Annotated in this window: 60 protein-coding genes and 1 tRNA gene (1 of these 61 only partly in view); 40 read left to right on the top strand and 21 right to left on the bottom strand. The window is 62.1% G+C overall.

The features are described 5' to 3' along the window. Positions 1-10 precede the first annotated feature (10 nt). From NKH63_RS09380 to aspS, 3 genes are all read left to right on the top strand, one after another. Positions 11-883, top strand: coding sequence for a carbohydrate ABC transporter permease (locus tag NKH63_RS09380; protein WP_352481315.1), 873 nt, complete (start codon positions 11-13; stop codon positions 881-883). 19 nt (positions 884-902) lie between these two features. Continuing rightward, positions 903-1,727 (top strand): carbohydrate ABC transporter permease, encoded by an 825-nt coding sequence (locus NKH63_RS09375; protein WP_352495346.1) that lies wholly within the window; start codon positions 903-905, stop codon positions 1,725-1,727. Between the two features lie 212 nt (positions 1,728-1,939). Further along, positions 1,940-3,730, top strand: coding sequence for an aspartate--tRNA ligase (aspS, locus tag NKH63_RS09370; RefSeq protein ID WP_352481313.1), 1,791 nt, complete (start codon positions 1,940-1,942; stop codon positions 3,728-3,730). Between the two features lie 80 nt (positions 3,731-3,810). On the opposite strand, the gene NKH63_RS09365 is transcribed toward aspS, so the two are convergent. Further along, a complete protein-coding gene (locus NKH63_RS09365) occupies positions 3,811-5,004 on the bottom strand; it encodes an aq_1923 C-terminal domain (RefSeq protein ID WP_352917828.1) in 1,194 nt (397 codons plus the stop codon). A 366-nt stretch (positions 5,005-5,370) separates the two neighbouring features. Between NKH63_RS09365 and parC the strand changes: the two genes are divergently transcribed. Together parC and NKH63_RS09355 are read left to right on the top strand one after the other, a co-directional pair. After that, the gene (gene parC / locus NKH63_RS09360) at positions 5,371-7,623 is read left to right on the top strand and encodes a DNA topoisomerase IV subunit A (RefSeq protein ID WP_352640049.1); all 2,253 of its coding nucleotides are present in this window, start codon (positions 5,371-5,373) and stop codon (positions 7,621-7,623) included. Positions 7,624-7,924: 301 nt separating this feature from the next. Beyond that, the gene (locus NKH63_RS09355) at positions 7,925-9,145 is read left to right on the top strand and encodes an AI-2E family transporter (RefSeq protein WP_023717250.1); all 1,221 of its coding nucleotides are present in this window, start codon (positions 7,925-7,927) and stop codon (positions 9,143-9,145) included. Here NKH63_RS09355 and NKH63_RS09350 read toward each other — a convergent pair. From NKH63_RS09350 to NKH63_RS09340, 3 genes are all read right to left on the bottom strand, one after another. Then, positions 9,133-10,029: a DMT family transporter gene (locus tag NKH63_RS09350; protein WP_352640090.1), complete on the bottom strand. Its 897-nt coding sequence runs from the start codon at positions 10,027-10,029 to the stop codon at positions 9,133-9,135. The two genes, NKH63_RS09355 and NKH63_RS09350, sit on opposite strands and share 13 nt — an antisense overlap. Before the next feature lie 122 nt (positions 10,030-10,151). Then, positions 10,152-10,916 carry an arginyltransferase gene (locus NKH63_RS09345; protein ID WP_352621047.1) on the bottom strand — a complete coding sequence of 255 codons (765 nt, stop codon included), beginning with the start codon at positions 10,914-10,916 and terminating at the stop codon, positions 10,152-10,154. A 136-nt stretch (positions 10,917-11,052) separates the two neighbouring features. After that, a complete protein-coding gene (locus tag NKH63_RS09340) occupies positions 11,053-11,523 on the bottom strand; it encodes an RDD family protein (protein ID WP_023674465.1) in 471 nt (156 codons plus the stop codon). Positions 11,524-11,732: 209 nt separating this feature from the next. Here NKH63_RS09340 and sthA point away from each other — a divergent pair, with 209 nt between their 5' ends. Beyond that, complete coding sequence (gene sthA, locus NKH63_RS09335; RefSeq protein WP_352815982.1) at positions 11,733-13,121, top strand: Si-specific NAD(P)(+) transhydrogenase; 1,389 nt, start codon at positions 11,733-11,735, stop codon at positions 13,119-13,121. A 9-nt stretch (positions 13,122-13,130) separates the two neighbouring features. On the opposite strand, the gene NKH63_RS09330 is transcribed toward sthA, so the two are convergent. Continuing rightward, positions 13,131-13,805 carry an alpha/beta hydrolase gene (locus tag NKH63_RS09330; RefSeq protein WP_352481241.1) on the bottom strand — a complete coding sequence of 225 codons (675 nt, stop codon included), beginning with the start codon at positions 13,803-13,805 and terminating at the stop codon, positions 13,131-13,133. 216 nt (positions 13,806-14,021) lie between these two features. Between NKH63_RS09330 and NKH63_RS09325 the strand changes: the two genes are divergently transcribed. After that, positions 14,022-15,197 (top strand): OpgC family protein, encoded by a 1,176-nt coding sequence (locus tag NKH63_RS09325; RefSeq protein WP_352481240.1) that lies wholly within the window; start codon positions 14,022-14,024, stop codon positions 15,195-15,197. 24 nt (positions 15,198-15,221) lie between these two features. On the opposite strand, the gene NKH63_RS09320 is transcribed toward NKH63_RS09325, so the two are convergent. Then, positions 15,222-16,304: a LacI family DNA-binding transcriptional regulator gene (locus NKH63_RS09320; RefSeq protein ID WP_352481239.1), complete on the bottom strand. Its 1,083-nt coding sequence runs from the start codon at positions 16,302-16,304 to the stop codon at positions 15,222-15,224. Positions 16,305-16,468: 164 nt separating this feature from the next. Between NKH63_RS09320 and NKH63_RS09315 the strand changes: the two genes are divergently transcribed. Both NKH63_RS09315 and NKH63_RS09310 read left to right on the top strand, forming a co-directional pair. Then, positions 16,469-16,612 (top strand): hypothetical protein, encoded by a 144-nt coding sequence (locus tag NKH63_RS09315; protein WP_352481238.1) that lies wholly within the window; start codon positions 16,469-16,471, stop codon positions 16,610-16,612. A gap of 64 nt (positions 16,613-16,676) precedes the next feature. After that, positions 16,677-16,820, top strand: a complete 144-nt coding sequence (locus NKH63_RS09310) for a hypothetical protein (RefSeq protein ID WP_352481237.1) — start codon at positions 16,677-16,679, stop codon at positions 16,818-16,820. A gap of 50 nt (positions 16,821-16,870) precedes the next feature. Here the strand turns inward: NKH63_RS09310 and NKH63_RS09305 are convergent, their stop codons facing one another. Then, a complete protein-coding gene (locus tag NKH63_RS09305) occupies positions 16,871-17,242 on the bottom strand; it encodes a DUF423 domain-containing protein (RefSeq protein ID WP_352856128.1) in 372 nt (123 codons plus the stop codon). 53 nt (positions 17,243-17,295) lie between these two features. After that, entirely contained in the window at positions 17,296-18,582 is a 1,287-nt protein-coding gene (locus tag NKH63_RS09300; protein ID WP_352481235.1) for a multidrug efflux MFS transporter, read from the bottom strand. A 130-nt stretch (positions 18,583-18,712) separates the two neighbouring features. Between NKH63_RS09300 and NKH63_RS09295 the strand changes: the two genes are divergently transcribed. Both NKH63_RS09295 and NKH63_RS09290 read left to right on the top strand, forming a co-directional pair. Continuing rightward, a complete protein-coding gene (locus NKH63_RS09295; RefSeq protein ID WP_023717262.1) occupies positions 18,713-19,375 on the top strand; it encodes a GntR family transcriptional regulator in 663 nt (220 codons plus the stop codon). A gap of 96 nt (positions 19,376-19,471) precedes the next feature. Beyond that, positions 19,472-19,729, top strand: coding sequence for a DUF982 domain-containing protein (locus NKH63_RS09290; RefSeq protein ID WP_023674477.1), 258 nt, complete (start codon positions 19,472-19,474; stop codon positions 19,727-19,729). Between the two features lie 52 nt (positions 19,730-19,781). Here the strand turns inward: NKH63_RS09290 and NKH63_RS09285 are convergent, their stop codons facing one another. Next, positions 19,782-19,940 carry a hypothetical protein gene (locus NKH63_RS09285; RefSeq protein ID WP_023717263.1) on the bottom strand — a complete coding sequence of 53 codons (159 nt, stop codon included), beginning with the start codon at positions 19,938-19,940 and terminating at the stop codon, positions 19,782-19,784. A gap of 123 nt (positions 19,941-20,063) precedes the next feature. Further along, positions 20,064-21,107, bottom strand: coding sequence for an aldo/keto reductase (locus NKH63_RS09280; RefSeq protein ID WP_023717264.1), 1,044 nt, complete (start codon positions 21,105-21,107; stop codon positions 20,064-20,066). Between the two features lie 280 nt (positions 21,108-21,387). On the opposite strand from NKH63_RS09280, the gene ppk2 reads away from it, so the two are divergent. Further along, the gene (gene ppk2 / locus NKH63_RS09275; RefSeq protein ID WP_023717265.1) at positions 21,388-22,308 is read left to right on the top strand and encodes a polyphosphate kinase 2; all 921 of its coding nucleotides are present in this window, start codon (positions 21,388-21,390) and stop codon (positions 22,306-22,308) included. A gap of 51 nt (positions 22,309-22,359) precedes the next feature. Here ppk2 and NKH63_RS09270 read toward each other — a convergent pair whose 3' ends face one another. The 3 genes from NKH63_RS09270 to NKH63_RS09260 form a co-directional block, all read right to left on the bottom strand. Further along, the gene (locus tag NKH63_RS09270) at positions 22,360-23,007 is read right to left on the bottom strand and encodes a dihydrofolate reductase family protein (protein ID WP_023717266.1); all 648 of its coding nucleotides are present in this window, start codon (positions 23,005-23,007) and stop codon (positions 22,360-22,362) included. 399 nt (positions 23,008-23,406) lie between these two features. Beyond that, positions 23,407-24,438 carry a porphobilinogen synthase gene (hemB, locus tag NKH63_RS09265; RefSeq protein WP_023717267.1) on the bottom strand — a complete coding sequence of 344 codons (1,032 nt, stop codon included), beginning with the start codon at positions 24,436-24,438 and terminating at the stop codon, positions 23,407-23,409. A gap of 87 nt (positions 24,439-24,525) precedes the next feature. After that, entirely contained in the window at positions 24,526-25,506 is a 981-nt protein-coding gene (locus tag NKH63_RS09260) for a DUF8605 domain-containing protein (protein WP_352917827.1), read from the bottom strand. A gap of 37 nt (positions 25,507-25,543) precedes the next feature. Here NKH63_RS09260 and NKH63_RS09255 point away from each other — a divergent pair, with 37 nt between their 5' ends. The 16 genes from NKH63_RS09255 (at position 25,544) to NKH63_RS09180 (ending at position 40,322) form a co-directional block, all read left to right on the top strand. Continuing rightward, the gene (locus NKH63_RS09255) at positions 25,544-26,587 is read left to right on the top strand and encodes an enoyl-CoA hydratase/isomerase family protein (RefSeq protein WP_352481233.1); all 1,044 of its coding nucleotides are present in this window, start codon (positions 25,544-25,546) and stop codon (positions 26,585-26,587) included. Then, positions 26,584-27,006 carry a DUF6163 family protein gene (locus tag NKH63_RS09250; RefSeq protein ID WP_023717270.1) on the top strand — a complete coding sequence of 141 codons (423 nt, stop codon included), beginning with the start codon at positions 26,584-26,586 and terminating at the stop codon, positions 27,004-27,006. The genes NKH63_RS09255 and NKH63_RS09250 overlap by 4 nt, the downstream gene beginning before the upstream one ends. A gap of 202 nt (positions 27,007-27,208) precedes the next feature. Continuing rightward, entirely contained in the window at positions 27,209-27,724 is a 516-nt protein-coding gene (gene ldtR / locus NKH63_RS09245) for a transcriptional regulator LdtR (protein WP_023674486.1), read from the top strand. Positions 27,725-28,062: 338 nt separating this feature from the next. Next, entirely contained in the window at positions 28,063-29,316 is a 1,254-nt protein-coding gene (locus NKH63_RS09240; protein ID WP_023717271.1) for a L,D-transpeptidase family protein, read from the top strand. Between the two features lie 295 nt (positions 29,317-29,611). After that, positions 29,612-30,925 carry a serine hydroxymethyltransferase gene (gene glyA, locus NKH63_RS09235; RefSeq protein WP_023717273.1) on the top strand — a complete coding sequence of 438 codons (1,314 nt, stop codon included), beginning with the start codon at positions 29,612-29,614 and terminating at the stop codon, positions 30,923-30,925. A gap of 68 nt (positions 30,926-30,993) precedes the next feature. After that, positions 30,994-31,572: an invasion associated locus B family protein gene (locus tag NKH63_RS09230; RefSeq protein WP_352481232.1), complete on the top strand. Its 579-nt coding sequence runs from the start codon at positions 30,994-30,996 to the stop codon at positions 31,570-31,572. Positions 31,573-31,725: 153 nt separating this feature from the next. Continuing rightward, positions 31,726-32,235 carry a transcriptional regulator NrdR gene (nrdR, locus tag NKH63_RS09225; RefSeq protein WP_352481231.1) on the top strand — a complete coding sequence of 170 codons (510 nt, stop codon included), beginning with the start codon at positions 31,726-31,728 and terminating at the stop codon, positions 32,233-32,235. Positions 32,236-32,237: 2 nt separating this feature from the next. After that, positions 32,238-33,368 (top strand): bifunctional diaminohydroxyphosphoribosylaminopyrimidine deaminase/5-amino-6-(5-phosphoribosylamino)uracil reductase RibD, encoded by a 1,131-nt coding sequence (gene ribD / locus NKH63_RS09220; RefSeq protein WP_023717276.1) that lies wholly within the window; start codon positions 32,238-32,240, stop codon positions 33,366-33,368. A 30-nt stretch (positions 33,369-33,398) separates the two neighbouring features. Next, positions 33,399-34,016, top strand: coding sequence for a riboflavin synthase (locus tag NKH63_RS09215; RefSeq protein WP_023717277.1), 618 nt, complete (start codon positions 33,399-33,401; stop codon positions 34,014-34,016). 130 nt (positions 34,017-34,146) lie between these two features. After that, complete coding sequence (gene ribH, locus NKH63_RS09210) at positions 34,147-34,641, top strand: 6,7-dimethyl-8-ribityllumazine synthase (RefSeq protein ID WP_023717278.1); 495 nt, start codon at positions 34,147-34,149, stop codon at positions 34,639-34,641. Beyond that, the gene (nusB, locus tag NKH63_RS09205; protein ID WP_023717279.1) at positions 34,638-35,138 is read left to right on the top strand and encodes a transcription antitermination factor NusB; all 501 of its coding nucleotides are present in this window, start codon (positions 34,638-34,640) and stop codon (positions 35,136-35,138) included. Before ribH ends, nusB begins: the two co-directional genes overlap by 4 nt. Then, entirely contained in the window at positions 35,135-36,352 is a 1,218-nt protein-coding gene (locus tag NKH63_RS09200) for an MFS transporter (RefSeq protein ID WP_023717280.1), read from the top strand. Before nusB ends, NKH63_RS09200 begins: the two co-directional genes overlap by 4 nt. Positions 36,353-36,511: 159 nt before the next feature. After that, on the top strand, positions 36,512-37,423 hold the full coding sequence (gene osmF / locus NKH63_RS09195; RefSeq protein WP_352481230.1) for a glycine betaine ABC transporter substrate-binding protein OsmF: 912 nt from the start codon (positions 36,512-36,514) through the stop codon (positions 37,421-37,423). 42 nt (positions 37,424-37,465) lie between these two features. Then, positions 37,466-38,632 carry an ABC transporter permease gene (locus tag NKH63_RS09190; RefSeq protein WP_352481229.1) on the top strand — a complete coding sequence of 389 codons (1,167 nt, stop codon included), beginning with the start codon at positions 37,466-37,468 and terminating at the stop codon, positions 38,630-38,632. A gap of 5 nt (positions 38,633-38,637) precedes the next feature. Then, on the top strand, positions 38,638-39,576 hold the full coding sequence (locus tag NKH63_RS09185; protein ID WP_352481228.1) for an ABC transporter ATP-binding protein: 939 nt from the start codon (positions 38,638-38,640) through the stop codon (positions 39,574-39,576). Beyond that, on the top strand, positions 39,573-40,322 hold the full coding sequence (locus tag NKH63_RS09180) for an ABC transporter permease (RefSeq protein ID WP_352481227.1): 750 nt from the start codon (positions 39,573-39,575) through the stop codon (positions 40,320-40,322). The genes NKH63_RS09185 and NKH63_RS09180 overlap by 4 nt, the downstream gene beginning before the upstream one ends. A gap of 25 nt (positions 40,323-40,347) precedes the next feature. Here the strand turns inward: NKH63_RS09180 and NKH63_RS09175 are convergent, their stop codons facing one another. Beyond that, positions 40,348-40,581: a hypothetical protein gene (locus NKH63_RS09175; protein WP_352481226.1), complete on the bottom strand. Its 234-nt coding sequence runs from the start codon at positions 40,579-40,581 to the stop codon at positions 40,348-40,350. Positions 40,582-40,660: 79 nt separating this feature from the next. Here NKH63_RS09175 and NKH63_RS09170 point away from each other — a divergent pair, with 79 nt between their 5' ends. Together NKH63_RS09170 and NKH63_RS09165 are read left to right on the top strand one after the other, a co-directional pair. Continuing rightward, positions 40,661-41,161 carry a DUF2165 family protein gene (locus NKH63_RS09170; protein WP_352481225.1) on the top strand — a complete coding sequence of 167 codons (501 nt, stop codon included), beginning with the start codon at positions 40,661-40,663 and terminating at the stop codon, positions 41,159-41,161. A gap of 253 nt (positions 41,162-41,414) precedes the next feature. After that, on the top strand, positions 41,415-43,556 hold the full coding sequence (locus NKH63_RS09165) for a sodium-translocating pyrophosphatase (protein ID WP_023717286.1): 2,142 nt from the start codon (positions 41,415-41,417) through the stop codon (positions 43,554-43,556). A 121-nt stretch (positions 43,557-43,677) separates the two neighbouring features. Here NKH63_RS09165 and NKH63_RS09160 read toward each other — a convergent pair whose 3' ends face one another. After that, on the bottom strand, positions 43,678-44,211 hold the full coding sequence (locus tag NKH63_RS09160; RefSeq protein WP_023717287.1) for an outer membrane protein assembly factor BamE: 534 nt from the start codon (positions 44,209-44,211) through the stop codon (positions 43,678-43,680). Positions 44,212-44,325: 114 nt separating this feature from the next. Between NKH63_RS09160 and NKH63_RS09155 the strand changes: the two genes are divergently transcribed. The 7 genes from NKH63_RS09155 to NKH63_RS09125 all read left to right on the top strand — a co-directional run bounded on the left by NKH63_RS09155 (position 44,326) and on the right by NKH63_RS09125 (position 49,254). After that, positions 44,326-44,883, top strand: a complete 558-nt coding sequence (locus NKH63_RS09155; RefSeq protein ID WP_023717288.1) for a ubiquinol-cytochrome C chaperone family protein — start codon at positions 44,326-44,328, stop codon at positions 44,881-44,883. Positions 44,884-44,905: 22 nt separating this feature from the next. Next, positions 44,906-45,454: a YceD family protein gene (locus NKH63_RS09150; protein WP_023717289.1), complete on the top strand. Its 549-nt coding sequence runs from the start codon at positions 44,906-44,908 to the stop codon at positions 45,452-45,454. Between the two features lie 123 nt (positions 45,455-45,577). After that, complete coding sequence (gene plsX, locus NKH63_RS09145) at positions 45,578-46,648, top strand: phosphate acyltransferase PlsX (RefSeq protein WP_352481224.1); 1,071 nt, start codon at positions 45,578-45,580, stop codon at positions 46,646-46,648. Positions 46,649-46,657: 9 nt separating this feature from the next. Continuing rightward, positions 46,658-47,629, top strand: a complete 972-nt coding sequence (locus tag NKH63_RS09140; RefSeq protein ID WP_023717291.1) for a beta-ketoacyl-ACP synthase III — start codon at positions 46,658-46,660, stop codon at positions 47,627-47,629. 104 nt (positions 47,630-47,733) lie between these two features. Then, positions 47,734-48,057 carry an integration host factor subunit alpha gene (locus NKH63_RS09135; RefSeq protein WP_023717292.1) on the top strand — a complete coding sequence of 108 codons (324 nt, stop codon included), beginning with the start codon at positions 47,734-47,736 and terminating at the stop codon, positions 48,055-48,057. Between the two features lie 246 nt (positions 48,058-48,303). After that, positions 48,304-48,846 carry a MerR family transcriptional regulator gene (locus tag NKH63_RS09130; RefSeq protein WP_352481223.1) on the top strand — a complete coding sequence of 181 codons (543 nt, stop codon included), beginning with the start codon at positions 48,304-48,306 and terminating at the stop codon, positions 48,844-48,846. A 75-nt stretch (positions 48,847-48,921) separates the two neighbouring features. Then, complete coding sequence (locus NKH63_RS09125) at positions 48,922-49,254, top strand: hypothetical protein (RefSeq protein WP_023717294.1); 333 nt, start codon at positions 48,922-48,924, stop codon at positions 49,252-49,254. A gap of 122 nt (positions 49,255-49,376) precedes the next feature. Here the strand turns inward: NKH63_RS09125 and NKH63_RS09120 are convergent, their stop codons facing one another. Next, entirely contained in the window at positions 49,377-49,568 is a 192-nt protein-coding gene (locus NKH63_RS09120; RefSeq protein WP_352481222.1) for a hypothetical protein, read from the bottom strand. A 316-nt stretch (positions 49,569-49,884) separates the two neighbouring features. On the opposite strand from NKH63_RS09120, the gene NKH63_RS09115 reads away from it, so the two are divergent. Together NKH63_RS09115 and NKH63_RS09110 are read left to right on the top strand one after the other, a co-directional pair. After that, positions 49,885-50,163 carry a helix-turn-helix domain-containing protein gene (locus NKH63_RS09115; RefSeq protein ID WP_352481221.1) on the top strand — a complete coding sequence of 93 codons (279 nt, stop codon included), beginning with the start codon at positions 49,885-49,887 and terminating at the stop codon, positions 50,161-50,163. A 119-nt stretch (positions 50,164-50,282) separates the two neighbouring features. Beyond that, positions 50,283-50,741 carry a YbaK/EbsC family protein gene (locus tag NKH63_RS09110; RefSeq protein WP_023717299.1) on the top strand — a complete coding sequence of 153 codons (459 nt, stop codon included), beginning with the start codon at positions 50,283-50,285 and terminating at the stop codon, positions 50,739-50,741. A gap of 38 nt (positions 50,742-50,779) precedes the next feature. Here NKH63_RS09110 and NKH63_RS09105 read toward each other — a convergent pair whose 3' ends face one another. Both NKH63_RS09105 and NKH63_RS09100 read right to left on the bottom strand, forming a co-directional pair. After that, entirely contained in the window at positions 50,780-50,974 is a 195-nt protein-coding gene (locus NKH63_RS09105) for a hypothetical protein (RefSeq protein WP_023717300.1), read from the bottom strand. Between the two features lie 153 nt (positions 50,975-51,127). Then, positions 51,128-51,361: a hypothetical protein gene (locus NKH63_RS09100; RefSeq protein ID WP_031193496.1), complete on the bottom strand. Its 234-nt coding sequence runs from the start codon at positions 51,359-51,361 to the stop codon at positions 51,128-51,130. A gap of 499 nt (positions 51,362-51,860) precedes the next feature. On the opposite strand from NKH63_RS09100, the gene NKH63_RS09095 reads away from it, so the two are divergent. After that, positions 51,861-52,160, top strand: coding sequence for a DUF1236 domain-containing protein (locus NKH63_RS09095; RefSeq protein ID WP_023717301.1), 300 nt, complete (start codon positions 51,861-51,863; stop codon positions 52,158-52,160). A 713-nt stretch (positions 52,161-52,873) separates the two neighbouring features. Here NKH63_RS09095 and NKH63_RS09090 read toward each other — a convergent pair. From NKH63_RS09090 to NKH63_RS09080, 3 genes are all read right to left on the bottom strand, one after another. Next, positions 52,874-52,950 (bottom strand) — tRNA-Pro (locus tag NKH63_RS09090). Continuing rightward, positions 52,941-54,275, bottom strand: a complete 1,335-nt coding sequence (locus NKH63_RS09085) for an O-antigen ligase family protein (RefSeq protein ID WP_352481220.1) — start codon at positions 54,273-54,275, stop codon at positions 52,941-52,943. Before NKH63_RS09085 ends, NKH63_RS09090 begins: the two co-directional genes overlap by 10 nt. Then, positions 54,272-54,625 carry the 3' portion of an undecaprenyl-phosphate glucose phosphotransferase gene (locus NKH63_RS09080; RefSeq protein ID WP_352481219.1) on the bottom strand. 1,182 nt of this gene lie beyond the right edge of the window, so the window shows 354 of its 1,536 coding nt (coding positions 1,183-1,536); the start codon falls outside the window, past its right edge — the gene reads right to left on this strand; its stop codon occupies positions 54,272-54,274. The genes NKH63_RS09085 and NKH63_RS09080 overlap by 4 nt, the downstream gene beginning before the upstream one ends.

Genomic DNA, 54,625 nt, shown 5'->3' with positions numbered 1-54,625 from the left:
GCTTGCCCCGATGCTCATCGTGCTCGCCGCCGTTGCCGGCTGGCCGTTGATGCGCACGATCTATTTCGGCTTCACCGATGCCTCGCTCGCCGACCTCGAAGCCCGCCGCTGGGTTGGCTTCGCCAACTATTTCTCCGTCCTGCAAATGCCGAGCGGCCGCGTCATCTATGACGGGCTGCTCGCCGATCCGGTCTGGTGGCGCGCCGTCTGGAATACGGTGCGCTTCGCGGTGATTTCGGTAACCTGCGAGACGGTGCTCGGCATGATCGTCGCGCTGGTGCTCAACACCAAGTTTCGCGGCCGCGGCATCGTACGCGCCGCGATTCTAATCCCTTGGGCCATCCCGACGATCGTCTCGGCGAAAATGTGGCAGTGGATGCTCAATGACCAGTTCGGCATCATCAACGACGTCCTTCTCAAGCTCGGCCTGATCGGCACCAAGATAGCCTGGACGGCCAGCGCCGACACTGCCATGGTCGCCATCCTCATTGTCGACATCTGGAAGGCGACCCCGTTCATGGCGCTTCTCATTCTCGCCGGCCTCCAGATGCTTCCACAAGAAATCTATGAGGTCGCCAAGCTCGACGGCGTCGGCGCATGGAAAGTTTTCTGGAAGATCACCTTGCCGCTCATCCGGCCGGCGTTGATGGTGGCCATGATCTTCCGCGGTCTCGATGCGCTGCGCATCTTCGACCTGATCTACGTGCTCACGCCAAACAATATCCACACCAAGTCGATGTCGGTGTTTGCCCGCGAGAGCCTGTTTGAGTTCGACAAGTTTGCCTACGGCTCCGCCGCCTCGACGCTGCTCTTCCTCATCCTCGCTCTGCTGACCATGCTCGTTCTGTGGCTCGGCCGGATAAGACTGGACAAGGACTATTGATCATGTGGGGCTGCTGACCATGTGGATCGTCAAGCGCACGGCTTTCTACCTCCTCGTCGCCGTTATTGTCGTCGTCGCGGTATTCCCGTTTTACTACGCCATCGTCACCAGCCTGAAATCAGGGACGGCGCTCTTCCAGATCGACTATTGGCCGAAGACGATTACCTTCAGCAATTACAAGACCGTTTTCACCGAAGGGACCTTCCTGCGCAACCTCGTGAACTCGCTGTTCATCTCGAGCGCCGTTGTCGTCATTTCGCTGTTCCTCGGCGTCACCGCCGCCTATGCCCTGGCGCGCATCCGCTTCCGCGGCCGCTCGGCTCTGCTCCTCATTATCCTGTCCGTCTCTATGTTCCCGCAATTGGCGGTGCTTGCCGGGCTTTTCGAGCTGATCCGGGCCTTCGGCCTCTACAATTCGCCGTTCGCGCTGATCTTGTCCTATATGATCTTCACCTTGCCGTTCACCGTCTGGGTGCTCACCGCCTTCGTTCGCGACCTGCCGATCGAGCTGGAGGAAGCGGCGATCCTCGACGGCGCCACGCCCTGGATCATCATCAGCCGCGTTTTCCTGCCGCTGATGTGGCCGGCGCTGGCGACCACCGGGCTTCTCGCCTTCATCGGTGCGTGGAACGAATTTCTGTTCGCGCTTACGTTTACCTCCAACAACGAGCAGCGAACCGTGCCGGTCGCCATCGCGCTGCTCTCCGGCAGCTCGCAGTTCGAGATCCCGTGGGGCAACATCATGGCCGCATCGGTGATCGTCACCGTGCCGCTCGTCATCCTCGTCCTGATCTTCCAGCGCAAGATCATCTCCGGCCTCACCGCAGGCGGGGTCAAGGGATGAGGTGCATAATTGAACTGCTGGACAGAGCAGCGAACTCGGATTAACGCCTCTGGCATAAATTGATGCCGGTGGGACAGGGGCGGGAAGAACGCGAACTCGTCCCGGGCGCCGCTTGCCTTGACAAATGCACACTCTCATGTGCTTTTCGCGCAAATTTTCAGGCCGGGCCATCGTGCTTTGGCCGCAACCAACATCCGGACCTAGCAATGACAATGCATCGTTACCGCAGCCATACCTGTGCCCAGTTGAGGAAGAGCGACGTCGGCTCTTCCGTCCGCCTGTCGGGCTGGGTGCATCGCGTGCGCGACCATGGCGGCCTGCTGTTCATCGATTTGCGCGACCATTACGGCCTGACTCAGATCGTCGCCGATCCGGATTCGCCGGCCTTCAAGATCGCCGAGACCCTGCGCGGTGAATGGGTCGTCCGCGTCGATGGCGAGGTCAAGGCGCGCCTCGCCGACACCGTGAACCCTAATTTGCCGACCGGCGAGATCGAGATTTTTGCGCGCGAGATCGAGGTGCTGTCGGCGGCCAGGGAATTGCCGCTGCCGGTCTTCGGCGAGCCGGATTATCCGGAGGACATCCGCCTCAAATACCGCTTCCTCGACCTGCGCCGCGATACGCTGCACAAGAATATCGTCGCGCGGACGAAAATCATCGCCGAGATGCGCAAGCTGATGGGCGAGGTCGGCTTCACCGAATTCTCGACGCCGATCCTGACCGCCTCGTCGCCGGAAGGGGCGCGCGACTTTCTGGTGCCGTCGCGCATCCACCCCGGCACTTTCTACGCGCTGCCGCAGGCACCGCAGCAGTATAAGCAGCTGATCATGGTGTCCGGATTCGACCGCTACTTCCAGATTGCGCCGTGCTTCCGCGACGAGGACCCGCGCGCCGACCGTCTGCCGGGTGAATTCTACCAGCTCGACGTGGAGATGAGCTTCGTCGAGCAGGAGGACGTGTTCACCACCATGGAGCCGGTGATGCGAGGCGTTTTCGAGACCTTTGCCGCCGGAAAGCCGGTGACGCAGAAGTTTCCGCGCATCGCCTATGATGTCGCGATGCGCAAATACGGCACCGACAAGCCGGACCTGCGCAACCCGATCGAGATGCAGGCCGTCTCCGATCATTTTCGCGATTCCGGCTTCAAGGTATTTGCCAACATCCTTGCCAACGATCCGAAGGCCGAGGTCTGGGCCATTCCGGCCAAGACCGGCGGTTCGCGCGCCTTCTGCGACCGCATGAACTCATGGGCGCAAGGCGAGGGCCAGCCCGGCCTCGGTTACATCTTCTGGCGCAAGGAGGGCGAGAAGCTTGAAGGCGCCGGGCCGCTGGCCAAGAACATCGGCGAGGAGCGCACCGAGGCGATTCGCCTCCAGCTCGGCCTTGCCGATGGCGATGCCGCTTTCTTCGTCGCCGGCGACCCGAAGAAATTCGTCTCCTTCGCGGGTGCGGCGCGCACCCGCGCCGGCGAGGAGCTCAACCTTGTCGACCGTGATCGCTTCGAATTGTGCTGGATTGTCGACTTCCCGTTCTTCGAATGGAACGAGGAGGAGAAGAAGATCGACTTCGCGCACAATCCGTTCTCGATGCCGCAAGGTGGCATCGATGCGCTTAACGGCGAAGATCTGCTCGGCATCAAGGCGTTCCAGTACGACATGGTCTGCAACGGTTTCGAGATCGCCTCAGGCGGCATTCGCAATCATCTGCCCGAAACCATGGTCAAGGCGTTCGAAACGGTCGGGCTGGACCGCGCAACCGTCGAGGAACGCTTCGGCGGCCTTTACCGTGCCTTCCAGTATGGCGCGCCGCCGCATGGCGGCATGGCGGCCGGCATCGACCGCGTCGTCATGCTTCTGGTCGGTGCCAGGAACCTGCGCGAAGTGACCATGTTCCCGATGAACCAGCAGGCCTATGACCTGTTGATGAACGCCCCGTCGGAAGCCAGTCCGCAGCAGCTTCGCGAATTGTCGCTGCGCGTCGTGGCAACGAAGAAAGAGGTTTAGGAAACGCTCCGAACCGGTCCTGTGGATTCATAAAAAAGCCCGGCATCGCTGCCGGGCTTTTTGCTTGAAGGCTGTCTCGGTCAGTCTTCGTTCGCGGTAACCGTCACGCCAAGCGTTTTCGGCAGGTCGAGCGGGTTGGACATGGCGCCCGCCATGATCAGCGCGAACGGCACCGCTGCCGGCGGCTCGGCCGAGACCTCGATGCTCTGCGGATCGTCGAGGAACTTGTTGACCGCGGCCGAAACCTGCGCCGTCAGTTCCGGATTGTTGAGCTGCGCCATGCCGAATGGCACGATCGCCTTGGCCTGGTTGGCAATGTCCTTGCCGGACATGCCTTGCTGCTTGCCGGCATAATCGAGCACCTTCTTGGTCAGCGAATCGTCGTCGAAGCGGATCGAGGCGCTGTTGAACGATAGCTGCTGCAGCAGCCCGAGCATGGCCATGCCTTGCGCCGAATTGTCGGCGCCTTCAGGCTGAGCTGCCATCTTCTTCTGCATCTCCTGCATCGATTTGATGACATCCAGCGTGTAGCCGCCGAGATTGAAGGTCATGCCGAGTGTGCCGGCATTGTCGACCGAAATTTCGTATTTCGACAAATCCATCTTGCCGTCGGTAGGCTGCCAGGTGCCTTCCATCTCAAGATTGCCCGATATGTTCTGGTAGCCGAGTGCGTTGATGACTTCCTTGGACTTCGGATCTTCGACCAGCGTCAGGTCGGCAGTGAACTTTTCCGTGGTGCCGGAGAACGCCATGGCCTTGCCGTCGGCCGGCGGCGTGATTGCGATGGCAAGCCCGTCCATCGAGAAGGCAGTCTTGTCGGCGACCTTGACGGTCATGTTGTCGAGCTCGGCCGATTTGTACATCATCAGCGAGCCCAGCGGGCCGCTTGCGCCTTCGGCCGGAACCGTCATGTCGTGGATGACGAAGGGGCTGAGATTGAGCGTGACGCCATCTTCGCTGTGTTCGAACGGCGAAGTCGATACGGTCGCGATTTGATAGCCGCCATTGGCTTCGGTCACGCCTTCGAGCTTGACGTCGCCGATCTTGAGCGCCTCCTTTTCGGCCGCCGGTTTGACCGCTACGCCTTGCAGAACCATGCTGGAGGTGTCGCCGGTTACTCCGGTCCAGGAGAGGTCGACGCCCTGGGCGGCGAGGGCAGCCTTCAGCCCGTCGGCAACCGCGGTATCCTGCGCGAACGCCGCATTCAGCGGCAGCGTCAGCAAAAAGGTGGAAAAAGCCAGTCTTTTAATAAGTGTCGAGTGTCTGATCGTCATCGAGAGCTCCCCTGAGAGTGTCCTGAAATTCTTTTCAAATCGTCGCGTCGTCACCATTCAGCGACGAACTGGACCGGAAAAAGGCGGGCCTCGGCACAATGGTCGAAAATCGCGGCCAAAGGCAAACCCGATCCATCAGGCTTGCGATAGAAGCCGGATGTAACGGATTGATGTTGGCCGGCGTCGCGACGCTTCCAATTCCTGTTGCACAATGCAGGTCGCGCAAAAGTGTGCAGCGGTTTTGCGCGACATGGATCAAACAAGGACCTAAAGCGCGCGCATAAGGCCGGTCGAACGCGACGCGCTTTAGGAGGACGTATGCCGGCGCCTCTTGCCGCGAATCACCCGCTCGGCTAGTGCCAGCCCATGGGAAAAAGGCTTTTGCCGCCTGAAACTGGCGGCGGCGACAATATCGAGCCGGTCGATCTGAAGAAGGCGCTGGAAGAGCGCTATCTCGCCTACGCGCTGTCGACCATCATGCACCGGGCGCTGCCGGACGTGCGCGACGGGTTGAAGCCGGTGCATCGCCGCATAATGCATGCCATGCGCTTGTTGCGGCTCAACCCCGACCAGGGCTTTGCCAAATGCGCCCGCATCGTCGGCGAGGTGATGGGCAAGTTCCATCCACATGGCGACCAGTCGATCTACGACGCATTGGTGCGGTTGGCGCAGGATTTTTCGATGCGCTACCCGCTGGTCGACGGGCAGGGCAATTTCGGCAATATCGACGGCGATAACGCCGCCGCCATGCGCTACACCGAAGCGCGCATGACCGACGTGTCGACGCTGCTGCTGGAAGGCATCACCGAGGACGCGGTCGATTTCCGCCCGACCTACAACGAGGAAGACGAGGAGCCGGCCGTGCTGCCCGGCGCCTTCCCGAATCTGCTCGCCAACGGCTCGTCCGGTATCGCCGTCGGCATGGCGACCTCGATCCCCCCGCACAATGCGGCCGAGCTTTGCGACGCCGCGCTTCACCTGATCGATCATCCGGATGCACCCGTCACCAAGCTGATGGACTTCGTGCAAGGTCCGGATTTCCCGACCGGCGGCATCATCGTCGACAGCCGAGCCTCGATCCTCGAAGCCTACGAAACGGGACGCGGCGGCTTTCGCGTCAGGGCGAAATGGAGCCAGGAGGACCAGGGCAGGGGCACCTGGAACATAGTCGTCACCGAGATCCCCTACGGCGTCCAGAAGGCCAGGCTGATCGAAAAGATCGCCGAGCTCTTGATGGCGCGCAAGCTTCCGTTGCTCGAGGATATCCGCGACGAGAGCGCCGAGGACATCCGCGTTGTGCTGGTGCCGAAGAGCCGCTCGGTCGATCCCGGCATCATGATGGAATCGCTATTCAAGCTGACCGAGCTCGAAAGCCGCTTTCCGCTCAACATGAACGTGTTGTCGCGCGGCAAGGTACCGAACGTGCTGTCGCTGAAAGGCGTGCTCAAGGAATGGCTGGAGCACCGCCGCGACGTCTTGATCCGCCGCTCCAAGCACCGTCTCGGCGAGATCGAGAGGCGGCTGGAGATCCTCGCCGGCTATCTGATCGCCTATCTCAACATCGACGAGGTGATCAGGATCATCCGCGAGGAGGACGAGCCCAAGCAGGTGATGATGGCCCGCTGGTCACTCACCGACACGCAGGCCGAAGCCATCCTCAACATGCGGCTGAGGGCGCTGCGCAAGCTCGAGGAATTCGAGATCCGCGAGGAATTCAACGGCCTGACCGGCGAGAAGAAGCAGATCGAGGCATTGCTTGCGTCCGACGCCAAGCAGTGGGCGACGATCAAGTGGGAAGTCGCCAATGTTCGCCAGAAATACGGGCCCGAGACCGAGATCGGCAAGCGCCGGACCGAGTTCGCGGACGCGCCCGAACATGACCTGACCGATATCGCCCATGCCATGATCGAGCGCGAGCCGGTCACCGTCGTCGTTTCGGAAAAAGGCTGGCTGCGGGCCATGAAAGGTCATCTGACCGACCATTCGGCCCTGACCTTCAAGGAAGGCGACAGCCTCAAGCTCGCCTTCCACGCTCAGACGACCGACAAGGTGCTGGTCTTCACCACCGGCGGCAAGTTCTACACGATCGGCGCCGACCGGCTGCCGGGCGGGCGTGGCCATGGTGAGCCGATCCGCATCATCGTCGACATGGACAACGACCAGGATATCGTCACCGCCTTCGTCCATGACCCCAAGCGCAAGCTGCTGCTGGTTTCGCATGACGGCAACGGTTTCATCGTGCCGGAAGAGGAGGTCGTCGCCAACACCCGCAAGGGCAAGCAGGTGATGAACGTCAAGGCGCCCGACGAGGCCCAGCGCTGCGTGAGCGTCGCCGGCGACCATCTCGCCATTGTCGGCGAGAACCGCAAGATGCTTGTGTTTCCGCTGGCCGAGATCCCGGAGATGGGACGCGGCAAGGGCGTGCGCCTCCAGAAATACAAGGATGGCGGTGTCCTCGACCTCAAGACCTTCACGCTCGCAAGCGGCCTATCCTGGCAGGATTCGGCAGATCGCACCTTCACCAAATCGCGTGACGAGCTTGCCGAATGGATCGGCGCCCGCGCCTCGGCCGGTCGCATGGTGCCGAAGGGGTTCCCGCGCACGGGCAAGTTCGGGTAGCGCGCGAAGGAGCGTGACCTTTCGGGGGCGGTCAGGCGAGGTGGTGAAAGGGAATTCGTGTTTTCGCGCCTGGCGGCGCATTTTGTTCTTGCTTTGTGCCGGCAGCTATGCTACTAATTTCGCTATGGTGCTGATTCGCACCGACGACCCGCCCGCCAAGGCGGGTTTTTTGTTTCGGGCTCCTTTCGACCAAATTGGAATGCCGTCACGATTGCTGCACTATATCAGTGCATAGGCTTCGCCATGGGAAAGCGCGGGGATAACGCATCTGGACGACACGGGGCGTTGGGGAGGTAGTCGCTTGAAGGAAGTCAGGATCCAGAAGCCGGAGCGGCAGCAGCGCCTGTTTGGCCTGTCGACGCCGCTCAGGGCCGCTGTCATTCCGCCGCTGTCGGCGGCGCGCTGGCTCCTGGTGCTGATCGTCGCCGCCGGAGTTTATTTCTTCCACGGCTTCCTGTTCCCGGTCCTTGCCGCCCTGGTTATCGCTTTCGCCAGCTGGCCGCTCTATCGGCGGCTGCTCGCCGGCGTCGGCGGCAACCGCACGATTGCCGCGACGCTTGCGATCCTGTTCATCCTGACCTTCCTGGTGGTGCCGATCGCGCTTGCCGGCACCTATGCCATCAACGAGGTGCGCGAATGGGTCGGCTGGGCGATCGAGACCAACCGCTACGGCGCGCCGACGCCGCACTGGATCGCCACGCTGCCTGTGGTAGGCGAATGGCTCAATGAACAATGGACGGTCAACGTTGGCCACCCAGGCGGTATCGGCGAACTGATCCAGCTGATCAGCGGCGCCAATATCGGCAGCATCTATCGCGGCGTGCTTGCCGCCGGCGGCAGCGCCTTCGGCCTTTTGCTGACGCTGCTGTTCATGATGATCGCGCTGTTCTTCGCCTATCGCGACGGCGAGCATTTCGCCGGGCAGGTCGATCGCCTCGGCGAACGCATCCTGCCGGCCAGATGGGAACGGATCTCACGCGTGGTGCCGGCGACGATCTCCTCCACCGTCACCGGCATGACCGTTATCGCCATCGGCGAAGGGCTGGTGCTGGGCATCGCTTACTGGTTGGCCGGCGTGCCGTCGCCGGTGACGCTCGGCGCACTGACCGGCATCATGGCGCTGATCCCCGGCGGCGCGCCGCTGTCGTTCACGCTGGTCTCGATTTACCTCGCCGCCAGCGGCTCGCCGATGGCCGGGCTGGCGCTGTTCATCTGGGGCGCCGTCGAACTCTTCGTCGTCGACAAGACATTGCGCCCGAAGCTGGTTGGCGGACCGATAAAGCTGCCCTTCCTGCCGACTTTCTTCGGCCTGATCGGCGGCGTCAAGACAATGGGTTTTCTCGGCCTGTTCATCGGCCCGGTGCTGATGGCCCTGCTGGTCGCGATCTGGCGCGAATGGCTGCGCGAGGTGGAACTGACCGATGAACTCGCTGCCGCCGAACCGGCGGAGCAGGAAGATGCACCGCCGCAGATCGAAATTGTCGCCGAACGCGCCGCCGCGAAAAAGAATCAGGCCGGGTGACTGACGGCGAGCGTGGCGCGGCGCTTACGCCCCTCGTGCAACTGCCAGAGCGAATGGCCGATCAAGGTGACGATGAGGATCGTGCCGCCGATCAGGCTGTTGCGCGACGGGGTCTCGGCGAAGATCATCCACACCCAGACCGGCGCCAGCACGGTTTCTAACAGGTAGAACATCGCCACTTCCGGCCCGGAAATGTATTTCGGACCGTTGGCGAGGCAGAAGAACGAGATCGGCATGATGACGGCGCCGTTGAAGACGATCCACCACGGTGCGTTGACGTGAAAACCCACCTTGGAAACCATCAGGGCGGCGATGGCCAGTGGCAGCACGACTCCGATCAGCGCGGTGAAGCCCATATCCTTGCCGCTGGCGCGCGAGATGGTGATGGCCGCGGCGATCATGAAGGCGGAGCATAGTGCCATCAGGTCGCCGAAGAGATGCCCGGTTCCGACGGAATCACCGACAATCATCACGACGCCGGCGATCATCAATGTCAGCGCTGCGACCGTCAGGGGCTGTGGCCTCTCCTTCAGGAATAGCCACGACAAAAGGGCCGCGAACATGGTGGTGAAGGCCAGGATGAAAACGAGGTTGGCGGTCGAGGTGTTGTAGACGCCGGTGATGAAGGCGATCGAGCCGAGTCCGTAGAGGGCGGCAACGATGAGCCCTGACCAGCCCGGGATAAGCTGCGGTGCCTTTGCGCTCAGCGAGCGCCAGATGGCCCAGATGACGAGCGTGGCGACGAAGGTCGTGCCGGTGCGCAAGAGCAGGATCGTCCATGCCTCGCCGTCGGCGAGCCGGATCAGCGGAATGTCGACGGTCAGCGTCAACCCGCCGATGGCGGTGATCAGAAGGCCTCTCTGGTGGTCGTTGTGGGAAGACATGCAGCAATTCTCGCGATAGGCCTGGAGGCGCAAATTGACCCACCCGGTCTTCCAGCCGATCGGCCGGAAGTCCAGCGGCATCCTCCTCGAAACAATTTAAGGGTGAATACCGAAAGCGGAAATCAGCGCAAAACCGCTTCGTGATTGTAGCGTTCCCAGCCTTTCGGGCCGAGATGCTCCTGCGGCTGGAAGCGCATCTTATAATTCATCTTGCGCGAGCCGTTGACCCAGTAGCCCAGGTAGACATGGGGCAGCCCCATCGCCCTGGCGCGGGCGATGTGGTCGAGGATCATGAAGGTGCCGAGGGAACGGTCCTCGAAGTCCGGGTTGAAGTAGGAATAGACCATCGACAGGCCATCGGCCATCTTGTCGGTGAGGGCCACGGCGATCAGTTCGCCCTGGCCCTTGCCGGTGATGAAGCTATCAGGTCCGCGGCGACGGTATTCGATGACCTTGGTGTCGACATGGGTATCCTCGACCATCATGGCGTAGTCGAGCACGGTCATGTCGGACATGCCGCCACGGCGGTGGCGGGCGTCGAGATAGCTGCGGAACAGCGAATACTGCTCGGTGGAGGGTTCGGCGTCGTGCATGGCGCCGACCAGATCCGAATTATGCTGTATGACGCGTTTCATGTTGCGGCTGGCCGTGAATTCCTGCGCCAGGATGCGCACCGACACGCAGGCGCGGCAGGTCTCGCAGGCCGGCCTGTAGGCGATGTTCTGCGACCGCCTGAAACCGCCCTGCGTCAACAGATCGTTCATCTCGGGGGCCTTGTCGCCGACCAGGTGAGTGAACACCTTGCGCTCGAACTGCCCCTCGAGATAGGGACACGGCGAGGGCGCGGTCAGAAAGAACTGTGGCGACTGGGTCGGGTGCTGCGTCATCGAGCCTTGGAAACACTCCTGCGAATCGCTCTACCTTTGGCGCGGACGCCGAAAAATTCAACAGGATTGTGAAAGCCTGGGTGATTGGACGTCTTCACTTTTGCGCGCAAAGGCCGCGGCCGCGCTTCAAAGCCGCTCAGCGGCCGCTGCGGCTGACGACCGTGCCGAGCAGCAGGTCGTGCAGCGTGCGCTTGCGGTCGGAAAACAGGCTCACCAGCAGGACCAGCGGCGAGAGGATGACATTGCCGGCCCAAAACAACACCGAATGGACGACGGCGGTCAACCCGTCGATGCGGCTGCCGTCTAGCCGGTCGAGCCGGATGCCCATCATCTTCATGCCGGTGGTGGCCTGATCTTTACTGCCGAGCGTGTTCCAGATGTAGAGGATCGCGACGGCCGGCACGAGAATGGAAAACAGCATCCAGCCGAGGCCGAGCGTCAACAGCCCGAACAAGAACACCAGGATCGCGAATGGAATAGTGAGCAGCGCGACGATGAAATAATCGATGACGAAGGCGAGAATGCGCCGCGTGCGCACGCCCTCATAGGCGCGAACGTCTTCGAGCCTGCTGGTGATGATTTCGCCGTCGAGAACGCGAGCGTTCATGTCATTTCCTCGTAATCGAACCCGGGTTAATGCACGGGCCGCGTATTGATGAAATGGTGAAGGTTCGCGGTGGAATCAAGATCGAGCCATTCGCCACCGTAGATGGTGACGGTGTGCCCGGCGCCGTCTGACTTGTTGAATTCATGGCGCGGATAGCGTTAGCTTGCTGCGGCGCAACAAAACGTGCCGAGCCGAGGGGACGGGGCGACATGGACTACGACATGCTGGTCATCGGCAGCGGCCCATCCGGGCGCCGCGCCGCGGTGCAGTCGGCCAAGCTCGGCAAGTCGGTGCTGGTGGTCGACAGAGGTCGTCGTCTTGGCGGCGTGTCGGTACACACTGGCACCATACCGTCGAAGACGTTGCGCGAGACGGTGCTCAACCTCTCGGGCTGGCGTGAGCGCGGCTTTTATGGACGCGGCTACCGGGTCAAGCAGGACATTTCGGTCGGCGATCTGGTCGAGCGCCTGCACAAGACGCTCGACCACGAGGTCGAGGTGCTGCAGCACCAGTTCATGCGCAACACGGTCAAGAGCGCTCGCGCCGCGGTAAAATTCCTTGGCCCCAACAAGGTGAGCCTGACCACCGACACCGGCGACTACAGCGAGGTTGGCTTCGCCCATGCACTGATCGCGGTCGGCACCCGGCCGCACCGGCCGCGCGACGTGCCGTTCGACAAAACACGGATTTTCGACAGCGACGAGATGCTGGAGCTCGACCGGCTGCCGCGCACGCTGACGGTGATCGGCGCCGGCGTCATCGGCGTCGAATATGCGACGATCTTTTCGGCGCTCGACGTTCCGGTGACGCTGGTCGAGCCGCGCAATACCATGTTGGATTTCGTCGACCGCGAGATCGTCGACGACTTCATCCATCAGATGCGCGACCGCGGCATGACCATCCGCTTGGGCAGCGCCGTCAAGGAGATCGCCTCCAAACCCGATTATGCCGAGGTGATGCTGGCAGACGGCCGCACCATACGTTCCGAGATGGTGCTTTATGCTGCCGGGCGTACCGGCAATGTCGGCAGCCTGGGCTTGGAAGCGGTCGGCATCGAGTCCGATTCCAGGGGCCGCATCAAGGTCGATCCGCAGACCTTCCAGACCAGCGCGCCCAACATCTATGCCGCCGGCGACGTCATCGGTTTTCCGAGCCTGGCCTCGACCTCGATGGAACAGGGCAGGGTGGCCGCCTGCCATGCGTTCGGCGTGCCCTTGCCGCCGCCGCCCGAAACCTTTCCCTACGGCATCTACGCCGTGCCGGAAATCTCCACCGTCGGCCAGTCGGAGGAGCAGGTGCGCGAGAGTGGTGCTGCCTACGAGGTCGGCGTGGCGCGGTTTCGCGAGACATCGCGCGGCCACATCATGGGCGTCAATACCGGCTTCCTGAAGCTTCTGTTCTCGATCGAAACACGCCGTCTGCTCGGCGCCCATATCGTCGGCGAGGGCGCGACCGAACTCATCCACATTGGCCAGGCGGTCATCAATCTCGGCGGCACCGTCGACTTCTTCGTCAACAACACCTTCAACTATCCGACGCTGGCCGAAGCCTACAAGATCGCCGGGCTGGACGCCTGGAACCGCATGGGGCGAGGATAGCTTCGAGGCTCATCGATCTGACGATGCAACGGCGACCGCAGGATCCGCCAGCCATTGCCTGACGATCTCGGCGTCCGGATCGCCGATTTCATGGCCGGAGGCAATGGTGTGGGTCTCGACCTTGGCGCCATGCGAACTCAGCAGGGCGGCCAACACCGCCGCGAATGGCGCATAGGTCAGGTCGGCGGCGCCGGCGATGATCAACGCCCGCGCCTTCGACAGGTCGGCCGGCGGCACCTCGTCAAGCACCGGCATCGGACGCAGCAATGCGGCGCGCTCGATCAGGCCCGGATGCAGCAGCATGACGCTTGAGACCAGATTGGCGCCGTTCGAATAACCGACAAAGGTCGCGCGGCTGAGATCGAAGCGGTGGCGCTTCGCGATGCCGTCGACGAAGCCCGCGAATGCGTCCGCCTCCGCACGGATGCTCGCCTGTTCGAAACGCGTCGGGGTGATTCGCGTGAACCAGCGGAACCCGCCCTCCTGAGGGATGCGGCCACGGACCGCAACCAGCGCCGCATGCGGCGCGATTTGCCGACCAAGCGGCAGCAAGGTCGTCTCATCGACTCCCGATCCATGCTGCAGGAACAGCCAGTCACCGGGTAAATTGGCGGGTCGATGGAGCCGGTAGAAAAAGCCTGAATTTTCCTGCAAAATACCGTCTTCGAGGCTCTCCTCGGCCATAGTCACATCCTTTTGATTTCGCGTTACTTTCGTTAATTTGCCGGCTTCAAAACGAAATATTTTCAAGCTCCGCGAAAGTTGATTGAACCGGGCGCATTTCAGTCCGTTTCTTTGCCGATATAATCCCCCGCGGGAGGGATCGAAGCAGTGTGCGCCGGGTGGTCGCCCGGGTGGTCGCATGCCGGCATGAACAACCAGCTTTAAGGCCTTTTATCGATGACCATGCCAGTTTCGCCGGAACGCGATACGCGTATTGACGTGTTCCGGGCTCTCGCCCTCCTGACCATATTCATCGACCATGTGCCGGGCACCGTTTTCGAAACCCTGACCTACAAGAATTTCGGGTTTTCGGATGCGGCCGAGGCCTTCGTGCTGATCTCCGGCATGTCCGTCGCTCTCGCCTACGGCACCAAATTCCAGCCGGGAAACCGGCTGATTGCAACGTTGAAAATGTGGCGCCGCGCCGGCGTGCTCTATGTCACCCACATCGTCACGACGATGGTGGTCATGGCTATCTTCTGCGCGGCGGCGGTGTTTGCGAAACGGCCGGACCTTCTGACGCTGATCAACATCGAGCCGCTCGTCAGAAACCCGCCACAAGTCCTGGTCGGCATCGTCACGCTCGGCCATCAACTCGGTTACAACAACATACTGCCGGTCTATGCAGCGCTGCTGTTGATGGCGCCGGCCTTCCTGCTGTTCATCAGCTATCGGCCACTGGCGGCGCTTGCCGTATCCGCAGCCCTTTGGCTGCTTGCCGGAATCTACCAGATCGCGCCACCGAACTACCCGGAGCCCGGGTTCTGGTTCCTCAATCCGCTGTCATGGCAATTGCTGTTCAATATCGGCATGGCCAGCGTGTTGCATGTGCGGCGCGGCGGCACCATCCCGGTCAATCTCTGGCTGGTCGGCGCCGCCGCCGCCTATGTGCTCACGGCGCTCGTCTGGGTGCACAGCCCGCTGTGGGGGCATGTGTCATGGCTCGACCTGCCGGTGGTGCTGACCGGTTTCGACAAGACATTCCTGTCGTTGCCGCGACTGCTGCACATCCTGGCGATGAGCTACCTGGTCGTCGCCTTGCCTTCCGTCTCGAACCTGTTCCGCACCGGTCGTGACAATCCGCTCGCCATATTGGGCAAACGCTCGTTGCCGGTTTTCATTGCCGGAACGGTGATTGCCATGGCGGCGCAAGTGATGAAGCTGATCAACCCGGGCGGCATTGCCTATGACAGTCTGCTGCTCGCCGCCGGCATCGCCATGCAGTTCGCGCTCGCCTTCTATCTGGAGTGGCTGTCTGCCATCGGCTGGTCCGGAAAGGGCAAGCCGGTCCGCAACGAGGCGGCCCGCTCGTCCTTTGAAATTGGGCCGATGGCCGCGCAAGCGAACCGATAAACCTGGACGCTCGATCTGCCGGCCTCAAGCTATGCTCGGCGGCGGTCCGGACGATGCCCTGACGACAAGTTCGACGTCGAGCGTTTCTCGCCGCACCGTGCCGTCGAAGTCGAGGATTCTTCGCGCTGCCCGGCGGCCGATCTCGGCGATCGGCTGGGCGATGGTGGTGAGCGGAGGCTCGCAAATTGCGGCTTCAGGCACGCCGTCGAAGCCGACGACGGAAACATCGCGGGGAACCGCGATGCCCCGTGCGTTGAGCCATTCCAATGCCACCATTGCGATCCGGTCCGACATCGCCAGGATGGCGGTCGGCGGTTCCGCCGAGGCGAAGATGGTTTCGAGACCAGCCCTTGTGCTCGGCTTGTCGTTTTCGGTCTCGTAGACCGGCACCTTGGCGGTGTCGACACCGAACCTGGAAAGCTCTTCGAAATAGCCGAGGAGGCGGTCACGGGTTCCGGTATACGACGCTGTCCGGACCTGCTCGGGCGAGACAAGACCGGTGCTGTCGTCGGCGAAGGCCAGCGACAACACGGCGAAGCGGCGATGTCCAAGTACCGCCAGATGGTGCGCCGCGAGCCGGCCGCCGGCAACATTGTCGATACTGATCGCCGAGACCGTGTCGTCCTGCGAGCCGAACTCGAGCGCAACGAAGGGCAGCTTTCGTTCGCGCGTCAGCTCGACGAGACGCGGACCGCCCTCGATGCAGAACAGGATGAAGCCGTCGACCAGGGCGCTCTGGATGTTCCAGGCAAGTTTTTCCTCGTTGCCAGCCGACACCAGAGCAATTCCCGCGCCGGTGGCGTCGCAGGCCTCCGAAATGCCGGCCATCATCACGCGGGCAAAGGGGTCGTCAAAGAAATAGGACAGCGGCTCGGTGGTGGCGACGCCGATCGCATTGACCTTGCCGGCACGCAGCAGGCGGCCCTTGGGATCGGGGCCGGCATAGCCCAGCGCCTCGGCCGCCGCCTTGACCCGCTCGCGGACTTCCTCGCGCACGATTTCGGGACGGCTGAAGACATTGGAGGCAGTGCCGTGTGATACGCCCGCGGCTTTGGCGATGTCGGCCAGCCGGATGGGCCTCCTGCTGCCTTCGGTGAGTGATGCCATGTGTTTGTCTCCGGGACTCCGGTCCAACAGTATCGCCGATTACCTAACACCTTCCTTGGATCGATTCAAATTTTTGCTTGCCATTTATGGTGCGGCGCGTATTCTTTGAATCGATCCAAGCGCGCTTTCGTCCGCAGGTTGGATCGATACAAGAGGAGAGTGCCATGCACCCCGTCAATTATCTGTTCGAGGACATTTACCGGAACGACTGGAGCATCCGCTCCAGCGCGGAGGCCCGGAAGCGGCGCGACAGGACCGGTCCGTGGATTCGCGACCTGCGTTTCCTGACGCGACGCAAGCGGAGCTGATCGGCAGCGTATTTTTTGCGCCTGCTGATTGGATCGATTCAAATAAGCTAGAGGAGATTAAGCCATGCACCCGATCAAGCATCTGTTCGAAGACATCTATCGCAATTATTGGGGCATCTCGCCGGCCACCGAACGGCCGGAGCGACGGCGTGTGGTCAAGACGACCAAACGCGACGGCCAAGTTCGGCCCGAACGTCCGCGAGACTGAGCTGGCAAGACAGAGCTCGTGGATCGAGGGCGCCGCCATTGGTTGCCGCATCAATGGCGGCGCGGACGCACCAGCGCCGAGGCGGCCATCACCAGCCAGCCGCCGATCAGCAAGGTGCCGCCGATCGGCGCCGACATCGGGAACAGCCGCGAGCCAAGGAAGTCGCGAGCGAGGAGATCTCCCGAGAACAGCAGAAGCCCGACGAGGAGGATGAGGCTTCCGCTTCGCAGGATGATATTTCCTCCGAGCAGCCCGACGACAAAGAAGACCGGCGCATGCATGAGCAGGAAGGACGCGGCCGTGCCGACGAAAGCGCCGCCGAGATGTGCCGACGCCGCCGAAAGCACCACGCCGGTTGCGCCGCATAGGCCGCCGGCAAATATCAGAATGCGGCCGCCTGCCGCGTGTTCATCCGTGCTCATTTCCACGCCTCCGTAATTGCTGGCGACCGCCTGAGATAGCGCTGCGAACCGTGTCAGGATTTGCCGGCTTCCGCCAGCATGTCGCGTTCGCGGCGCGACTGGACCAGCCAGTTATAGGCCGCTCCGCCTGCCATCAGCACGGATGTGCCGAGAAACACCGCGCGCATGCCGAAATGGCCACCAACGAAGCCGCCGAGCAGCGGTCCGGCGACCTGACCGACATATTGCGCCGAGATCGACAAGCCCAGCACATTACCGCCGACGCCGTCGGGCACATTGTGGCGGATGACGCTGGTGACGCAGGGCAAAAGACCGCCAAGCGCCACGCCCATCAGGAAACGCAGGCCGACGAGCTGCCAGCCTTGCGTGACGAAGGCCTGCGGGATCAGGAGCAGCGCCGAGACTGCGAGCGCGGCAACGATGACGTTCCAGTGGCCGATACGGTCGGCGAGCTTGCCGAGCCGCGACGCCGACAGGATGGCGCCGAGCGCTGCCGCCGACATGACGATGCCGGAGACCAGCGTGACCTGGCTCGGATCTTCGATGAGCTGCTGGACATAGACGGTGATGATCGGCTCGATCGACATGGTGGCGAAACTCAACAGCGTCCCGGTCGCCAGCATGGCGACGACGGGGCGCTTGTCGGGAATTTGCGACCAGCCGCCTTTCGCCTTTTCTTCTGACGCGGCCTTGGCGGCAACCGGGCGAGGGGCCTCCTTGATCAGCAAGGTGGTTGCCAGAAAGGCCAGGAAAATGACGCCGCCGGCGAGCAGGAATGTGGCGCGGATGCCAATCAGCGGCGGCAGCGCGCCGCCGAGCAGCGGGCCGACCAGGGCACCGGCCGTGATTCCGGCCGACAGCACGCCCAGCGCCCAGCCGGAGCGATCCTTCGGCGTCTGCATGGCAACTAGGATGGTCGAGCCCGAAGAATAGCCGCCGGCAAAGCCGATCAGCAGGCGCAAGAACACCAATTGCCAGACAGTCTGCACCATGCCGGTCAGCGACATGCACATCGCCATGCCGAAACTGGCGCGCACCAGCATCAGTTTGCGGCCGTAGCGGTCGCCTAACCGCCCCCACAGGGGTGCGACCAGCGCGGCAGCAAGGAAAGTGGCGCCGTAGGCGATGCCCGACCACTGCACGATCGCCGCATGGCCCTCGGCGCCCAGCTGTTCGACGTAGAGCGGCAGGAACGGCAACAGCAGCGTCATCGCTGCGAGCGTGCTGAACGAGCCGGCAAAACACACGGCGAGATTGCGGCGCCAGTGGACGTTATGCGTGCCTTGCACGGTCTTGCGGCATGTCAGAGACTGCTGTCGTTGGGTTGCTGCGGATACCATTTTGGGATACCAAACTGGTATCCGTCATGGACGCAAGGCTGGTCGCTGTCAATGCGGTCCCTGCAAAGTGATCGCCAGTAATGGCCGGTGAGCAGAGGGCCAATGAACCGGCTCCAACAACGGAACGCCAATGTCGCAGATGCAGAACGTCGAAAAGCAGCTTCGCGAGATGATCCTCGGGCTCGAGATCGGTCCCGGCGAGCGGCTGACGGAGCGCTGGGTCGAAAGCCGCTTCGGCGCCTCGCGCACGCCGGTCAGGGCGGCGTTACTGCGGCTCGAGACCGAAGGCCTGATCTGCCGCGACGGCCGCGGCTGGACGGTCTCGCCCATCAATCTTGCCGAGCTGGAGCAGATCGCCGTCTATCGCGAGGCGGTCGAGGTCGCGGCAGTCAGGCTGACTTGTGCCTTGCAGGACAGGGGTGCCGTCGAAATCATCGAGGCGATGCTCGATTCCTGCGACGACCAGACGCCGCGCGAGGAATGGCATCGTGTCGGCATGGATTTTCATATCGAGCTGGCGCGCCTGTCAGGCAACGAGTTCCTGTTCAGAGCGGTTCGTGATGCGATGACGCGCCTGTCGCGCGCCCGCTGGCTCGAGGTTCGCGACGAGGCAGCGCTTGGCCGTGCCTGGGCCGAACACCATGACATTCTGTCGGCGGTGCGGGCCGGCGATGCCGACGGGGCCGCCTGCCTGCTTTCATCTCATATCGACGGTAGCCGCGACCGGCTGGTCACGTCGTTGCGCAACGACCGGCGCGGCCTGCGCGCCAGGGGATTTGCCGTCGTCGCTTGAGTGAGGATCGGCGGCCATTGATCACGAAAAAGGCAGATGAGCGAAGAAAGCTACTTTCGGTCTCGCTTCGCAAATGCCGATGGCGTAAGAGCGGCGATGGAAAACAACCGATTTGACACACCCGTGACCGTCAAGGGCGCGGCGGGAAGCAATCAGCTCTTGCGTACGGCCCGCGAGGCTTCCGACTACCTCCTCAACAATTGGCCCGGCAAGCGCAGCCCCAAGCACCGCGAAGCGCTGCAAGCCTGTCATGATGCGCTGGCCGGCGACAAGCCGGCCATGAACGCAAGACGGGCCTTCATTGCCGCCGCCCGCGAAGTGAACGTCTTCGTCAGCGACAAGGCGCCGGCCTGAGGCATAGCGGGGACTTGATCGAGACCCGGGCCGCCTGACAGGCCTGATATCATCACTCGGCCGTTTCGGTGTTGGTTTGGGACTCGCTTTCGCCCTCGGGCTTCGAGCGCTCCTTGGCCGCGACCTTGGCAGCCTGCTTTTCCGCCTTCTTGGCAGCCTTCTGCCGGTCGCGTTCCTTGCGTTCCTGACCGTAGTTCGGTGCTCGTGGCATATCGTTTCCTTTCATTGTGCTTGGCCTTTGCCTAGGAGCATTGGGCCACAAACACAACACCGCAAGGCACGATCGGCTCCATATCTCGTCGCAGTCCGGGGAGCCCCGCTTCAGGGCGTTTTTTCAGGCGCCGTCCCGGTCGAGGACGAGATCGGCGGGCCCGAACCGGTCCTTTGCCGTGAATTGCTGGTGCCAGTAGGGATAGAGCACGGGCGGCCTGCTGACCACGTCGAGGCGTGTGCGCTCCTCATCGCCGAGCACCAGGCTTGCAGCAGCGATATTGTCCTTGAAATGCGCTTCGGTTCGTCCGCCGATCACCAGCGAACTGACGGCGGGCCGGCCAAGCAACCAGGCAAGCGCCACCTGCGCTGCCGACACGCCGTGGTTCTTGCCGATATCGATCAGCACGTCGACGATCCGCCACAGCCGGTCCTCGTCGCGGATCGGCGGTTCCGACCAGCCGCTGAGCTGGCGGGCGGTCGGCTGGTCACGGTGATATTTGCCGGACAGCAATCCGCCGGCGAGCGGGCTCCAGACCAGCACGCCGAGCCCCTGGTCGACCGAGATCGGCAACAATTCATACTCGGCCTCGCGGGCTTCCAGAGTGTAGTGGATCTGCTGGGTGACGAAGCGCGGCTGGTGATGACGGTCACTGATACCGAGCCCCTTCATCACCTGCCAGCCGGAATAATTGGAACAGCCGACATAGCGGACCTTGCCCTGCGCGACCAGCGTGTCGAGCGCGGCGATGGTTTCCTCGAGCGGTGTCAGGCCATCCCACTCGTGCAGGAAATAGATGTCGATGACATCGGTCCTGAGGCGCTTCAGGCTCCTCTCGCATTCGCGGATCAGATGATAGCGCGACAGGCCTTCATCATTGGGGCCTTTGCCGATCCGCATGCGCGCCTTGGAGGCGATCAACACGTCGCCCTTGCGCTTGCCGCCGAGCGCCTCGCCGATGATCTCCTCTGACACCCCGTTCGAATAAACGTTGGCGGTGTCGATGACGTTGATGCCGGCATCGATGCAAAGGTCGATCATCCGGCGCGCCTCGTCGAGATCGGTCTTGCCGACCGCCGAAAACGCGCCGCCGCCGCCGAACGTCATGGTGCCCATGGTCAGCGTCGAAACCTTCAGCCCGGAACGGCCGAGAGTGCGGTATTCCATGTCGTATCCTCATGATTTTATCGGGAAAGGGCGTTTCAAACGACAGCCCTGAATGAACCGGGCATTTGTAGGATAATTCGTTCCGCTTGTCGCCCGTGTTGCAGGGCAACATCGATCACATCTTACGGATTGGACGCGCAGCCAGCGCAACAGCGGCTGCAATAAAACCGTCATTGCTGGCCTATACTAACATCGGTTCAGCGCTTCGATTTCCGGCCGCCGGGCCGGGCGGCAGAGCGCCTGACAGCGGCCGACACGGCCTGTAAGCGGAGCAGCGCAAATGACCGAGATAAAACAGAATTCCCCGGCCAGGGACTGGCTGGAAGCGGAACTCGCCGACACGCTCGACGAAGATTATGAGCTGGAAATCTCTGAGCCGGCGCTGTCGATGGAGATCGCCAAGATCTATAAGAATGCGCATCCGCCATCGATCGACCGCCTGCAATATTTTCGGGATCTAATCACGCTGCAATCCGAATTGATCAAGCTGCAGTCCTGGGTCGCCTATCACAAGAAGAAGCTCGTCGTGGTATTCGAGGGCCGCGACTCGGCGGGCAAGGGTGGCGTCATAAAGCGCATCACCCAGCGGCTCAATCCGCGCATCTGCCGCGTCGTAGCACTACCGGCGCCGACCGAGCGCGAGAAGTCGCAATGGTATTTCCAGCGCTACGTTCCGCATCTGCCGGCCGGCGGTGAGATCGTGCTGTTCGACCGCTCCTGGTACAACCGCTCCGGCGTCGAGCGGGTGATGGGCTTTGCCCAGCCGGATCAGGTCGAGGAGTTCTTTCGCGACGTGCCGGATTTCGAACGCATGCTCCTCCGCTCAGGCATTACGCTTGTCAAATACTGGTTTTCGATCACCGATGAGGAGCAGCAGATGCGCTTTTTGATGCGCATCCACGACCCGATGAAGCAATGGAAATTGTCGCCGATGGACCTCCAGTCGCGCGTGCGCTGGGAGCAGTACACCAAGGCCAAGGAAGAAACCTTCGCCCGCACCAACATCCCGGAAGCTCCCTGGTTCATCGTCGAGGGCAACGACAAGAAGCGGGCGCGGCTGAATTGCATCGACCATCTCCTCAAGCAAATGCCCTATGAGGAGGTGCCGCACGAGGAGATCACACTACCGGAGCGCGTCTTCAATCCCGAATACGAACGTCAGGTGCTGCCGCGCGAACTGTATGTGCCGGAGAAATACTGACTAAAGCAGCGAGGAGGGGCGCTGCCTCCGTGGGCAGCGCCCTGCAACAAGCTAGGCGCGCTCGATGATGACATGCGTGGCCTTCGGCGTCGCGACCTGCTCGCTGCAGCGGTAGCCGAGCTTGGGCATGTCGATGCCGGCAAAAAGGCTCTCGCCTGCGCCGAGCAGGACAGGTGAGATCGCCAGATGCATCTCGTCGATGAGCTTTTCCTTGAGATACTGCCGGATCGTAGAAACGCCACCGCCCAGCCGTACATCCTTGCCGTCAGCCGCTGCTTTCGCCTTCTCCAGCGCTGAGTGGATGCCGTCGGTCACGAAATAGAAGGTCGTGCCGCCCTCCATGACAATGGGATCCCGCTGATGGTGCGTCAGCACGAAGACCGGCACGTGGTATGGCGGATTGTCTCCCCACCAGCCTTTCCAGCTCTCGTCAGGCCACTCGCCGCGGATCGGCCCGAACATGTTGCGGCCGAGGATCCAGGCGCCGACATTCTCGAAGCTGCGCGCGGCGAACGCCTCGTCAGTGTCCGTGGTCCCGCCATCCTTGCCGAGAACCATCTTGCGGAAGGTGCGGGTGCCGAACATCCATTCGTGCAGGGCTTCCCCGCCAACACCCAGCGGGTTCTTCAGGTCTTGGTCGGGACCGGCGCCGAAGCCGTCGATCGACAAGGTGAAAGCGCTGACGCGAAGTTTGGACATGAGAGCCTCCTTGATAACCAATTGTGAGATGCAAGCAGTTATCGGGTAGCTTAACTGATTGCATTTTGCAAGCGGTTTTTTGAATCGCCGGGGCCAATCGCTTCCAAATCATGTTGGAATGACCAATCTCAATGTTGGCGCCGCCCCTCATCCGCCTGCCGGCACCTTCTCCCCGTATAGTGACGGGGCGAAGGGGCTGGCCGCAACCTCGGCGATGTTTTTGCAACGCTGGAGATTGGCGAAATCTTTTGCGAACGCGTCTTTCTCCCCGTCACTATACGGGGAGAAATGCCCGGCAGGGCAATGAGGGGCAGCGCAAACCTGAAGCGATTGCCTGCGGTGGCCATGTCGCGCTTTGGACGAAGGAACGTTACTCGATGTGGGCGCTACGGAGGCGCATCACCCCTTCAGCATCTCAGCCACTTCCGGCGCGAAATAGGTCAGGATGCCGTCGCAGCCGGCGCGCTTGAAGGCCAGCAGCGATTCAAGCATCGCCTTTTCCCCGTCGATCCAGCCATTGGCGGCGGCGGCCTTGATCATCGAATATTCGCCCGACACTTGATAGGCGAAGGTCGGCATCTGCAACTCGTCCTTCAGCCGGCGGATGATGTCGAGATAGGGCAGGCCGGGCTTGACCATCAGCATGTCGGCGCCCTCGGCGAGATCCTGCTCGGCCTCGCGCACCGCTTCGTCGGAATTGGCGTGATCGATGTAATAGGTCTTCTTGTCGCCCTTGAGCAGGCCGGCGGTGCCGACCGCCTCGCGGTAGGGGCCGTAAAAGGCGGATGCGAACTTGGTCGCATAGGACATGATCGCTACATCCTGAAACCCATTGGCGTCCAGCGCATCGCGGATGGCACCGATCCGGCCGTCCATCATGTCCGAGGGGGCGATGATGTCGGCCCCTGCCGCCGCCTGGATGACGGCTGCTGCCGTCACCTGCTCCACCGTTTCATCATTGACGATAATGCCGTCGCGCAAGATGCCGTCATGGCCATGCGAGGTGAACGGGTCCAGCGCCGCGTCGGTGATGATGCCGATCTCCGGCACCGCGCGCTTGATGGCGCGGGTGGCGCGGTTGATGATGTTTTCCGGATCGAGGATGTGCGAACCGGTCTGATCGCGCAGGCCGAGCTCGACATTGGGGAAAGTGGCGATCGCCGGAATGCCAAGCTTAGCCGCGCGCTCAGCCTCCTTGACGGCGAGGTCGAGCGACAGGCGGAAGACGCCGGGCATGGCGGCGATCGGTTCGCGCACTTGTCTGCCGTCGACGACAAAGATCGGCCAGATCAGATCGTCGACCGAGAGCCGGTTCTCCTGGACAAGGCGGCGCGACCAATCGGCCTTGCGCATGCGCCGCAGCCGCCGGCTGCCGGTGATCTCGTCGACGCTGCGCGCGCCGGCAGGCTTTGCAGGGGTGAATTTGTTCATCGCCAAAACTCCAGATCGGGCGACTTTTACCACGAGCCTCCGCTGCTGACCAATGCGACACGATTGTGCCAGCGGTCCTGTCGGGCGCTATTCTGGTTGGCCATTGCCTGACAGGATCTGCGCAGCACCCCGCATGGCGACGCGGAATGCCTCGTCGAAGTTGACGCCGCGCACTTGCCACTTGTAGGTCTTGCCGGCCATGGCAAGCCGCCAATCGGCGATCCAGCCCAACTCCTTGTCGCTCCAGACTAGGCTGCCGGCCAAGAGCTCTTGGTTGCCGACAGTTCTCGCCAGCAATTCGGGTGAGAGCGCACGCACCTGTTCCAAAATCGCCCCGGTTTTTACCAGAGCGGCCTTGCTTGGAATGACGATCTTCATCGCCAACGGTCCGGCTGCCGATTGAAAGGACTCTGCCATATAGGGGCGTTCGTCTCCGTCGCTCGCCAAGACAAAATGCTGGCGTGCATCTTGCACAGCCAGCAGTACCGAGATGATCGGCCGCTCGCCGAGCCACGGCTTGCTGCCGAGCTCAGCAAGCACTTTATCGATCACCGGCGGCGTGTACTGGCAAGTGAGATCGTGCGGCCGGTCGTACGTGCCTTGATCATCATGATTGGGGATACCTTCCATGCGATCGCGATAGCGGAAGCTGCTGACGAAGCTGCCGGCCTTGTCGCGCAGTGCTGTCATCTGAGGTTTCGCCGGCAGGCGCTGGTCGCCGGATACCCGCACCAGCACTTTGTCGAGGCAGACCTTGAAGCCGGCCTGACGATGTTCTTCTCCCTGGCCATTGACGATGGTTTGCGACTGGTAGAGTTCTGCGAGGCTTGTCGCCAAGGCTGGATGGGCAGCCAGGCAGGTGCAGACTAACCCGATTGCCACCAGTGCAAGGCGCGAAAATCGAATCATAGACGACGTCCCCGTCGGTGCCGCGTTGCAACGCGCCTGCCATGACTTTTTCGTCATTACTGCCTGTAGCCGTCGATTGTTAGCACCGGCTTCCGGTCCGGGCCAGAGGCTGCGCTGGCGTGCCCGCCATTGACGCGGCCATGCGCCACGCTTTAGCACTTCACTCCCGGCGGGCGCGGGGAGGGATTCTCTGGCGATGGATTTTGGCGGAGGCGACGAGATTCGCTTCGAAAGATTGGGCAGGGCCGGCGTCGTCACGCTGACGCGGCCGCAGGCGCTCAATGCCGTGACCCACCGCATGGTCAAAGCGCTGGACAAGGCGCTGCGCAGCTGGGAGCGTGACGACGGCGTTGACGTCGTTGTCGTCAAGGCCGAGGGCAGGGCGTTTTCGGCAGGCGGCGACATCCTTCATATCTATGAGGCCGGCCGGGCAGGAAAGCCTCCGGTCGATTTCTTCGCCGACGAATACCGGCTGAACGCCCGTATCGCCCGTTTCAAAAAACCCTATGTCGCGCTGATCGACGGCATCGTCATGGGCGGCGGCGTCGGCATCTCCTTCCATGGCTCGCAGCGGGTGCTGACCGAGAACGCCCAGTTCGCCATGCCCGAGGTCGGCATTGGCTTTTTCCCGGATGTCGGCGCCAGCCATCTGTTGCCGGATCTCGGCGGCAGCTTCGGCATGTATCTTGCCCTGACCGGCAACCGCATCCGCCATGGCGATGCTTTGTGGTCGGGCCTGGCCACGCATACGATCAAGGCGGAGGATCAAGCTGGCTTTCTCGACCGGCTGGCGGCAAGCGGCGACCCGAAATCGGTGCTGCGCGGCTGCTTCGTCCCGGCCAAACGCGAGACCGACAGGCCGACGCTGGAAGCCATCGCCAGGCATTTCGCGCAGCCGTCGCTGGCCGATATCGTCGCCAGCCTGGAGCGGGCAGCCACTGCCGAGGAGTTCGCGGCAAAGACGCTGGCCACCATCCGCACCCGGTCGCCGACCAGCCTGCATGTCGCCTGGCGCCAGATCAGCGCCGGGCAGACGTTGTCGATGGACGAGTGCATGAAAATGGAGTTCCGTATCCTCAACCGTATGCTTGCCGGGCACGACTTCTATGAAGGCATCCGTGCTGCCATCATCGACAAGGGCTCGACGCCGCAATGGCGGCCGACAGGCATCGATAAGGTCAGCGCCGTCGACGTCGATGCCTATTTCGCACCGCTCGGCGAACGGGAACTGAAGTTGTGAGCGAGGCCGCCTCGAGACGCGTGGTGCTGCAGCCCTCGACGGTCGAGGTCATCTTCGCCTGGTTCCAGCGCGTCATCGCTGGCTACTGCCTGCTGTTCGGCATCTTGTACTGGATCCGGCTGATCGGCTTTTACCCCGGCCCCTTATGGCGCTTCGACCTGATGCCGGTGCACTGGCAGGTGGCGGCGGTGGTGCTGGCGGTGTTTTTTCCATTCGCCGCCGCCGGCCTGTGGATGCTGGCGTCCTGGGGGCCGGTGATCTGGTTCATCTGCGCGGTGACCGAGACGGTCATGTATGCCGGCTTCCCAGAGCTGTTCGGCCACCGGCTGCTGATCGTCGCCTCGCACCTTGCGGTGGCGCTGCTCTACATCGTGTTCCGCGTGGTGATCTGGATCCAGAAGCGGCAGGCCCGGCGATAGCAATTCCGGCCAGGACCGGTGGCTAAATCTTTAGGTTAATTATCCTTGCTCGGGTGACCGTCCGTTAAGCCTCTTTCGAAACCCCTTACCGGTAAGCTCTTGTTAGCCTTGGCGTTTAAGTCGAATTTTATGAGTATTCGATAGTGTCGCGATCAAGGTGAAGAACAAAAAATCACCGGGCGACAAACGAGAGGCAAAGACAATGATCAATTCGCGTCCGGCGGCGAAGACCGCCAACGTATCCGATGACCGCCGCGAGGCGATCCGTTCGCTGTACATGGAATCGCTGCAGCTGGTCGAGCGGCTGCACCGCCGTCTGCTTGACGTGATCAAGGACGAATTCGACCGCAATGGCCGCTCCGACATCAACGCCATCCAGGCGCTGCTCCTGTTCAACATCGGCAATTCGGAGTTGACGGCCGGCGAGCTGCGCTCGCGCGGCTATTATCTCGGCTCGAATGTCTCCTACAATCTGAAGAAGCTGGTCGATCTCGGCTTCATCAACCACCAGCGCTCGCGCATCGACCGCCGTTCGGTGCGGGTTTCGCTGACGCCGAAGGGCAATGAGGTGGCGGAGGTCGTCGCCGGCCTATACGAGCGCCATGTCGGCTCGATCGAGCAGGTCGGCGGCATCAACACCGAAGAGTTCAAGCAGATGAATCGCGCCCTCCAGCGGCTGGACCGGTTCTGGAACGATACCATCGCTTACCGGATGTAATCGCACCCGCTGCATCAAGATCTGAAGCTGGACCACGGAAGCGCTGCCGCGGAGCGGACCAAAGGCCGGTGCCGAAAAGCACCGGTCTTTCCGTTTCGTCAGGCCGGCCGATCCAAATTCGAGCAACAGCCACGTTGCCGCCATATTCCAGTGGAACCGAAGATGCGGGTGATGCTGGGGCCAAAGCCGTGCATTTGTCCTGTGCTCAAATCACTTCCCATGTGTTTTTACACCGAAGTGATGCGGGCCATGGTTGGCTAATTGTTAAGAAGCCAACTCTAGAGTGCGGGCGAGACCGCCCGGTAGGTTGAATTGTAGCAAGAATGTCTGGACCGTCCATGAGAACCAGCCGCCGTTTCTTCCTTTCAGGAGCCTCCGCGCTCGCAGCCGCTATGGTCGCCGGCCGTGCCAGTGCGCAGGATGTGATCGGAGATATCCTGAAATCCTCGGCCCGCGGCAATTGGGACGACCAGTTCGACGCCCGCCCAAGCCAGGGCGGCAAGGTGGCCTCGACGCTGCCGATCTTCAGCCTGCAGACCGTTTCGTTTACCGAGCAGGCGGTCGCGCAATACCAGAACATTGTCGCCCAGGGCGGCTGGGAGCCGGTTCCCGACACCAAGAAATTGCAGCTCGGCGTCGACGATCCCGACGTGGTCCCGCTGCGCAAGCGTCTGATGATTGCGGGCGATCTGGCGCAGAGCGCCGGCATTTCGACAGCCTTCGATTCCTACGTCGACTCCGCGGTCAAGCGCTTCCAGGCGCGCCATGGCCTGCCTGCCGACGGGACGCTGGGCCAATATTCTTATGCCGCGATGAATGTTTCGGCGCCAATTCGGCTCGGCCAGTTGCAGACCAATCTGCAGCGGCTGCGCGAGCGCGCCGGCACGCTGGGCAACCGTTACGTGCTGGTCGACATCCCGGGCGCCCAGATCGAAGCCGTTGAGAACGATCGCGTCGTGCTGCGCCATACCGCAATCGTCGGCAAAATCGACCGGCAGACGCCGATCGTCAATTCCAAGATTAACGAGATCATCGTCAATCCCTACTGGAACGCGCCGGTCTCGATCGTGCGCAAGGACATCATTCCGCTGATGCGGAAGGACCCCAACTATCTCAAGGACAGCCACATCCGTCTGTTCGCGCCGGATGGCAGCGAGGTTGATCCGCTGACCGTCGACTGGTCGACCGACGACGCCGAGAAGTACCGCTTCCGCCAGGATCCGGGTGCTGGCAACGCGATGGCCTCGGTCAAGATCAATTTCCCCAGCCCGGACGGCGTCTACATGCACGACACGCCGCAGCAGAGCCTGTTCGGCAAGATGATGCGCTTCGATTCATCGGGCTGCGTGCGCGTCCAGAATGTGCGCGATCTCGTCACCTGGATTCTTCGCGATACGCCGGGTTGGAACCGTCAGCACTTCGAGGCAGCGATCAAGAGTGGCGAGAACGTCCCGGTGCAGGTCACCAATCCGGTGGCGGTCTATTTTCTCTACATCTCGGCCTGGTCGACAGGGCCGGGCGTGGTGCAGTTCCGCGACGACATTTACGGCCTCGACGGGGCCAACGAGCTGCAGATCACATCCGCGCTCTAAACAGCTGAGTTCATTTGCAAAAGGCCGCCGGAAGGGCGGCCTTTTTTATTGTCGCCGTCGCGCTCTGAGCTTTGCGCATGATTCCGAAAATCGGTTCGCCACGGACCATATGCAAACCACGCGGCGCTGTTCAGGAAATCACGCGAAGCCCTGCTGTCGGCCGGCAGGCGAGGAAATAATGTGCTTTCAGGGCGCTGGCGCAATCCGGCCAGCAAATTTCGCGCAGCAAACGTGGCGGGCCGAAAGCAACTGTGTTAATGGCGCGACAGACCCCGAACCTTGAGGATTTCAGCCCATGGCAACAGCAGCGGCAGTGTCGAACAAATTCGAATCCTTCTTCGAAACCACGCTTGCCGATGCCGACCCCGAGATTTTCGGCGCCATCCGCAACGAACTCGGCCGCCAGCGCCACGAGATCGAGCTGATTGCCTCGGAAAACATTGTCTCGCGCGCCGTGCTCGAGGCGCAAGGGTCGATCATGACCAACAAATATGCCGAGGGCTATCCGGGCAAGCGCTACTATGGCGGCTGCCAATTCGTCGATGTCGCCGAGGAACTGGCCATCGAACGCGCGAAAAAGCTGTTCGGCTGCAACTTCGCCAACGTCCAGCCGAATTCCGGCAGCCAGATGAACCAGGCGGTGTTCCTGGCGCTGCTGCAGCCCGGCGACACCTTCATGGGCCTCGACCTCAATTCCGGCGGGCACCTGACGCATGGCTCGCCGGTCAATATGAGCGGCAAATGGTTCAAGGTTGTCTCCTATGGCGTGCGCAGGGATGATCATCTGCTCGACATGGATGCGATCGAGAAGACCGCCCATGAGACCAAGCCGAAATTGATCCTGGCCGGCGGCACCGCCTATTCACGCATCTGGGACTGGAAGCGTTTTCGCGAGATTGCCGATTCGATCGGTGCCTATCTGATGGTCGACATGGCCCACATCGCCGGCCTGGTCGCCGGCGGCGTGCATCCTTCGCCGCTGCCGCATGCTCATGTGGTGACCACCACGACGCACAAATCGCTGCGTGGGCCGCGCGGTGGCATGATCCTTTGCAATGACGAGGAGATTGCCAAGAAGATGAATTCGGCCGTCTTCCCCGGCCTGCAGGGCGGACCGCTGATGCATGTCATCGCCGCCAAGGCGGTGGCTCTGGGCGAAGCGCTGAACCCGAGCTTCAAGATATATGCGGAGAGCGTCGTCGCAAATGCCAAGGCGCTGGCCTCCAGCCTGCAGGAAACCGGTCTCGACATCGTCTCCGGCGGTACCGACAACCATCTGATGCTGGTCGATCTGCGTCCCAAGAACGCCACCGGCAAGCGCGCCGAAGCTGCCCTTGGCCGCGCTAACATCACCTGCAACAAGAACGGCATCCCCTTCGATCCGGAAAAGCCCTTCGTGACCTCGGGCGTTCGGCTCGGCACGCCGGCCGGCACCACGCGCGGCTTCGGCCAGGCCGAGTTCCGTGAGATCGGCAAGCTGATCGCCGAAGTGCTGGATGGACTGAAGGTCGCCAATTCCGATGAGGGCAATGCGGCCGTCGAGACAGCCGTGAAGGCCAAGGTGGCGGCATTGACGGATCGTTTTCCGCTTTATCCGTATCTTGGTTGACCGACGCTAGTGACCTCCATGTGCGGGACAATCCCGGTGCGACAGCAAGGCACCTGCGGAGAAGCTCAATGATGCCAACTTTCCGTTTCGCCGGCTTTGGTGCCTTGCTGGCATCGGCTATCTTGCAGCTGTCCGGCCTCGCCTTGGCACAGACCGAGCCGACCCCGGCAGCACCCAAGACAGAGACCTTCGGCAGGTGGTCCACCACGGTGGACGAGGTCAACACCGGTGAGGATGTGCGCAAGACCTGCGCCGCCTCGACGGTCTTTTTCGACGCAAACGGCACCAGCGGCACCCTTACGCTAGCCATCTCGAATGGCGACGTACTGCCGCCCGAGGGCTATCCGAGCCTCATCATCGCCGTGAGAAACGGTGACTTGCCTAAGGGCGACAACATCCCGGCGGTGTTCCGCGACGTCAACGACAAGATCAAGGCTGGTTTTCATCTTATCGCCGACGGCCAGTGGATAGTGAACAACAAGCCCGAGACAACCCTCGCCATACTGCGTGCCATGCGCCGTACCAGCGCCCTCGATGTCAGCTTCGCCGACAAGCCGGTCGCGACCATATCGATGGACGGCTTCACCAAGGCCTATCGCTATCTCGGCACGTCCTGCGGCTTCCCGACCGGCGACGTCGCTCCCTGATTGGCGGATTGCCGTCCAACTGATTGCCGCTCTCGCAATTTTCCTCGTGCCTCGCTATCTCTGAGACGCGATCGGTCATCGGCCATACTTTGCCATCGTGGCAAAAACCTCTAAGCCTTTCGCTCCACGAGAATCGCGAACCGAAGGCTCTCCATGCGCTGTCCCTACTGCCAGTCCGAAGATACGCAGGTGAAGGATTCGCGCCCCGCCGAAGACGGCGCGGCGATCCGCAGGCGGCGCGTCTGCCCGGATTGCGGCGGCCGCTTCACCACTTTCGAGCGCGTCCAATTGCGCGATCTCGTCGTGGTGAAGAAGTCGGGACGCAAGGTGCCGTTCGACCGCGACAAGCTGCTGCGCTCGGTCGAGATTGCGGTACGCAAGCGTAACGTCGACCCGGAGCGCATCGACCGCGCGGTGACCGGCATAGTGCGCCAGCTGGAAAGCTCGGGCGAGACCGAGGTCGCCTCCGGCGAAGTCGGCCGGCTGGTCATGGAGGCGCTTAAGTCGCTCGACGATGTCGCCTATGTGCGCTTTGCCTCCGTCTACCGCAATTTCCGCGAGGCCAAGGATTTCCACGACGTGTTGGGCGAGCTCAAAGGCGACGAGCTCAAAAGTGACGAGCCCAGGGGCGGAGAGCTGAAGAGCGAAGAGGACGCCGGCTGAGCATGGCAGGGTCCGAGCGCAGCACGGCGAAGCAAGAGGTCCTCGATCGCCGCTATATGGCGGCAGCCCTCAGGCTGTCGCGCAAAAATGCCGGCCGGACGTCGACCAATCCTTCCGTCGGCACGCTCATCGTACGCGATGACGGCGACGGGCCAATGATCGTCGGCAGCGGCGTCACGGCCGTCGGCGGCCGGCCGCATGCCGAAACCGAGGCGCTGGCCGAGGCCGGTGAGCTGGCGCAAGGCGCCACCGCCTATGTAACGCTGGAGCCTTGCGCCCATCACGGCCGCACGCCGCCTTGCGCCAATGCGCTGGTCAGCGCCGGCGTGGCGCGGGTGGTTGGCGCTGCCAGCGATCCGGACCCGCGTGTTTCCGGCAAGGGCTACGCCATCTTGCGTGCCGCGGGCGTCGAGGTGATGGAAAAAGTGCTGGCGGCCAAGGCCGCGGAGCAGATGGCCGGCTATTTGATTCGATCTCTGAAAAAACGCCCGGAAGTGATTCTAAAGCTTGCGCTTTCGAGCGACAATAAGATCGGCGTGAAAGGCGAGGGGCAGGTCTCCATTACCGGCGATATCGCGCGGCGCGAAGTCTATCTGATGCGCGCCGAAGCGGACGGCATATTGATCGGCATCGGCACCGCGCTGGAGGACGATCCGGCGCTGACGGTGCGGCTGCCGGGACTTGAGAACCGTTCGCCGGCGCGCATCGTGCTCGACCGCCAGATCAGGCTGCCGGAGACCTCGAAGCTGGTTTCCGGCGTCGACCGGGTCCCGCTCTATGTCGCCGCGTGTGCCGAGGCCGATCCACGTCGGCGGGCCGCGCTCGAACGCACCGGAGTGCGCTTCATCGGCACTGAGACGTATGAAGGCGATATTGCGCTGCCGGAACTGCTCGAGGATCTGGCGGCGCTGGGCATGGCGAGCGTGCTGGTCGAGGGCGGCGCCAAGGTGGCCAAGGCGTTCCTCGACGAACAACTCGTCGATCGCATCGTGCTGTTTCAGGGGCCGGATGCGATCGGCGAGGACGGCATTGCATCGCCGATAGATGCCAACCATATCCCGCCGGGATTTCGCAAATTGCGCGACATGCGTTTCGGCGAAGACACATATGCCGAATGGACAAGAGACATTTAGGACCGAACTGATGTTCACTGGGCCAAAGTAATGTTCACTGGAATCGTCACCGATGTCGGCACCGTCGCCGCCGTGAAGCCGCTCAGGGAAGGCGTCGGTTTGCGCATCGACACCGCCTACGATCCGCAGACCATTGCCATTGGCGCTTCAATTTCGTGCGGCGGCGTCTGCCTGACGGTAACGGGATTGCCGGAAGACGGCGCGAACGCACGCTGGTTCGAAGTCGAGGCCTGGGAAGAAGCACTCAGGCTGACGACCGCGATGGGCTGGAAAACCGGCGCGCGCATCAACCTGGAGCGGGCGCTGAAGATCGGCGACGAGCTTGGCGGCCATATCGTGTCAGGCCATGTCGACGGAATGGCCGAGATCGTGGCCCGCAAGGAAGAGGGTGACGCCGTTCGCTTTACCCTGGAAGCACCGCGCGAGCTTGCCAAATTCATCGCCCCCAAGGGTTCCGTCGCGCTCGACGGCACTTCGCTCACCGTCAACAAGGTCGAAGGCACCCGCTTCGACGTGCTATTGATCCACCACTCGCTGACGGTCACCACCTGGGGCGAACGCCAGGTCGGCGACCGCGTCAACCTCGAGATCGACACCATGGCCCGCTACGCGGCGCGACTGGTGGAGGCGGCCAAAGAGGGACTTTGAGGCGATCGCCCATAAAGTCCATTCCCTGATGCGGCCGCCACCGGGTTGGCCTTGAACGTTCCTTCAGCAATCTTCCGCTTGCGATCAAACCGGCTTCGGCCTAAGTCACCGGCGATCCCCGGAGACATCTATGGCTGGCACATCCCAACACGGCAAAGCGTTCATCCGTCCGAAGAAGAAGGCCCACCTTCTTGTCATCGAGGCGCGCTTTCACGACGACCTTGCGGACGCGTTGCTCGAAGGCGCGACCAGCGCGCTCGACGAAGCGGGCGCGACATACGATGTCGTCACCGTTCCGGGCTCGCTCGAAATCCCGGCGGTGATTTCCTTCGCGCTCGACGGTGCTTCCGAAGGCGGGACGAGCTATGACGGTTTCGTCGCCCTCGGCACGGTGGTCCGCGGCGACACCTATCATTTCGATATCGTCGCCAATGAATCCAGCCGTGCCCTGATGGACCTGTCCGTGCAGGATTCAGTCTGCATCGGCAATGGCATCCTGACCACCGAAAACGACGAACAGGCCTGGACACGGGCCAGGCGCTCCGAAGGCGACAAGGGCGGCTTTGCGGCGCGTGCGGCGCTGACTATGATCGCCCTAAAGGAACAACTGGGAGAGCGAACGTGAGCGAACCCGCTTCGCCCGGCCAGCCTGCGGTTCGCCATGCCAACAAGCGCGGTGCTGCCCGCCTGGCGGCTGTGCAGGCGCTCTACCAGATGGATGTCGCCGGCAGCGGCGTGTTTGAGATCACCGCCGAATACGAGGCGTTCAGGCTCGGCAAGGAAGTCGACGGCGCGCTCTATCGCGAGGCCGATGCGCAATGGTTTCGCGCCATTCTTGCCGGCGTTGTCGAGCACCAGAAGACCATCGATCCGATTATCCGCCAGGCGCTGACCGAGGACTGGCCGCTGTCGAGGCTCGATTCGACGTTGCGCGCCATATTGCGTGCCGGCGTCTACGAATTGATGAAACGCGAGGACGTGCCGGTGGCGGTCATCGTCTCCGAATATGTCGACATCGCCAAGGCATTTTACGAAGAAGACGAGCCGAAACTGGTCAATGCGGTGCTTGATCGCGTGTCGCGCCGCGTGCGTGGCGAGGGCCGCGGCAAGGACGCCTCATGACTGCTATCGTCGTCGTTGAGGCCGGCAAGGAAGCGCGTCGCACCGCTTTCATCCTCGCAGCCTCGCAGGCGATCATCGGTTCGGCGGCACCCATCGCCATTTCCATGGGCGGACTGGCCGGGCAGTACCTCCTCGAAGCCGACAAGTCGCTGGCAACCGCGCCGATCACCGGCTTCAATGTCGGCGTGGCGCTCGGTTCCCTGCCGGCCGCGGCGATCATCCGCCGGCTCGGCCAGCGCGACGGCTTCATGACCGGCACTGCGGTCACAGCGCTTGGCGGGCTGGTCGCTACGTTGGCGCTGTTTCATGCCAGCTTCTGGCTGTTCGCTTTCGGCCTTGCCGTGATCGGGATCGGCGGTGCCTTTGTCCAGCAATTCCGCTTTGCCGCCGCCGACAATGCTCCGCCTGAATTCAAGGCGCGCGCCATCTCCTTCGTGCTGGCCGGCGGCATCGTCACCGCCATACTTGGGCCGCAGATCGTCATTTTCACCGGCGACCTGTTCTCGCCGGTGAAGTTTGCCGGCTCGTTTGCGTCCATCCTGGTGCTGGCGGCGGTTGGCGCCGCCATCCTCTCTTTATTGCGCATCCCAGCCAAGGCAACCGAGAAGGTGGAAATCGCCGACAGCGACGCCCGGCCGCTCTTAGAAATCGTCACCAGGCCGCGCTTCGTCGCGGCGCTGTTTTGCGCCATCGGCAGCTACGCGCTGATGAGCTTCGTCATGACCGGCGCGCCACTGGCCATGGTCGGCTGCGGCCTTTCGACCGACGACGCCACGCTCGGCATTTCCTGGCATGTGATGGCGATGTTCGCGCCGAGCTTCTTCACGGGGTCGCTGATTTATCGTTTTGGCGCGGAGCGGATCGTGGCCATCGGCCTGGTGCTGCTCATTGGCTGCGGTATAGTCGCGCTGTCGGGGTTGGCACTGTGGCAGTTCTGGACAACGCTGATCCTGCTCGGCCTCGGCTGGAACTTCAGCTTCATCGGCGCCACCGCCATGGTGGCTGACAGCTACCAGCCATCCGAAAAAGGCAAGGTCCAGGGGTTCCACGATTTCGTCCTGTTCGGCTCCGTCGCCTTCGCCTCGCTGATGTCGGGCGCAGTCTACAATGCCTGGGGCTGGGAGATGCTGAACTGGATGATTTTTCCGGTCGTCGCGCTGTGCTTCGTGGCACTGGGCGTGTTGAAGATGACGGGCTTGCGTGCGGCCAGCTGACGCCACGCTGTCGGGACGAGACAACAGCGGATTCACCCAAATCCGAACAAAATTATTGCGTCCATCACCCTTCTTATGAAACCGTGTACCCCGACGGGGCATCGAAGCCATGCTCATATGCGGCAGCCATATTCCGGTTCACAGCAAGGGATTTGTGAGATGTTTTCAATCAAGGTTCTGGCCGGCACCGTGCTGGCGCTCGGCATCACGGTGGCCTCGGCGAGTGCCCAGGTGGTGGTGTCGTCGAAGATCGACACCGAGGGCGGCGTGCTCGGCAACATCATCCAGCTGGTGCTGAACGCCAATAATATCCAGACCACCGACCGCATCCAACTCGGCGGCACGCCTGTGGTACGCAAGGCAATTACGGCCGGCGAGATCGACATCTATCCGGAATACACCGGCAACGCCGCATTCTTCTTCGAGAAGGCCGACGATCCGGTGTGGAAGGATGCCGCTAAGGCCTACGAGACTGCCAAGAAGCTCGATTACGACGCCAACAAGATCGTCTGGCTGTCCCCGTCACCGGCTAACAACACCTGGGCGATCGCCCTGCGTAAGGAGGTCGCCGATACCAACAAGCTCGTCACCCTTTCCGACTTCGGCAAATATGTCTCGGGCGGCGGCAAGGTGGTGCTGGCGGCGTCCGCCGAGTTCGTCAATTCGGCGGCCGCGCTGCCCGCTTTCCAGAAGACCTATGGCTTTACGCTGAAGCCGGACCAGTTGATCACGCTGTCGGGCGGCGATACGGCGGCGACCATTGCCGCTGCGGCCAACCAGACCAACGGCGCCAACGCGGCCATGGTCTACGGCACCGACGGCGGCATCGCGCCCTCCGGCCTCGTCGTGCTTGAGGACGACAAGGGTGTGCAGCCGGTCTACCAGCCGGCGCCGATCATCCGCGAGGCGGTGCTGAAGGAGCACCCGGAAATCGAGACGCTGCTGAAGCCGGTCTTCGCCAAGCTCGATCTCGTCACGCTGCAGGAGTTGAATGGCCGCGTCCAGGTTGGCGGCGAACCGGTCAAGGGCGTCGCCGAAGACTTTTTGAAAAAGAACGGCTTCCTCAAGTAAGGCGATTCCGGCGCGCCGCTTTCGAGGTGCGCGGATCGGCCGATGGGGGAGGGCGTGCGCATCCGGTTTGACAAGCTCGGCGTGGTTATCGCGGCGATATCAGCCTATGCGGCTTTTGCGGCACCATTCGCCACGTTCCGCGCCAATCGCATCGTACCCGGCGAGGCGCGCTCGATCCTCGAATCTTTGCCTGCGGCGGTCGGTGCGCTATTGATGGCGATTGTTGTCGCAGCGGCGCTCATTGCATTGCTGAAAACGCCGCTTGCTCTGCGCCTCGCCGCCAGTGTGGTTGCACTTGCGGCGCTGGCGCTGCTGATCGGCGTTGCCGGCAGCTTCCTGACGACCGCCGGCAACACCTTCGCCCGTATCTCGCCGGCTTCGGGCTTCTGGCTGTTTATCTTCGCCTTCACGCTTCTGCTCGCCGACGTGCTTACAAGGCTGAACCTGTCGCCGCAGGCACGGGTCGGCGTGCTTGTTGTCGCCGCAGCGGCGATCGGCCTGCTGCTGGTCTCGGGGAGCTGGAACAGCCTGTCGATCCTCAAGGAATATTTCAATCGCGCCGATAGTTTTTGGGCGGAAGGCTCCAAGCACGTGACGCTGGCGCTGGGTTCGCTGGCGGCAGCAGTGATTATCGGCCTGCCGCTCGGCATCCTCTGCCACCGCGTCGAGAAATTGCGGGCCGGCGTGCTCAACGTGCTGAACATCATTCAGACCATTCCTTCGATCGCGCTGTTCGGCCTCTTGATAGCACCGCTCGGCTGGGTCGCTTCGCATGTGCCGGGTGCTGCCGCGCTCGGCATTCGCGGCATCGGCACGGCGCCGGCTTTCGTCGCCCTGTTCCTCTATTCACTGCTGCCGGTGGTGGCCAACACCGTGGTCGGCCTTGCCGGTGTGCCGCGTGCCGCCAACGACGCAGCGCGCGGCATGGGCATGACCGACCGCCAGCGGCTGTTCGGCGTCGAGTTTCCGCTGGCTTTCCCGGTGATCCTCACCGGCATTCGCATCGTGCTGGTGCAGAATATCGGCCTCGCCACCATTGCCGCGCTGATCGGCGGCGGCGGCTTTGGCGTATTCGTATTCCAGGGAGTCGGCCAGACGGCGATGGACCTGGTGCTGCTCGGTGCCGTGCCGACGGTGGCGCTGGCCTTCGCCGCCGCCATCATCCTCGATGCAGTGATCGAAATGAGCGCCAGCAAGCGCAGGGTTTAAACGGCATGATCGAGATCGAAGGCATCACCAAGCGCTACGGCGAGACGACAGTGGTCGACGACGTGTCGATAGTAATCGAGCCGCGCAGCATCGCCGTCATCGTCGGCACCTCCGGCTCCGGCAAGACGACGCTGCTTCGCATGATCAACCGGCTGGTCGAGCCGACATCGGGCGTGATCAAGCTCGACGGCGTCGACAACCGCTCGGTGCCTGATTATGAGCTGCGTCGCAGCATCGGCTATGCCATCCAGGGCCACGGTCTGTTTCCGCATCGCACGGTGGCACAGAACATCGCCACTGTGCCGGTATTGCTCGGCTGGGACGCCAACCGCATCAAAGCCCGCGTCGACGAGCTGATGACGCTATATCAGCTCGACCCGCAAGCCTACGGGCCACGCTATCCGCATGAGCTTTCCGGCGGCCAGCAGCAGCGCGTCGGCGTCGCCCGAGCGCTTGCCGCGGAACCCAACGTGCTGTTGATGGATGAGCCGTTCGGCGCGCTCGATCCAATCATCCGCAACAAGGCGCAGGAGGATCTGCTGGCGATCCAGAAGCGCTTCGGCACCACCATCATCCTAGTCACCCATGACATGGAAGAGGCCGTTCACATGGGCGACAAGATCGCGGTGATGGACGGCGGCAAAGTAGTGCAATATGCCGCGCCGGCCGAGATACTGGCGAAACCGGCCAGCGCGTTTGTCGAGACCCTGGTTGGCGCCAGCGAAAAACCGTTCCGGCTGTTATCGCTTGGCCGGGTGCGCGACGCGGTGGAAAAAGGCACGGCCGAAGGCGAGGCGATCCCCGGTGATGCCAGCCAACGCGACGCGTTGGCCGAACTCCTGTGGTCGGGCCGCCCGGCACTGCCGGTGAAAGATACTGATGGCAAATCGCTTGGCCGCGTCACTGTGGATGGACTGGTTAAACGCGCGGCGAGGCCGGCATGAAAGCCTGGCTTCCATCACTGCTCAGGCTTGCCCTGGTGGTGCTGCTTATTGCCTTCGTCACCAATCCCGGCTGGTTCGAACCGCTGCTGAAGCCGCTGACAGAGAACAACGCGCCGGTAATCTACAATCAGGGCAGCCTTTTGACGTTGACGCTGCTGCATCTGCAGACCGTCCTGATCGCAACGGTTGCCGCGACGATCGTTGCGGTCGCGCTCGCCATTCTGGTCACCAGGCCAGCCGGCGCCGAATTCCTGCCGCTGTCGCGCAGCCTGGTCAATATCGGCCAGACCTTTCCGCCGGTGGCGGTGCTGGCGCTTGCCGTGCCGGCCGTCGGCTTCGGCGAAAAGCCGACGCTGATTGCGTTGTTTCTCTATGGCCTGCTGCCGATCTTCGAGAACGCGCTGACCGGCCTGACGACGCTGCCGGCCAATGTCGTCGAGGCGGCGCGTGGCGCCGGCATGACCGGCTGGCAAAGGCTGGTCAAGGTCGAACTGCCGCTCAGCGCGCCGATCATCCTCGGCGGTATCCGGCTGTCGGTGGTGATCAGCCTCGCCACCGCGACCATCGGCTCGACAGTGGCGGCGAGGACATTGGGCGAGGTGATCATCGCCGGCCTGCTGTCGAACAACCTCGCCTTCATCCTGCAGGGCGGCCTGATCGTCGCCGCCCTTGCCGTGCTGATCTATGACGGGCTGTCGGCGATCGAGCGCTACACGGGCCGGCGCATGGGGCGCGAGGTGGAGTAGCCCCTCGGGGCAAAGTTCGCTTCTTTCAAAGGCCACTCGAACGCGCCGGATGATCGAGCGTCAGTTCGAGCGTGGTGCCCGTCTCGCTGGCGATCCAGCGGCGGCGGATGATGGCGAAATCGTGCTGTGTGCCGGCTCTAACCACAGAGACTAAGTCGCCCACCGCGCAATAGCTGTCCAGATCGAGGGTTTCGAGAATCGCGGCAATGTCTTGCTTCCCGGCATAATGTCTCGCGACAGTCGTGAGCACTATGATCACTGGTCCCCCCGTTGCGCGATCTTCGGGACTCGGCGATTGATGAGTGCGATGCCCCGATCTTTCAGCAGGAGTTCTTGCCATGACCGCGCGTTTCTCCAAGATCATCATGTGTTTGTGTCTGGCGGCTTTCGCCTTCCTTGTCGCCTTCGGCAACATCACCGATTACGGCTCAAACTTCGCCTTTGTCCAGCATGTGCTGAGCATGGACACGACCTTTCCTGGCAACGCCCTGATGTACCGCTCGATCACCAACCCGTCGCTGTGGACGGCGGGCTACTGGCTGATCATCATTGGCGAGGCGCTGACCTGCTTGCTCTACCTAGTCGCCGCCTGGCGACTCTGGCAGGCGCGCAACGCCAGCGGACAGGCATTCAACGATGCCAAGAAGTTCGCCATCATAGCCGCCACCATGGGTTTCCTCGTTTGGTATTTCGGCTTCATGGTCGTTGGCGGCGAGTGGTTTGCCATGTGGCAGTCTTCGACATGGAATGGTCAGGAGGCGGCGTTCAAATTCTACATGACAATGCTGGTGGTGCTGATCTTCGTCGTCCAGCCGGACGGCGACCCGCGCAAAGTTTGACGGCCGTTCGCCGATTTCAATCGATCTAATCGGATGGCAGTGTCGAAAGGCGCGCTGCCGTCCAGCCTTTTGGATGAAACCCGGGATGTTTTGAGCGAAAACCGGACAAAAACCGAACAATATCTTGACGTTCCGAGCCCTGTTTCGCATAAGCCGCTGCGAAGGGACGGATTCCGGTTGCGGAAAATTCGTCCCCTGTCTCAACGGCCCGGGGAGGGGTTCTTTTGGGCCACCAATCGAGGAAAATTCGGCAATGACCATACTTTCAGCTGTCATCGCCTGCGGTCTGCTTTCAGTCCTTTACGCCATCTGGGCGACACGTTCGGTCCTCGCGGCCGATCAGGGCAATGCACGCATGCAGGAAATTTCCGCGGCCATCCGCGAAGGCGCGCAAGCCTATCTGGCGCGCCAGTACACCACAATCGCCATCGTCGGCGTCGTGGTCCTGCTGCTCGCCTGGTGGCTGCTTTCGATCACCGCCGCCATCGGCTTCCTGATCGGCGCCGTTCTATCGGGCGCCGCTGGCTTCATCGGCATGCACGTCTCGGTGCGCGCCAATGTGCGCACCGCGCAGGCGGCTTCCAACAGCCTCGCTGCCGGCCTCGAGATCGCCTTCAAGTCTGGGGCTATCACTGGCATGCTGGTTGCTGGCCTGGCCCTGCTTGGCGTCTCGATCTATTACCTGATCCTGACCCAGTTCATGGGCCTTCAGCCCGATGACCGTGTCGTCATCGACTCGTTGGTTTCGCTTGGCTTCGGCGCCTCGCTGATTTCGATCTTCGCTCGTCTCGGCGGCGGCATCTTCACCAAGGGCGCCGACGTCGGCGGCGATCTCGTCGGCAAGGTTGAAGCCGGCATTCCCGAAGACGATCCACGCAATCCGGCCACCATCGCCGACAATGTCGGCGACAATGTCGGCGATTGCGCCGGCATGGCCGCCGATCTGTTCGAGACCTATGCGGTGACCGTGGTCGCCACCATGGTCCTTGCCGCCATCTTTTTCGGTGGCACCGCCGTTCTCGGCGCGACCATGCTCTATCCGCTGGCCATCTGCGGCGCCTGCATTCTCACCTCGATCGCCGGCACCTTCTTCGTCAAGCTCGGTTCCAGCGGCTCGATCATGGGCGCTCTCTACAAGGGCCTGATCGTCACCGGCCTGCTGTCAATTGTCGGCCTTGCCGTCGCCACTTCGGCATGCATCGGCTGGGGTGAGATCGGCACCGTCGCCGGCATGGCCATCACCGGCACGAACCTGTTCATCTGCGGCCTGGTCGGCCTTGTGGTGACAGGCCTCATCGTGGTGATCACCGAATATTATACCGGCACCAACAAGCGTCCGGTGAACTCCATCGCCCAGGCCTCGGTCACCGGTCACGGCACCAACGTCATCCAGGGCCTGGCGGTCTCGCTCGAAGCGACGGCGTTGCCGGCGATCGTCATCGTCGGCGGCATCATCTCGACATACCAGCTCGCCGGCCTCTACGGCACGGCGATCGCGGTGACGACGATGCTTGGCCTCGCCGGCATGATCGTCGCGCTCGATGCCTTCGGCCCAGTCACCGACAATGCCGGCGGCATTGCCGAAATGGCCGGCCTGCCCAAGGAAGTGCGCCAGTCCACCGACGCGCTCGACGCTGTCGGCAACACCACCAAAGCGGTAACCAAGGGCTACGCCATCGGGTCGGCCGGCCTCGGCGCGCTGGTGCTGTTTGCGGCCTACTCTAACGACCTGAAGTTCTTTGCCGCCAATAGCGACAAATACCCCTACTTCCAGGGCATGGGCGACGTCTCCTTCGACCTCTCCAATCCTTATGTCGTCGCCGGCCTGATCTTCGGCGGCCTGATCCCGTATCTGTTCGGCGGCATCGCCATGACCGCCGTCGGCCGCGCCGCCGGTGCTATCGTCGAGGAGGTGCGCAAGCAGTTCCGCGAGGATCCGGGCATCATGGCCGGCACCTCGAAGCCGAACTATGCGCGCGCCGTCGACCTTCTGACCAAGGCAGCGATCCGGGAGATGATCGTTCCATCACTGCTGCCGGTGCTGGCGCCGCTGGTGGTCTATTTCGGTGTCCTCCTGATCTCCGGTTCGAAGGCATCCGCCTTTGCCGCGCTCGGCGCCTCGCTGCTCGGCGTCATCGTCAACGGCCTTTTCGTTGCCATCTCGATGACCTCCGGCGGCGGTGCCTGGGACAACGCCAAGAAGTCGTTCGAAGATGGTTTCGTCGACAAGGACGGCCTCAAGCACCTCAAGGGCTCCGAAGCACACAAGGCCTCTGTGACCGGCGACACGGTCGGCGATCCCTATAAGGATACTGCTGGGCCGGCGGTCAACCCGGCGATCAAGATCACGAACATCGTCGCGCTGCTGCTATTGGCCGTGCTCGCGCACGGCTAAGCTCGGTCGCCACGGCTCAAGACAAAAACCCGCGGGATCGCTCCCGCGGGTTTTCATTGCCTGAGATGTGCCGCCGCTTACAGGGAAGCGAAAAGAAAAGAAGCCGACACCGTCGAGTGGATCAGGTGCCGCCGAGCGTACTGCCGCCGCTGGCGCCCGGAACACCAGGCGTCAGCTTGCTGGCGCCACTGATGATCTGGCTGAGGAAGTTCTGGTCCTTGCCGCCGGTCGGCGTGGTGCGCGAGATGAAGTCGAACACCTTGCCGTCCTTCAGGCCGTAATTGGCGATCTGGGTGACGCGCCCGTCATCGCCAAAATAGACCGCCAGCACATGCTGGTCGACTAGCCGCGGCTTGTCGAAGGCGACATAGCGCTTGCGCGTCTGCGAAATGTAATAAAAGGCCTCGTTGTCGAAGGTCGCCTTCGTCGAGGGAGTGCCGAGCGCCAGCAGCACCTGTTCGCGGCTCGAGCCGACCGGCACCAGGTCGATCGCCTGCTGGTCGATGACGTAGCCCTGCGTCAGCGTCTCGCTCGGATTGAGATCGCCGATCATTTTGGACGAATTGCAGGCGGAAAGCGCCGCAGCGATCACCAGCAGCGAAACCGCACCGGCGGGCCTAGGCAGGAAAGTCGACTTGAATTTCAGCGCGCGCAACTACAACTCCATAAGCTGGCCGCAACTTGCGCTGGGCCGCAAAACCGGTAAACCAGCTTGCTTGCCGATGCAACAAGGCCACTTCAACAAACGGTCCCGGGAGACCACCCTCAAATGTTCCAGCGCCTCTTTGGCCGCGAACGTCACGCCAACCGCGCCATCACCGAGGCGCTTTACGCACAAATCGTGGCGGCGGCGCGGCAACCGGTGTTTTATTCCGCCTGGAACGTGCCGGACACGCCGCTCGGCCGCTTCGAGATGCTGTCGTTGCACATGTTCCTGTTCCAGCACCGGTTGCGCGGCGAGGGCGGTGCTGCGGCAGAGGTTGCGCAGGTGCTGATCGACGAGTTCTTCATGGATGTCGAACATTCGTTGCGGGAATTGGGCATTGGCGACGTCGGCGTGCCGAAGCGAATGCGGAAACTGGCGAAGATGTTCTATGGCCGTACCGCCGCCTATGACGATGCGCTGAAACGAAATGACCATGATGCGCTTGCCGCCGCCCTTTCCCGCAATGTCAGGCCGGATGCCGGCGCCTGGCCGCAAGCGTCGCAACTGGCACTCTATGCCGCCGATGCATCAAGGCAACTCACGCAACAGCCGACCGAATCGATCGTTTCCGGCACGGTGGCATTTCCAGTGGCCAACTCTGAGCGAAGGCAGGCCGAATGAAGGCGGCGAAGTGGAGGCGAAGATGAAACATCCTGATACCCACAGCCCAGTGTCATTCCTGGCAAATGTCGCCCGGATGCCGCAAAAAGGGCTGCCGGTGGTGATCGATGCCGACGCCGGGCAGCGCGCCATACTGGCCGTCGAGCATGAGCTGCTTTCGGTCGAGAACTATCGCGCCGAACTTCTGATCGAGCCGTGGAAGCGCAATGGGGTGAAAGTCAGCGGCCATGTCGAGGCCGATATAACGCAGGCCTGCATCGTCACTCTCGACCCGGTCGAGGCGCATATCGACGAGCCGGTCGAGGCGCTGTTCCTGCCGGAACAATCCAAGCTCGGGCGGCAAGGTTTCGACGGTGGCGGTGAGATCCTGCTCGACGCCGAAGGGCCGGACAGCCCGGAAACCTTTTCCGGCGACGCGATCGACGTCGGGGCGCTTGCCGAACAGTTCTTTGGCTTGGCGATCGATCCCTATCCGCGCAAGCCGGGTGTGTCGCTGGAGGCCGCCGGCGATGCCGAGCCTGTGGAGAATGAATTCCAGCAAAAGCTCAGATCACTGCTGGGAAAATCCTGATGGCTGACCCAATTTGAGAAAAGTTGGTTGTGCGGCAGCCCAAAACCGTTATTTTCGCCGAACCTTCGCGAGCCCCGTACCTTGGCAAGCCCGCTGGCCAAGCAACCGTGAGATGAACACCGCGTGATCAGGATTTCCATCGATGCCATGGGCGGCGATCACGGGCCAAGCGTGGTCATCCCGGCGCTCATGACTGTCGCCACCCGCCGTCCGGACATACGCTTCGTCATCTATGGGCGCGAAGAAGCGGTAAGGCCTGAACTCGCCAAATTCCCCAAGCTAGCGGAGGTGAGCGAGTTCATCCACTGCGAGATCGCAGTCCGGATGGACGACAAGCCGAGCCAGGCACTGCGCCATGGCCGCTGGAAGTCATCGATGTGGAAAGCCGTCGAAGCGGTCAAGGCAGGCACGGCGGACGCCTGCATCTCGGCTGGCAATACCGGCGCACTGATGGCGATGTCCAGATTCTGCCTTCGCACCATGGCGACCATCGACCGCCCGGCGATTGCGGCGCTCTGGCCGACATTGCGCGGCGAAAGCGTGGTGCTGGACGTCGGCGCAACCATCGGTGCGGATGCGCATCAACTGGTTGATTTTGCCATTCTGGGTACCGGCATGGCGCGCTCGGTTTTCGGCATCGAACGGCCGAGCGTCGGCCTGCTCAATGTCGGCGTCGAGGAGATCAAGGGTCAGGAGGAGGTCAAGGAAGCAGGCCGTATGCTGCGCGAGGCCAACATGGCCTCGATGAACTACCATGGCTTTGTCGAGGGTGACGACATCGGCAAGGGCAGTGTCGACGTCGTCGTTACCGAAGGATTTGCCGGCAATATCGCGCTCAAGACGGCGGAAGGCACGGTCAGGCAGATCGCCGGCTACCTGCGCGCCGCGATGAACCGGACACTGATGGCCAGGATCGGCTATATCTTCGCCAAGACCGCCTTCGATCGCCTGCGCGAGAAGATGGATGTCGGCCGCTCCAATGGCGGCGTCTTCCTGGGATTGAACGGCATCGTGGTGAAAAGCCATGGCGGGGCTGATTCGGATGGCTTCGCTGCGGCGATCGAGCTCGGCTACGACATGGTGCGCAACAATCTGCTTGACCGCATCGAGGCCGATCTCGACCTGTTCCATGCCCGCAATCCGAATGCCCAGACAATCCGGAAATCCGACGTCGTCATCGACGCAAAGGAATAGGAAAGAGCATTGATCAGATCAGTCGTGCGCGGCACGGGCGCCGCGCTGCCCCGCCGCATTATGAAGAATGCCGATTTTGAAGGCATGGTCGAGACCTCGGACGAATGGATCGTCCAGCGCACCGGTATTCGCCAGCGCCACATTGCGGCCGACGACGAGACGACGGCCTCTCTGGGTGAGGCGGCAGCGCGCGCAGCCCTCGACAGCGCCGGCCTGACGGCTGACGACATCGACCTGATCGTGCTGGCGACCTCGACGCCCAACAACACCTTTCCCGCGACCGCAGTCGAGATCCAGAACCGGCTCGGCATGCACCACGGTTTTGCCTTCGACCTGCAGGCGGTCTGCTCGGGTTTTGTCTATGCGGTGACGACCGCCGACCTCTATATCCGCGGCGGCTTGGCCAGACGGGTGCTGGTGATCGGCTCGGAAACGTTTTCGCGCATTCTCGACTGGAACGACCGCTCGACCTGCGTTTTGTTCGGCGACGGCGCCGGCGCGATAGTGCTGGAAGCAGGCACGGGGGCAGGCGGCATCGCCGACCGAGGCGTTCTGGCGGCCAGCCTGCGCTCCGACGGCATCCACAAGGACAAGCTTTTTGTCGACGGTGGGCCGTCGACTACCGGAACGGTCGGGCACCTCAGGATGGAAGGCCGCGAAGTGTTCAAGCATGCGGTCGGCATGATCACCGACGTCATCGAGGCGACGTTCGCACAGGCCGGCATCAGCGCCGCTGATCTCGACTGGTTCGTGCCGCATCAAGCCAATAAACGAATTATTGATGCTTCGGCCAAAAAGCTCGGGATAGAGGAGCGGAAGGTGGTGGTGACCGTCGATTTGCACGGTAACACATCGGCTGCTTCCGTGCCGCTGGCACTATCCGCGGCCGTCGCCGACGGCCGCATCAAAAAGGGTGACCTGGTGCTGCTTGAGGCGATGGGCGGCGGCTTCACCTGGGGCGCCGTCCTGCTGCGTTGGTAAGTGCCGAACTAACGGGTTCGGGTCCTTGACCTTGACGGATCAATTACTTACGTTCTGCCGTTGCTTGTATCGATTTTATTTTTTGAGCTGATGGGACGGTTCGTATGGGGGGAAAGACACTTACGCGCGCCGACCTCGCCGAAGCCGTTTACCGCAAGGTTGGGCTGTCGCGTACTGAATCGGCCGAGCTTGTCGAGGCGGTGCTGAATGAGATCTGCGAGGCGATCGTTCGCGGTGAGACGGTGAAACTGTCGTCCTTCGCGACCTTCCATGTCCGTTCCAAGAACGAACGCATCGGGCGCAATCCCAAGACCGGTGAGGAAGTGCCGATCCTGCCGCGCCGGGTGATGACCTTCAAGTCATCGAACGTGCTGAAGAACCGCATCCTGCGCTCCCATCAAAACAGCAAGGCCAAGGGCAGCAAGTAGATTCCCGATCTCCCTTGCCGAGAATCCATGCTTCAGGCTTCGGTTGAAAAACGAAGCCTGCTTTTACGCCGGGCTTGAATATTGTTTCATAAACCGCTGAAATAAGATGCGATTCGGCAGGCCGGATCGGTATTTGGGTGTGATCCGCCCCGGTGGACGGAAAAGCTGCTCTCTTTGTTTTACCGTGATGTTGCCCAAAACCGGTCCCCGCCTTTCGCGATCATGCTCTAGCGTGAGGATTCGCCCATGGACAAGAGCCCCGATGCTTTCCGCACCATCAGCGAGGTCGCGGAGGATCTGGATTTGCCGCAGCACGTGCTGCGCTTCTGGGAGACGCGTTTCAACCAGATCAAGCCGATGAAGCGCGGCGGCGGCCGCCGCTACTACCGGCCGCAGGACGTCGAGCTGATCAAGGGCATTCGCCACATGCTCTACGATCAGGGCTATACGATCAAGGGCGTACAAAAGCTGTTGCGCGAGAACGGCAACCAGTTTTTGATCGCCGTCGGCAATGGCGACATGGCGGCGGTCGAGGCGATCTCGCAGCGCCGGCAGGCTGACGCGGTACCGCTGACGCCAGCGGCGCAGCCGCGCGGCCCCGACGACGAGATGCTGGTCGGCCAGCCGAGGGTGAAACCCAGCCGTCGTTTTTTCGGCATCGGCAAGAGCGACGAGGAAGGCCCGGTTCCGCCGGACACGTCAAAACTTTCCCGTGATAATCGCGCATTGCTGCAGGAGGCGCTGTTCGACCTGCTCGAATGCAAGCGCCTGCTCGATCAGGTTCGCTAAAGCCCGCCGGGGCTGACCGGAACGGTCTTCGGGGTCATGCGTTAGGCTTCCTTCTGCAGATGAAGGAACCACGTCATGGCATCGCTTTCGAGCATCTCCGACACCGATCTGAACAAGCAGGTCGCGGCCCTGACCAGGGAACTGGCCACTTTGAAGAAAGCCGTGTTGAAGCGGGGCGGCGCCTATTACGAAGACGGTCGCGATACCGCGTCGGACTATTATTCGGATATCGCCGAGCGTCTCGGCGACACCTTGCCGGCAATCAGAAGGCAAGGCCGGGCGATCGAGAAGACTGCCCGTGATCACCCGGCGACGGCGGCCGCTGTCGGGCTGGTTCTGGTCGGGCTGGTCGCCAGTCTGTTTCTCGGTGGCCGGCAGCAAAAAGCGCCGCGAGCGCGTTCAAGGTAGGGGAAATGCGGTGGTCAGCGGGACCGCCGCCATTTCGTCGACGCGGCAAACCCCGGCAAGCTGGCCGCTCTTGATCAGAGGCCAAGAACGCCTGCTTGCCGGTTGTCTGTCCCAGGGTGTTTTCAGTACGTCTTCGCCACAACCTTCTTGTGATGATGGCGATGGTGGTGGACGCGGTGATGGTAGTGATGACGGTGATGCTTCTTGACGGTGGTGTGCATCGTCGCTGCATTCGCGCTGCTCGCGCCGATGATCGGCATCGAGAGGGCAAGTGCGATTGCAAGTCCAAGGGCGGAGAGAAGAGACTTCTTCATGACATCGTTTCCTTTTTGCGCAGGGCGAATTTGAGCGTCACCGATTCAGGTCGGTGACTCGAGCACTGCGGTCGGGACTATCGCCTTGGAGTTTTTCGGCAGTTTTTCCGGCCTGTAGAATTTTGTTTCCGAACTGTGTCCGCCGACGATCCGGCCAGATGTGAGCGCCCCGGCATCCACATTCATTCCGGCGTCGGTTCACGATGCCGTGACGCTATCTTTGATGCTTGGCAAATCACCGGGGAGCGGGCATTCTCCCGATCGTCTCAGGCAACAACATGATTTGACTTAACTCTTTCATCCCACGGAGTTGCCAATGCCCCAAATAGCAAAACGCGAACCTTACTCCGAACTGGCGGCGAGCGCGGTTACGCCTGAACGCAGTGCCGTCCGAACCGCCCGGGAAGCCCGTGGATACAGTATCGAAGAGCTGTCCCTGGCGTGCGGGCTGGCAGCCTATGAGATTGCCGACATCGAAAGCGGCAACGATGCCGATCCTTCGAAACGTCGGCGTATTGCCTCCGCGCTTCAACTTCCGGAAAGCGCTCTGTTCGACGAAGCCGTGTTGCCTGCGAAAAGGCGGTCCGTGTCGTAGCGGCGTGCCATGCGTTTATTCGACGAGCTCGCCATGGGTTGCCCTGGCGGGCTTCGTTTTTCCGGCCACGTAGCGGACTTGCCGGCCGCCACGGCGACGCGAGACGGAAATCGCCGGAGATGAGCCTCGAATCCGTTCGCGCTTTCTTCGTCGCCCACGCGCCCGAAATCGACGTCATCGTTACGCAAGCCAGCTCGGCGACGGTGCCTCTGGCTGCCGAAGCGCATGGCGTAGCGCCGGCGCAGATTGCCAAGACGATCTGCCTGCGCGCCGGCGACCAGACGATGCTGATCGTGGCCAGCGGCATCTCCAGGCTGGACAATCGCAAATTCAAGGACCGGTTCGGCGGCAAGGCGCGAATGCTGGATGCCGAGCAGGTGCTCGCCGCGACCGGTCATCCCGTCGGTGGGGTGTGCCCGTTCGGCCTACCGGCACCGCTCCCGGTGTACTGCGACGTCTCGCTGCGCGCCTTTGACGAGGTCGTCCCCGCCGCAGGCGCGACGAACGCCGCCGTCCGGCTCAGCCCGCAACGCATGGCCGAACTCGTCGACGCCGAGTGGGTGGATGTCTGCCAGTAGCCCTTTATCCGGGTCGTGGGATCCGGTGAGCGTTACCGCTATTCGGTCTTCTGTGGCTCTTCTTTCTTGATCGTCTGAGCGTCCGCGGCTGTCGACATATCGGCCTTCTCGACGCTCGCTGTCCTCGTCTGCGTGTCGACCGATGCCTGGACCTTTGAATGCGCGGGGCAATCCGCAGAGGCAGCGGATATGGACAGGGTCAGTGCGGCGGCTGTTGCGAGGAATGTCTTCATGATCATTCTCCTCTTTCATTGGATATTCGTTGGGAAGATTAGCCCGTCTGGCACCGACCGCAAAATCACATTTGTTCACGCGCGCCCTTGCGTGCACGGAAGCCTACGCTGGACCAATAATTCAAATGGTTGCGCGGATAGCCGCTTGCCGTATCAAAACCCACTGCCTCCGGCCGGAGGATTTTTGGCGTAAAAAATCTCGCCGCTCAGAGCCAGTCTCAAATCTTCGGCGCTGAGCTGACCACTTTCGAACAAATCCATCACCCTGCGGCCGAGCACTTCTCTGCCTGGATCGCCGTCAGCGAGGCCTAGTTCACGGCATCGGGCATCAAGTGCTTTGGCCAACATGGTCAGCTCGGCAGGACAGGTAGCTCCTTGAAGCGACATTGCATCTCTCCCGAAAAGGCCGAAAGGGCGTGTCATCTTCGAAGCGTCCGCTCGCCCTTACAACTGCGGACGACGGCAATTCAACTAGAGCCAACCTTTTTCGAACTCAACATTCGAACGTATTAAAAACGCCGCCCGCGCTCCAATGGGAGGATCCTGCTACAATACGGTATGGCCGTCCGTATAGCGGTTGTCCTAATGCTTCTTTTCGCCTTCGCCTACGGTTTCGCAAAACTCGTGGAACATTATGGCAGCGTTGGCGACAGGCCCTCTCCGTGTGAAGAATTGCCCTATCCTGATTGTCCTGACCCAAAAGCTCCTCCCCGGGAAGAAACTAAGCCTTGAGCAGGTGCTTGTTTGTAGGCGGCCTCATGGCCATGGCACCGGAGTTCGCCCACCGCCAGCGGAACAACAAGTCTTTCGGCTCGTTTAGGTAAGTAGCCCCGCACGGAAGCATCAAGCACCGTAGCGGAAGGTTGCCTCGCTGGAGGATTGCTATATGGGAAAGCAACTTTTATCTGCTGCGACAGGAATCTTTCTTTTCGTAGGTATCGGAACCGCCGCTGCTCAGGACGTCATCATTCAGCCTGAGCAAGACACGGTGATCCGGGAGTATGTAAAGAAGAAGCCGGTAGCATCCCTGAGCCTTCCCGGTGTTGAGCTCAACATTGGCACCGCTCTGCCCGACACAGTCGAGCTTTACGAAGTGCCGGACGTTCAGTACCGCTATGTAGTCGTCGAGGGACGAACCGTCCTGGTTGATCCAGGTACCCGCAAAATTGTTAAGATCTACGATTGATTTTCTGCCTGAAGCCCGCCGTGCCGAAAAAGCGGCGGGCTTGTTTGCGTTCAGCCGCCAATCGCGGTAGCGGACGATGCGCTCGCGTCCTCACGGAAACCGGCGGGGTGAGCTGCCACGTTTCGTTCCCAGGCCGCCAGCATCCAGGTTGGGTTCTTCATGCTTGCTGCCATTGATCCTTCCGGCATTCCCGCAAGCAACGAGGGCCGGGCACGTTGCGCTTGCTCGACTTTCCTGACCCCGTCGCTGCCGCCCTGAAAAAGTTTCAGGCCAAGCCGGCCGCCGGCGTTGAACCAGTTCGTTCCAACCGCCGGTTGGTGGACGCGCTACCGCTCATGCGCCTAATGTCGACTTGATCCGCGCGCACCTGGCAAGCCCGCCCACCCGAGTCCCCCGCCTGGTGCAACAGCGCTTGATCGGCCCCGCCGTACTTCATGTGCGGCGGGTTTTTATTTACTCGATGGAACAACCCGGCCGGCGCGACGGTTCATCTCAACGCAGCAAGTCCCTCCTCATAAGAATTGCTGCCAGATCGGGTTGCACCGATCTGCCCGCGTCCTTCTCCCGGAAGGCGCGAGCTTTTTGCATGCTGGTTTGGGCTATTCCACATTGACCTGGCGAGCGAAGCCCTTGGTCGAAATCGTGTTGCGCTGGCTGCAATGCGGCTATTCTGTATGGCCAGTTGGGGGAACTGGCTAAGCCTTTGGATTTAATGGTCGGAGTGGCCGGATTCGAACCGACGACCCCTTGACCCCCAGTCAAGTGCGCTACCGGGCTGCGCTACACTCCGGACCGGTCGCGATGTATCGTGATAGACTGGGTCCGGTCAACCGAATTCGGCTGCTGTCCGGCCTGAAGCAACAGCAACGGAGGTTGCGGGCGCCGCGCCGCCCGCAACTGCCACTGATGGCGGTATTCCAGCGCGATGGCGCCCCAGATCAGGCCGAGCAGCAGGTAGACATGTCGCCAGTGGTCGATGTCGATGAAGGTGCCGAGCCCGATATTGCCGATGAAGGCGACATAGGCGCATAGTAGATAAGGCTGCCAGGGCCGGTCGCGCAGCAGAATGCGGAAGCCGGCGGCGATCGTCCAGCACGTCAGCGTCAGGAACGACACGAAGCCGAGCCACCCGTAATCCATCAGCATCTTCAGCCAGATGTCGTGCGTGTCCTCGCCGAACATCTTGCCGAATACGAGCGGGCCGATGCCGAACGGATGCTCCAGCGCCATCTGAAAGCCGATCGTGTAGCGGGCGAAGCGGCCGAGGCGGGCGGTGTCGTAGCTTTGTTCGAGTTGCGCGCGATTCGAGAACATCTCCGCCACGCCAGGCAGTTGCAGGATGACGATCATCGCAATGACCAGCAGTCCGACGGCGGCGATGGTCATGACGACGACGCGCAGCCGGAATTTGCCGCTGGCGCTCTGCAGGAACAAGGCCCCGGTCAGCAGGATCGCCGAAACGGCGAACATGCCCCAGGCGCCGCGCGAAAAAGAAAAGAAGATGCCGGCGGTGATGATCAGCAGCGGCACCGCCAATAGAGGCATGCGCGCGATCGAGCCGGTAAGCAGCAGATAGAGCAGGTAGATGCCCGGCAGCACCAGGAACGGCCCGAACACGTTCGGGTCCTGGAAGGCGCCGGCGGCACGGTCGTATTTGGTGAAGATCTCCGCTCCTGGAAAGGCATGGAAATAGCCGGCTATGCCGACCAGCGAAGTCAGCACTGCCGACACGACATAAGCGACGAAGATCACGCGGTAGAGACTGGGCTGGACGGCCGTTACGGAAGCGAAGAAAACCGCAGTGAGGGTCAGGAACAGCGAGACGGCGAGATAGAGCGGCGTGGCGGCGAGGTCCGGCATCTGCGTCATCGAGATCATTCCGCCGATGTTCATGATCATCAGCAGCACCAGAAGTGGCACCGCCGCGCGCTGTATGCGCATGCCGAACAAGGGCCACACCACGATCAGCCCGATCATATAGAGGTCGTATGGCGCCGGCTCGGCAATAACGAAACCGGACAGGAAGACGCCGAGGAAAACTGCCCCTGACGCAATCAGCGCAATGAGCTTGGCGTTGACCGCCGCCGCCGGCAATTCGTAGGCCGTCGCGCTCAATACGCATTTTCCGTGTTGAGCAGGCGGATCGGCGTCAGGAACAGGATTCTCAGGTCGAACAACAGCGACCAGTTCTCGATGTAATAGAGGTCGTATTCCGTGCGCATGCGGATCTTCTCGTTGGTGTCCATCTCGCCGCGCCAGCCATTGATCTGAGCCCAGCCGGTCACGCCGGGCTTGACCTTGTGTCGGGCGAAATAGCCGTCGACCACCTCATTGTAGAGAAGGTTGTGCGACTGCGCGGCAATGGCGTGCGGGCGCGGCCCGACCAGCGACAGCGAACCGAACAGCGAATTGAAGAACTGCGGCAATTCGTCGATCGAGGTCTTGCGGATGAAGCGGCCGACGCG

Origin of the sequence: Mesorhizobium sp. M0960, from assembly GCF_040319055.1 — a bacterium.
Lineage (GTDB): Bacteria > Pseudomonadota > Alphaproteobacteria > Rhizobiales > Rhizobiaceae > Mesorhizobium.
The sequence above is the reverse complement of the archived record's forward strand: the minus strand, read 5'-3'. Positions and strand labels throughout refer to the sequence as shown.

Bases quoted from the DNA above. Each gene is read 5' to 3' on its own strand.
- NKH63_RS09380 (WP_352481315.1), top strand. From the start codon at position 11: ATGCTCATCGTGCTCGCCGCCGTTGCCGGCTGGCCGTTGATGCGCACG.
- NKH63_RS09375 (WP_352495346.1), top strand. From the start codon at position 903: ATGTGGATCGTCAAGCGCACGGCTTTCTACCTCCTCGTCGCCGTTATT.
- aspS (WP_352481313.1), top strand. From the start codon at position 1,940: ATGCATCGTTACCGCAGCCATACCTGTGCCCAGTTGAGGAAGAGCGAC.
- NKH63_RS09365 (WP_352917828.1), bottom strand. From the start codon at position 5,004: ATGACGATCAGACACTCGACACTTATTAAAAGACTGGCTTTTTCCACC.
- parC (WP_352640049.1), top strand. From the start codon at position 5,371: ATGGGAAAAAGGCTTTTGCCGCCTGAAACTGGCGGCGGCGACAATATC.
- NKH63_RS09350 (WP_352640090.1), bottom strand. From the start codon at position 10,029: ATGTCTTCCCACAACGACCACCAGAGAGGCCTTCTGATCACCGCCATC.
- NKH63_RS09345 (WP_352621047.1), bottom strand. From the start codon at position 10,916: ATGACGCAGCACCCGACCCAGTCGCCACAGTTCTTTCTGACCGCGCCC.
- NKH63_RS09340 (WP_023674465.1), bottom strand. From the start codon at position 11,523: ATGAACGCTCGCGTTCTCGACGGCGAAATCATCACCAGCAGGCTCGAA.
- sthA (WP_352815982.1), top strand. From the start codon at position 11,733: ATGGACTACGACATGCTGGTCATCGGCAGCGGCCCATCCGGGCGCCGC.
- NKH63_RS09330 (WP_352481241.1), bottom strand. From the start codon at position 13,805: ATGGCCGAGGAGAGCCTCGAAGACGGTATTTTGCAGGAAAATTCAGGC.
- NKH63_RS09325 (WP_352481240.1), top strand. From the start codon at position 14,022: ATGACCATGCCAGTTTCGCCGGAACGCGATACGCGTATTGACGTGTTC.
- NKH63_RS09320 (WP_352481239.1), bottom strand. From the start codon at position 16,304: ATGGCATCACTCACCGAAGGCAGCAGGAGGCCCATCCGGCTGGCCGAC.
- NKH63_RS09315 (WP_352481238.1), top strand. From the start codon at position 16,469: ATGCACCCCGTCAATTATCTGTTCGAGGACATTTACCGGAACGACTGG.
- NKH63_RS09310 (WP_352481237.1), top strand. From the start codon at position 16,677: ATGCACCCGATCAAGCATCTGTTCGAAGACATCTATCGCAATTATTGG.
- NKH63_RS09305 (WP_352856128.1), bottom strand. From the start codon at position 17,242: ATGAGCACGGATGAACACGCGGCAGGCGGCCGCATTCTGATATTTGCC.
- NKH63_RS09300 (WP_352481235.1), bottom strand. From the start codon at position 18,582: ATGGTATCCGCAGCAACCCAACGACAGCAGTCTCTGACATGCCGCAAG.
- NKH63_RS09295 (WP_023717262.1), top strand. From the start codon at position 18,713: ATGTCGCAGATGCAGAACGTCGAAAAGCAGCTTCGCGAGATGATCCTC.
- NKH63_RS09290 (WP_023674477.1), top strand. From the start codon at position 19,472: ATGGAAAACAACCGATTTGACACACCCGTGACCGTCAAGGGCGCGGCG.
- NKH63_RS09285 (WP_023717263.1), bottom strand. From the start codon at position 19,940: ATGCCACGAGCACCGAACTACGGTCAGGAACGCAAGGAACGCGACCGG.
- NKH63_RS09280 (WP_023717264.1), bottom strand. From the start codon at position 21,107: ATGGAATACCGCACTCTCGGCCGTTCCGGGCTGAAGGTTTCGACGCTG.
- ppk2 (WP_023717265.1), top strand. From the start codon at position 21,388: ATGACCGAGATAAAACAGAATTCCCCGGCCAGGGACTGGCTGGAAGCG.
- NKH63_RS09270 (WP_023717266.1), bottom strand. From the start codon at position 23,007: ATGTCCAAACTTCGCGTCAGCGCTTTCACCTTGTCGATCGACGGCTTC.
- hemB (WP_023717267.1), bottom strand. From the start codon at position 24,438: ATGAACAAATTCACCCCTGCAAAGCCTGCCGGCGCGCGCAGCGTCGAC.
- NKH63_RS09255 (WP_352481233.1), top strand. From the start codon at position 25,544: ATGGATTTTGGCGGAGGCGACGAGATTCGCTTCGAAAGATTGGGCAGG.
- ldtR (WP_023674486.1), top strand. From the start codon at position 27,209: ATGATCAATTCGCGTCCGGCGGCGAAGACCGCCAACGTATCCGATGAC.
- NKH63_RS09240 (WP_023717271.1), top strand. From the start codon at position 28,063: ATGAGAACCAGCCGCCGTTTCTTCCTTTCAGGAGCCTCCGCGCTCGCA.
- glyA (WP_023717273.1), top strand. From the start codon at position 29,612: ATGGCAACAGCAGCGGCAGTGTCGAACAAATTCGAATCCTTCTTCGAA.
- NKH63_RS09230 (WP_352481232.1), top strand. From the start codon at position 30,994: ATGATGCCAACTTTCCGTTTCGCCGGCTTTGGTGCCTTGCTGGCATCG.
- nrdR (WP_352481231.1), top strand. From the start codon at position 31,726: ATGCGCTGTCCCTACTGCCAGTCCGAAGATACGCAGGTGAAGGATTCG.
- ribD (WP_023717276.1), top strand. From the start codon at position 32,238: ATGGCAGGGTCCGAGCGCAGCACGGCGAAGCAAGAGGTCCTCGATCGC.
- NKH63_RS09215 (WP_023717277.1), top strand. From the start codon at position 33,399: ATGTTCACTGGAATCGTCACCGATGTCGGCACCGTCGCCGCCGTGAAG.
- ribH (WP_023717278.1), top strand. From the start codon at position 34,147: ATGGCTGGCACATCCCAACACGGCAAAGCGTTCATCCGTCCGAAGAAG.
- NKH63_RS09200 (WP_023717280.1), top strand. From the start codon at position 35,135: ATGACTGCTATCGTCGTCGTTGAGGCCGGCAAGGAAGCGCGTCGCACC.
- osmF (WP_352481230.1), top strand. From the start codon at position 36,512: ATGTTTTCAATCAAGGTTCTGGCCGGCACCGTGCTGGCGCTCGGCATC.
- NKH63_RS09190 (WP_352481229.1), top strand. From the start codon at position 37,466: ATGGGGGAGGGCGTGCGCATCCGGTTTGACAAGCTCGGCGTGGTTATC.
- NKH63_RS09185 (WP_352481228.1), top strand. From the start codon at position 38,638: ATGATCGAGATCGAAGGCATCACCAAGCGCTACGGCGAGACGACAGTG.
- NKH63_RS09180 (WP_352481227.1), top strand. From the start codon at position 39,573: ATGAAAGCCTGGCTTCCATCACTGCTCAGGCTTGCCCTGGTGGTGCTG.
- NKH63_RS09170 (WP_352481225.1), top strand. From the start codon at position 40,661: ATGACCGCGCGTTTCTCCAAGATCATCATGTGTTTGTGTCTGGCGGCT.
- NKH63_RS09165 (WP_023717286.1), top strand. From the start codon at position 41,415: ATGACCATACTTTCAGCTGTCATCGCCTGCGGTCTGCTTTCAGTCCTT.
- NKH63_RS09155 (WP_023717288.1), top strand. From the start codon at position 44,326: ATGTTCCAGCGCCTCTTTGGCCGCGAACGTCACGCCAACCGCGCCATC.
- NKH63_RS09150 (WP_023717289.1), top strand. From the start codon at position 44,906: ATGAAACATCCTGATACCCACAGCCCAGTGTCATTCCTGGCAAATGTC.
- NKH63_RS09135 (WP_023717292.1), top strand. From the start codon at position 47,734: ATGGGGGGAAAGACACTTACGCGCGCCGACCTCGCCGAAGCCGTTTAC.
- NKH63_RS09130 (WP_352481223.1), top strand. From the start codon at position 48,304: ATGGACAAGAGCCCCGATGCTTTCCGCACCATCAGCGAGGTCGCGGAG.
- NKH63_RS09125 (WP_023717294.1), top strand. From the start codon at position 48,922: ATGGCATCGCTTTCGAGCATCTCCGACACCGATCTGAACAAGCAGGTC.
- NKH63_RS09120 (WP_352481222.1), bottom strand. From the start codon at position 49,568: ATGAAGAAGTCTCTTCTCTCCGCCCTTGGACTTGCAATCGCACTTGCC.
- NKH63_RS09115 (WP_352481221.1), top strand. From the start codon at position 49,885: ATGCCCCAAATAGCAAAACGCGAACCTTACTCCGAACTGGCGGCGAGC.
- NKH63_RS09110 (WP_023717299.1), top strand. From the start codon at position 50,283: ATGAGCCTCGAATCCGTTCGCGCTTTCTTCGTCGCCCACGCGCCCGAA.
- NKH63_RS09105 (WP_023717300.1), bottom strand. From the start codon at position 50,974: ATGAAGACATTCCTCGCAACAGCCGCCGCACTGACCCTGTCCATATCC.
- NKH63_RS09100 (WP_031193496.1), bottom strand. From the start codon at position 51,361: ATGTCGCTTCAAGGAGCTACCTGTCCTGCCGAGCTGACCATGTTGGCC.
- NKH63_RS09095 (WP_023717301.1), top strand. From the start codon at position 51,861: ATGGGAAAGCAACTTTTATCTGCTGCGACAGGAATCTTTCTTTTCGTA.